Below are 53,910 nucleotides of genomic sequence, written 5' to 3'. Positions count from 1 at the left end.
TATCGAAATATGGTATAACAGAAGAAGAAAACACAGCTATTTAGGATATTTATCACCTGAACAATTTAATGAAAATAATTATTCAAAATGCGCTTAATTATTTGTCCAGTTTTTTGTTGCAAGTCCACAGCGCACGTTGCGAAGCAAAACGCGTGCAAAGTACTGAAGTTAAAAATCAAACCTCCTTCCTCAATATCTCCAAAGGTGGCTTATTCACTACCGATCTACTATTAGTTAATCCAATGAAAACGGTTAGGCCGGTTATTGCAATATAGGTAATCAATACCGCCCATAGATTAGGTACAAAAACAGTTTCAAAGCTAAAGTAAGCTAATCCCCATGCTGATAAAATGGCGATAATGATTCCTGTCAAACTGGAAATGCTTCCTAAAAAGAAATATTCCATAAAGTTGATGCGGACGATTTGTTTTCTACTTGCTCCAATGGTCCTTAATAAAACCGCTTCTTGCATCCTTTGGAATTTGCTAATGTTTACTGCGCCAATCAATACAATCACGCCTGTGATAATGCTAAAGAACGCCATAAATTGGATCACGAAAGAGATTTTACCTAATACTTCATCCACTGTTTTCAAAATCAAGTCTAAATCGATGATGGAAATATTAGGAAATTTGCTTACTACTTTTTGTTGATATTGGGCAGATTTCTCTACTTTCTCGTAGCGAGTTAACAGCACATGAAATTTAGGTGCTTCTTCTAAAACGCCTTCTGGGAAAACAACCAAGAAATTGGTTTGTACCCTTTGCCAGTCGATTTCTCTAATGCTACCAACATAGCATTGAATCAGTGCGCCTTGCACATTAAATGTCAGCGGATCTCCTAGTCCAACTTTCATGTCTTCAGCTAAACCTTGATCTAAAGAAATCAAAATCGAATCATTAGGGTTTTTAACTTTCCCACTCCACTCTCCTTCTATGATTGTTTCTGAATCAATTAAACTATCACGATAGGTTACTCTATACTCCCTTCTCAATACCCAACTTCGAACTCCGGCAGTAGTATCTTCTTTAATCTTATCAACTGATTCGCCTTTCAGACTATGGAGTTTCATGGTAACGATTGGTACTTCCTGAATCACAGGCAAGCTGTCATTATTAGTGATATTGATTACCTCATCCACTTGATCACTTTGGATGTCGAACAGGACCATATTCGGTTGATTTTCACTACTGCTCAATTTTACTTTATCTAGTAGTAAATCTTGACTGAGCATTAAAGTAGTGATCAATGCCGTGCCCAAACCGATCGTCACTACCAGAATTAAAGTCTGATTATTGGGTCTATACAAATTCGCCAAGCCTTGTCTTGTAGTAAAAGCTGCCTTTTCAGGGAAATATTTTCTTACTGCCCAAATGATTAATCTACTTACGCCCATCAAGATTAGGGCGGCCACTAACAATGAAGCAGTGAAAACCCCTGCTTCTTCAAGAGAATTTAGCTGTAAAAAAGAAAAAGCAAATACAAAGATGATAACCAATATATAAACAAAACGACTGGCTTTTGAGGTTTTGCCCCAGCCTAAACTTCTTAATACATTCAGTGGAGAAACTTTACGAATCTGCAACAGCGGTACTAGAGCAAATAAGATTGAAGCCAAAAGACCAATCACTATGCCTTGAAGGAAAGAACTAAAACTAAAAGTCAATTCAATTTCAAACGGTAAGAAATCCGCAAATAATTGTGGCAAGAAATATTGAATACTGCTTCCTATCAAAGCACCAATTACGGAACCAATTAATCCAATTACTGCAATTTGGATTAAGAAAATCCACATGCCTTGTAAAGAAGAAGCACCCAAACAGCGCAATATGGCTACTGATTTTACTTTCTCTTTTACATAAACCTGTACAGAGCTGGCTACTCCAATACAGCCCAAAAGCAAAGCAATAAAGGCTGTTAAATTGAGAAAACCTGTTAGATCAGAATAAGCATCACCCAATTCTTCTTTTCTTTCCTCCACATCATCAAATCGGATTTCCTCTTTTTCCAAGCGAGGCTTTAAGACCTCATTAAAATATTTTTGATCGTCAATGCCATCCGGAAACTTGATGTAGAGTTTGTAATTAATGCGACTTCCTTTTTGCATCAAGCCCGTTTCTTCCAGTTTAGAAAATGGAATAAAAACAGGAGGAGCCACCGTAGTGGTAATAGCAGATTGTCCAGGTGTTTTATTGATTTCACCTGCTATGGAAAACACTTTAGTTCCTATTCGAACCGAATCATTAGGGTTTACATTAAACTGCAGCATTAATGATTGATCCACCAATGCTTTCTCGCTGTTATTGTAGCTGGTAGCAGATTCAAAAGGAGTAGTTTCTATTGTGCCATAAAATGGATAATTGGCCTCTACTGCTCGAACATTGATCAATCTTGTTCCCCCATTTTTTGGAAAATACACCATACTGGCAAAGGCCCTTTCCTCGGAAAGTTCTAAGTTTTCATTTTGCAGAAATTGATAAATCGAATCTGGAAAAGGACTTCGACTTTCCAGTTCCACATCAGCACCTAAAAGCTCTTTGGCTTCTGAGTTAATCTGCTCTGTAAGATTATCTCCAAAAGAATTGATGGCTACTAGTGCTGCTATGCCCAGCACTATACTGCTCATAAACAGAAACAAACGCGAACGGTTTCTACGACTATTGCGCCAAGCCATTTTCAATAACCAGTTTAAATTTTGCATGAGAATGGTTTTAAGCTTCTTGAGATGTTAAGTTGGCAGAATCTTTTATCAGTTTTCCTCCTTTTAGTTGTAGGATTCGATCCGTTCTTTTCGCCAGATCATGATCATGAGTAACCAAAACTAATGTGGTACCCAATTCCTTATTCAAGTTAAATATGAGGGATTCAATGGTTTCTCCGGTTTCCTGGTCTAAGTTTCCGGTTGGCTCATCAGCAAATAAAATTTTGGGTTGGTTGGCAAAAGCTCTGGCAATAGAAACCCTTTGTTGCTCACCGCCCGACAGTTGCGAAGCATAATGATCCATTCTGTCACCTAATCCTACTTTTTGTAATAAATCCACTGCAATAGGCTTAACATTTTTCTTGCCCAGTAACTCCAAAGGTACCATCACATTTTCCAAGGCTGTAAGCGTGGGTAATAAATTAAAGCTTTGAAAAATAAATCCTACTGAAGCATTTCGAACGGCTGCTCTTTCATCCTCAGAAAGCTTTTCCAATTGTTTTCCATCAAGTGTAACCGAACCTGTTCCAGCTTCATCCAGGCCTGCACATAATCCCAGTAGTGTAGTTTTTCCACTACCAGATGGCCCAATAATGGCACAACTGCTTCCCGGGTTAATTTCAAAATTAATATCGGAAAGTACGGTTAATGACTTTTCTCCTGATTGATAAGTTTTACTTAAATTCTGGACTGCTAAAATCTGATTCATGCGTATTTTTTTAACGACCATCCCGATCAGTCGGGACAGGCTATGGAATTCACAATAAATATTTATCAGGCGGTCGATTTAAATTCACCTGCAAATATTTATGCTCATTTCATCAATTTATTTATCTGCTACAACTTATGGGGAAACGGTTGAAGGGAGAAACAGTTTAAAGAATATGATAAATGGAAAAGAAGCTGTTTTATTTAGTAATTATTAGGATTGTATATTATTATAAATTTAGCTTATTTCAAGTTTTCAAAATTAAAATTTTCGATAAAAAAGCTTCCGTTTTTTACGACTTTAGAATCATTTAGTGTTCCAAACCTAATTGCAGAAAAAGAAAACCTACCTTTCAAAACCCCAACTTTTTTATCAACTGTTGAAAGTTCAATTTTCCCATTATCAGATGGTCTGTTTGCAATATAGCTTACTCCAAGTTCATTTATTTGTGCGCTTGCCTCCCAACCAAAAGAAATTTTATAATCTTCTTGAAAAGCACTGTTTTTTAATATGATTATTATTTCTGATCCACTGATTGAATCACTTGCAATTAAATAAGTTCTGGCTCCACCCATTGTCTCCGTTTTAATAGTATGGGCTTTGAAATTATAATCATCAATTACTGCGGTAAAGTGTGGCTTTGAAATTGGTTCAGGATCTTCACTTTTGCAAGCGAAGCTAATCATTAAAACCAAGAAATATATTTGTCTCTTCATAGTTATATGACTTAAATTATTTAGAGCTTGTTCATTGCCATTTATAAAAAAGTAAATTGCTAATGGTCAATTCTAACACTTATTTACTAAATTATCCACCCAAATTAAACTTTATTTAAAATGAAGAAACATATACTATTTTTAATTGGCTTTTGCTTGTTTTTGAGCCCAAAGCTTTGGGCGCAGGAGGAGGAAAGTAATTATGTTAAGGAAAATTACGACAAAGAAGAAGTTTACATCCCGATGAGAGATGGCACTCGACTTTATACCGCCATCTACACTCCAAAGGAAAAAGGAAAGCATCCGATTATGATGCAAAGAACTTGTTACAGTATTGCTCCCTACGGACCAGATGAGTATAAGCGTTCTTTAGGGCCATCCAAATACTTAATGGAGGACAAATTTATTTTCGTTTATCAGGATGTAAGAGGAAGATGGATGTCGGAAGGTGAGTTCACCAATATGACTCCTAACATCCCAGGCAATAAGCATAAAAAAGAAGCCGATGAAAGCTCAGATACTTATGACACTATAGAGTGGTTGTTGAAACATTTGAAAGGAAAAACCAATGGAAAAGTAGGGCAATGGGGAATTAGCTATCCAGGATTTTATACCGCTGCAGCTTTACCTGATGCGCATCCAGCATTGAAAGCAAGTTCCCCGCAAGCACCAATTGGAGATTTTTTCTTCGATGATTTTCATCATAATGGTGCTTATTTACAATCTTATACAGCGGCATATCCTGTTTTTGGATACCAAACTGAAGAACCGACCACTGAATCTTGGTATAGAGAGGCTTTTGCCAGAATGAGGACTGCTAATGCCATTGATGGCTATGACTATCACTTAGACATGGGGCCTTTGAAAAACATTACCGAGAAAATCCATTTTGACAATGAGTTTTGGCAACAGACTGTGGAACATCCTAATTATGATGAATTCTGGCAGAAGAGAAGTATTATTCCACACTTAGATGATATTGACCATGCTGTTATGACGGTAGGGGGATGGTTTGATGCCGAAGATTTATATGGCCCGTTGAATATTTATAAAACTATTGAAAAAAATAGCCCTGATACATATAATACCATCGTTTTTGGGCCTTGGAGTCATGGTGATTGGGCTAGGGAAAAAGGCTTTCAAGCGGTAAATCATATTTATTTTGGAGATAGTATTTCCACTTTTTATCAAACAGAAATTGAACGCACTTTCTTCAATCATTTTTTGAGAGAAGGGGAAGGCAAACCGGAATTACCTGAGGCTTATATGTTTGATACTGGCTTGAAAGAGTGGCAAAAATTTGATGTTTGGCCACCACAAATCCCAAAAACTACTTTAGGCTTTGCTCAAAACGGGAAATTATTGATCAATGATGAAGGAAGCATTGAAGATGAATTCAGCTATGTTTCTGATCCGGCTAAACCTGTTCCTTATACCTCATTTACGGAAAGTGTGACTTTTACTCCTCGCCCATACATGACCGATGATCAGCGTCATGCGGCCCGCAGACCAGATGTTTTGGTTTGGGAGTCGGATCCTTTGGAAGAGAACTTAACCTTAGCTGGTGAAATTGCAGCTAAATTAAAAGTGGCCATTTCTTCTACCGATGCGGATTTTATAGTGAAAATCATTGATGTTTATCCTGGCGACCATGAAAGCTACGAGCATAATCCCGACAATATTGTGATGGGTAATTATCAGCAATTAGTGAGAGCAGAAGTTTTCAGAGGTAGGTTTAGAGATAGTTTTGCAGATCCAAAACCATTTGTTCCAAATGAAGAAGATGAGGTTGAAATTGCCTTGCAGGATATTCTACATACATTCAAAAAAGGGCATAAAGTAATGGTGCAAATCCACAGTACTTGGTTCCCTTATATTGACAGAAACCCACAGAAATATGTGGAAAATATCTACAAAGCAGAAGAAGAGGATTTCATTAAAGCCACGATTACAGTAAAAGGAGATTCTAAAATTGAAATTGGTGAGTTGGAAACCACACCGCAATCTTTGCAATTAGAGTTGGATAAGTAATTTAAAATTTTAAAGTAATTAAAAAGCCACTTAATTAAATTTTAAGTGGCTTTTTCGTTTTATGATTTTACAAATTTCTATTTAAAGTCCATTTGAGGTTAGTACTTCAAATGACGATTGTCTATTTTTGATTTCTATGAAAAAGGAAAGCAGACTTAAGTGGGTCATATTGCTCAATATGATTATTACAGTTTCTCAAATCGTTGGAGGAATTGTAGGGAATTCCATGGCCCTGATTTCCGATGCCATGCACAATTTCAGTGATGTGGCGGCTTTAATCATAAGTCTCGTAGCCATTATTTTAGCTAAAAAGGAAGCTACTTACAGCAAGTCATTTGGCTATAAAAGGGCGGAAGTCTTGGCGGCTTTTGTTAATTCTGCAGTCATTATTGCTGTTGCGGTTTACATTATAATAGAAAGTGTTCAGCGCTTGCAAATAACGCAAACGCTGGAAATTAATAACGATTTGGTGATTTGGTTAGCGGGAATTGCCATAATTGCCAATGGACTAAGTGTTTTATTTTTAGCGAAGGATGCAAAGCATAGCATGAATATGAAATCTGCCTTTTTGCATTTACTTTCTGATACATTATTCTCAGCAGCAGTTTTAGGTGGAGGCTTGGCCATGAAATATTATGGAGTAACTTGGGTAGATGGCGTTTTATCAATATTAATCGGAATATATTTAATGGCCACTTCTTGGCAACTATTGTGGGGCACAACCAAAATATTATTGCAATTTGTGCCTGAGGGAATCAATATTCCCAAATTGGTAGAGGAGGTGGAAGAGTTAACAGAAGTAAAGAACATTCACCATATTCATGTTTGGCAATTAGATGAATACACCATTCATCTGGAAGCCCATGTAGATTTAAGACAAGATTTGAATGTGAGCCAAACACATGAAATTCAGAAGAAAATTGAAGATTTATTGCACACCAATTTTTCCATTGGACATATAACCCTGCAATTTGAACATGGCTTAGAAGAAAATAAGAAGTTGATTCAGTAAAAAAGCCCTTTATAATATATGCTATCTAAAGCACAAGCGGATGCTTGCGCTATCTTAATTTAGTCTGTTCCAATTTAGCACTGGTTCAAGCATCCGCTAGTGCTAAGGAGAAACAACTGATTCAATAAAAAAACCATCCCTTGACTTATTGCCAAAGGATGGTTTTCAATATCTAATCATTATGAATTTTACTCTCCTTTTTCTTTAAACTCGTCCAATTTGGTTTTGCTTTCCGTTTTTGGGAACACATTGTTAGAATTATCTGTGTCCGCTAATTCTCCTTCAGGATCGAAAACGATTTTGGAAACTTCCTTATCCAAAATCAACATTTTACGGGTTTTGCCTTCATTTTTTCTCCATATCTCTGCCGGAATATATTTTTGCTCTGTAGAGCCATCTTTATATTCAAGATTAAATAATAATGGAGTTACCAAACCGCCTTTATTACTAAGAGTCACTTCATAAAAATGTTTATCAGCATATCTCGCTTTGATTGCCTCATCATCCACTTTATTGCGGTACTCACCATACCAAAATTCAGGTGTTTCAGAAACAGAAATGTAAGCAGGGCCATCACTGAAATCAGTTTTCATTTCTTTTTCTTCTTTTTCGCCTAAATCACCCTCAGGAGCTTTTGTGTTTTTCTCCATATCGGATTCATCCTGTGCAATACGGAAATATTTTACCTCATCAACACTTACATCTACATGATCGGTAGTATAGAACCATCCTCTCCAGAACCAATCCAAATCAACCGCTGAAGCATCTTCCATAGTTCGGAAGAAATCAGCAGGAGTTGGGTGCTTAAACATCCATCTTTGGGCATAGGCTTTAAATGATTCATCAAAAAGCTCAGGCCCCATAATGGTATTTCTCAATAAATTTAAGGCAGCGGCCGGTTTCGAATAAGCATTAGGCCCTAACCTTAGTACTTGTTCTGGGTTGGTCATAATGGGTCTTTGCTGGTCTTTGCTACTTTTCATGTAACCAGTAACTGCTTGTGGAATGTTATCTGAATATGGTAAGTCCGGATAATATTCAAACATCACATTTGATTCTAAGAATGAATTTAATCCTTCATCCATCCAAGCCCACTGACGCTCGTCAGAATTTACGATCATTGGAAAGAAGTTATGCCCAATTTCATGCACGATCACATAAGTCATACCTAATTGAGTTCTGACAGAATATTCTCCATTTTTATCGGGTCTTCCGAAGTTAAAGCAAATCATTGGGTATTCCATTCCGATAGATGCGGCATGTACTGAGGTTGCTTGTGGGTAAGGGTAATCAAATGTTCTTTCAGAATATAATACCAAAGTGTTTTTAACCGCTTTGGTTGATTCTTCCTCCCAAAGTGGGTTTCCTTCTTTCGGGTAGAATGATTGTGCAAATGGTTTTGTCGTTTCCAATTCCACCATTTGACCGTCCCAAATGAATTTTCTGGATGCGGCAAAACCGAAATCCCTCACATTTTCAGCTTTAAATTTCCAAGTCTCATACTTTGAAGACTTTTCTTTTTCGTTTTCAATAGCTTCCTCTTCTGTAACAATGAAAGTCTGTTCAGTTGATTTTAAAGCTTTTTCATATCTTTTAGCCTGGTCTTTTGTCAATACTTCTTTCGGATTTTGCACCATTCCGGTAGCTCCCACGATAAAATCATCTGGAACTGTGATTTCCACATCATAATCTCCGAAGGTAAGCGCAAACTCTCCTGATCCTAAGAATTGTTTGTTTTGCCAGCCTTCCACATCATTGTAAACCGCCATTCTTGGGAAAAACTGAGCGATGGTATATAGTGCGTTTCCATCTTCCTCGAAATATTCATATCCACTTCTTCCGCCACCTTTCATTCTGTCATTTACAAAGTAATTCCATTCAACAGAAAATGAAATGTTTTCTCCTGGCTTTAATGTTTGTGGTAAACGGATTTTCATCATGGTTTTTTGAACCAGATAATCCATTTCATCCCCATCAGCATTTTTTACTGATTCAATATTAAAACCGCCTGGGAAATCGTAGGAATTACCGCCATTGGCAACATATTGCTCTAAATATTTACCAGGAATGGTATCGTTAAAGAAAGTAGCCGTTCCTACTAATTCGCTGTCAGATCCCTCTGCTCTCATGTTTTGGTCTAACTGTAACCACAAATAATTTAAAGGATGCGGGGATTGGTTATAGTAAGTGATAGTTTCAGAACCTGTAATCTTGTTGGCAGCTTCATCCAATTTTACTTTTATAGAATAATCAGCTTTTTGTTGCCAGTAGTTTTCACCGGGTGCACCTGAGGCAGTTCTGTAGGAATTAGGAGTAGGCAACATACTGCCTAATTGTTCAAAACGCTCTTTGTATTCTTGCTCTTGTGCCACTGCAAAAAATGGAGCACAGATCAGCATCATGATTAATAGTTTCTTCATAGTCTTCATATTATTAGCTAAAAATATATCCCAATACTACTAAAAATTTATGTGGCATCCATTTTTGGCATTTCAAAATTACACCAAAGGGCAAAAGAATTTTTTAAAGGGTCTTTTTATTAACGCAACTTTTATATATTTGCAACAATGTTGCGTTTAATAAAAATACTGTTTGTCATTTATGTATTTGCAATGCCTGAGCTAAGCATCGGTCAGGAGGAGTGTCGTGTCAGTTTTTCGGGACAAGTACTTTCTGAAGGAGAACATTTGCCAGTTGCCTTTGCCACAGTATATATCCCGGAAATTGAAGATGGTGTGCAAACTAATGAAGAAGGATATTTTAGTATTAAAATTCCGTGCCATAATAAATATGAGGTTATCATTAGCCAAGTAGAATATCAAAAAACCAGTACCTACATATCAGTTGAAATAGAGGATTATAAACAAACCTTTTATTTAAAATCTAAGCAGAACGTACTTTCAGCGGTAAGTGTACACTCCCATAAAAGAGAAGAAGTGCTTTTGAGCAATGTGGAGAGTGTGCTATCTACCCGAGAATTAAGAAAATTAAAGGGAAAATCGTTATCTGAATCAGTAAGTACCTTGCCGGGCGTTTATAATATCAAAACGGGTCCAGGTATTAATAAACCGATGATACACGGATTGTATGGGAGTAGAATCCAAGTTGTTAATAATGAGGTTTCTCAAATGGGGCAACAGTGGGGGGTAGATCATGCTCCTGAAATTGATCCTTTTGTGGCTTCAAGAATAACTATTGTGAAGGGAGCCTCCTCAGTAAAATACGGGCCTAGAGCGATAGGTGGAGCATTGCTATTAGAACCAGAGCCTTTAGTTCCAGATTCTACTTTGCATGGAAGTTTGGATTTAGTGGGATTCACCAACGGACGAGGTGGTATTGGTTCTGTCATGCTTTCAGGAAGTTTTTTATTAAATGAAGAAGAATCACTTAACTGGAGATTGCAATCTTCTGCCAAAAAATCCGGTGACCAGCATGCTGCCAATTATAATTTAACGAATACCGGCAGCGAGGAATTGAACTTTTCAGCTGCCGCTAATTACATCAAAGAAGATTTACAAGCAGATATTTTCTACAGCCGTTTCTCAACTGAAATTGGAATACTAAGAGGGGCTCATATAGGAAATGTGGATAACTTCTTTGAGGCTTTAGATAAACGCCCACCATTCTTCACTGAGGATTTTTCTTATGAAATCAATAATCCGAAGCAAAATGTGGTACATCAATTATTGAAAGCCAAAGTACACCTCGATCGTTCTGATTACGGTGATTTTGATTTTATTTATGCCTATCAGCAAAATGCTAGACAAGAATTTGACATCCGAAGAGGAGGTAGGAGTGATAGACCTTCGGTTGATTTGCAATTAGATAGCCATGTGGCAAAACTTCTATTCCATCACGAACCTATTTGGACCAATTTAAGTGGAGAAATAGGATTGGATTATGAATATCAAAATAATAAGAACGTACCAGGAACGGGCACTACACCATTAATCCCCAATTATTCAAGCTTCCAAACAGGTGCTTTTTTAAACGAAGCCTGGACTACAGAAAAATGGAATTTAGAAGCAGGTTTAAGGTTTGATGCTATTGCCATAGATGTGTTAAAATTTAATGAGGAAGACCAGCTGATCAATCCAAAGCATCAGTACAATATGTTCTCAGGAATAGTAGGAGGTGGCTATGATTTCAGCAGTAATTTTAAATATAAATCAAATATCAGTTGGAGCCAACGGGCACCAAGTATCAATGAATTGTATAGCCAAGGTTTGCATCATAGTGTAGCGGCTATAGAGGAGGGCGATGATCAGCTTTCACCAGAAACCTCTATGAAATGGTTACATAGTTTACAGTTTAGCTTTAATGAAAAACTCAGGTTAAATGTGGATGCTTATGCCAGTAGAATTCAAAACTATATCTATTTACAACCCGAAGAACCAAGGTTAACGATTAGAGGCGCATTTCCAGTTTATCAATATAGACAGACACTAGCAGATATTTATGGAACGGATATAATAGGGAGCTACGAATTTTTTCATCATTTCACATTAAATACTAAGGCCTCCATCATTCGTGGTAATGATATTTCAAACGAATTACCATTGATTTTTATGCCGGCAGACAGATGGGAAAACACTTTAAACTGGCGATTAAGCAATAAGCTGGGCTTTAAAGAAATCGATTTCAATTTAAGCGGATTAAAAGTCTTCGAACAATACAGAGCACCTATTACAGAAACCGAGGCTTATGAACAAGCAACTGTTCCGGTTCCAGATGGATATTTTATCACTAATTTTTCGTTGGACACCACCAAAAAACTAGAGAATGCGCAGCTTAATTTAGGCTTGAGCATTTATAATTTAATGAATACCGATTATACCGATTACCTGAATCGCTTGCGTTTTTATGCAGCTGAAACAGGCAGAAATTTTGAATTAAGAATTAATTACATCTTTTAAATATAACTTTTACAAATCAATTATTAACCCTTTAAATAACAATCAACAATGAAAACCCAAACAATGAGTATTTTAAGAAGTATGCTACTGCTAGTGGCAGTATTGCTATTTTCACAATGTGACACAGAAGATCCTGAGCCGGAAAACGAGGAAGAACTGATTACCACCTTAGAAATGACTTTTAGCCCAATAGGCGGAGGAGCTGATGTTGTTTTTTCTCTGGTAGATATGGATGGCCCTGGCGAAGATGAGCCAGTTTATACCAATGGAACCTTAGCTGCCAATACTCGATATAATGTGTCCATTGAGGTTAGAAATGACGAAGAAGGAGAAGATATCACGGAAGAAATTGAAGAAGAAGATGAGGAGCACCAGTTTTTCTTCCAGAAAACTAGTGGTTTGAATATTGAATTCAATTACGATGACGAAGATGGAAACGGAAATCCAATTGGATTATCTACTGTTTTTTCAACAGGAGATGCAAGTACTGGATCATTGGTAGTAATCTTAAGACACGAGCCAGATAAATCAGCTGATGGTGCAGTAAATGGCGATCCAAGCAATGCCGGTGGCGAAACCGATATTGAGGCTACCTTTGATGTAACAATAGAGTAAAAGAAAAATAGATTTAGGTTGTAAAAGCAGTGATTCGAGAGGGTTGCTGCTTTTTTTATTTTTGTACAACAATCATCCGATAATTGGTTTCAGATTTGTGACCGCTTTCTTGATCTTGATAAGTATAAATCAACTTTTGATCTTCTAATCGCGCCAAATCTCCCTTAAAGTCAAGTGTTTCATTAAATGTGGCTACCTTTTCCCCAGTATCTTGAATGCAAATGATGAGAATAGCCCCTTTTCTAAGCTCATTTAATATTTTCCTAATGAGATCCTGCTCCTTTTCTTTATCCTTTTTAGCAAAATGGAAGATGCTATCAAGCAAAATGAAATCAAATTCATGAAACTGATCGAAGCCATAGATATCACCTATTTTTCCGCTTAAATCAAGATTTTTATTCTTAGCAATCTGATTCATTTGGTCAATGCCCACTTTTGAATTATCAATTCCGACCACTGAGTATCCCATTCCAGCAATCGGAACTGCATCTCTACCCTGACCGCAACCCACATCCAGCACTTTTCCTTTTTTAGGAAACTGATCGAAAAACTCCATCAATTCGGGATAGGGTTTCCCGAAAAGATTTTCAGTTTGATAATATTGATCGTAAGCTACCATTACAAAATTTCATTTGTGCAGAAGTTTTTAATAAAAGCACTCTATTTAGAGTAATTTTAATGAAAGTATTACAATTTACTAAAAGTTCCTATTTGGTACTATTCAATTCACTCTGGTTTTGTCAATTAACAAAGAAGAGTGTTTACGTTGTAGCTGAAAGTGTGCAGACCACCATGTAAAATATGGCGGGAACGGGGTAAAATACAACCCAACTAAAACCAACAAAATGCCAATTGGGAGGTTTTCTGAATCTTGATTAATGTGCAACAAAGTAGAAACCCCAAAAATCAAAAATACCTCTCCAAAAATAAAGGGAGCAGTACCAAAATAAATGTACAAACAATTTAGAAATGAAAGTTTTTGTGGCATTATGGATTATTACTTTGAATAGTAATTGTAAAATATGACCCCAACATGCACAGCATGGAGGGAACGGGGTAAAGAGTAACTATTTGCTATTTGAATCCTCTGTAAAATCAAAAATTAAATGTTTCAATATTCCTATGTCAGAATGATTAGATTCGTAATAGGTATTTAATAGTTTTCCCTGTTTAGGTTTCAATTTTTCTGTTTCTCTTTTGTCTTTTCCAATAAAGTGTTAATTCCTTTTACAGTTGCGTCTATTTTACCCTCAAGTAAATAACCAATTAAACTGCCATTTTCGTATTTTTTAGAAATGAAGTTGTTAATACCTGTATTAATGTATCTTCGTTTTAATGCGTAATCGTTTTGCTTTATATTCTTTGCTTCAAAAAAGTAATCATATTCGTTTCTTTGAGAAAACGTAGTTAACCTAAAGTCTATTCTAGGAAATTTATCTGCAAAGCCTTTAACTTTAGGAATATTTTTGGGAATATGAGATTCAACATTACTAGAAACTTTCCATGTTATTCTTAATGGATTTTCTTTTATATGCCTGTGTATTTCAGAGGAAATATCGTTTTCATTCCAATCTAATTGTATTACTCTTTCACTTAAAGTTGTTTTATATGCTTCTATGATTAACTGAAAACATCGTTGCTCAAAAGCTCTTTTATAATTAAATTTATACGACATTCTGTTAATCCTCATTTAAAATTTCAAGAATCAACTCCGAAGCATCTTCTATTGCCATTGTTTTTGACCAAAACCTTCGCTGATTGGGGCGAATTATATAAATATCGTCTCCTGTTTTATAGTTCAGTTTTTTTCTGAAATAAATACTGTTTGATTTTTCGTCCCATAAATATTGGTCAAGTTTCTTTAATTCTATATCAATACTTTCTTTGGAAATAGAAATATATTTCTTTACTTTTTCGTGAGAAATTTTTATCATCATCAAAGGTGTAAACTTATTGATATTAAAAACTGTCGCATTTACAAACAAGTCTTGACCTTCGAGAAACTCATTTAACTCTTCCGTGATTGATGAAGCATATTTATTAATATCTGTAATTCTGGTAGACATATGGATTTCATTTACATCTTTTTTCAATAAAGGAAGTGTAAATGAAATAAAATCATCAATAATAAAACGATTTATATTTTTGTAAATAGCTAATTTTTCAAAAACAAACTCATCAATTTTTCGCTCTAATTCTTGAATATTTTGAAAGCTTTCAAATATATCCCTTGTTATGTATTTATCATATAAATTAGACAAATAATCAAAATCTTCCAGTGTGAGAAATAATGGTAGGTTATCAATTTCATTTGGTTTTATTTCCTCTCTTTCTATTCCGACAGATGCGGATGTCAAAAATATATAGTATAAGACAAATTTTGAATTAATAAAACAAGCTATTCCTTTTAACAAATTAGGGTTAGAATGATGTATTCCTATCACTTTGCTATTAAAAGAACAATCTTCGCCAAGATAGGAAGCACAAATTCTCCAATTAGACAAACCTTCCTTTATCAGGATATGTGGAGATTTATATGCTTTTATAGCACCAACTCTTCTAAAAACATTAATCTCTGGTATTGTTGATGTTTTTGTTTTGTAATATTCAGCATAAATTTTTCTTGATGCTCCTGTTAATCCATCATTTAAATTTGAAAAAGAATATGAGGCAAACCTTTCAATAGATTGAGGTTTTATATATTGTTGTGGAATACCCTCTTTAACGATGGGGGTAGTAGTTGATTTATCAAGAAATTGAAGACCAAGACCTTTCGAGAATCCTTTTTCAGAAAGGAAACTATAAAATTTGTTACCAGAAAGAGATTTTATTAAATCCCAGTCGCTCATTCCTCCCCACATTGCAACTTTCCAAATTTTTGTGTCGGGTTTTTGACACTCTTCCCTAGGAAGGTATTTTAAATCTGTAAAATCAATGCTTAAACCATCTATTACGTTTGACTTTATGAATGTTTTTGGAGCAAAATAAGCAATTTTATCACTTGGTTTTTCAGGTAATTCTTTCTGATAATATACAATACTTATTGGTCCCGTAGCATCACTAAATAATTGTCCGCCAAAGTTTTTATGAGCATTCCTGAGAATAGAAAAATTAAAAACCTTTTCCACATAACATTCATTGAACAACCATTCTCTGAACTTTTGATAAGTTGTGCCTGTATTGGTTAAAACTTTTGTATTGAAAATCAAGGCGATTTCACCATGGGGAGCAAGTTTGACAGCTTTATGTAAAAACGGCAAAACCATTTCCTGTGCAAATCCTTCTTTATTACAATAGTTTTTGATGGATGGTAATAAATTTTTTGTTCCAAATGGGGGGTTTCCAATAATCAAATCAAATTCATCAGAATCTATTTCTTTATTCTCAGCAATTGTATCTCTGCGAAACAAGTTTGTTCCCTGTTCATTTAGTGATTTGTCATCAGGATCATTGATAAGATTAGGTAAACGATGCTTTTTCTTTTGCCATAAATCTTTTGGGTCTAAACTATCAACTAAAGCTAAGTACAAACTAAAAGCCGCAACTTTTATTGCTTGTGGATGCAGTTCTACGCCAAAGATATTATCAGTTAACAGTTTTTTTAATTTATCAAAGTTGGTAAGTCTTTCGTTATGATGATTTTCATAACGCTTAACCAAACGCTTGAAACTTTCCACAAGAAAAATGCCCGAACCACAACTTGGGTCTAAAATTTTGACATTGTAGTTTTTTTCAGTTTTGTTAGTGGGTAACTTTTCATTCAGTATAAATTCAACTAATGCAGGAGGCGTGTAGTATGTCCCTGTTTTTTTCTTTAATTCCGGGTCGGTTTTGAATAAAAAATTCTCATAAATTTCACTCAACAATTCAATTTGAATAATGCTAAAATCAAACAACCGCCAATTGAAGTTTATTTCAATCTGTGTGGAATTTTCATTGCCACTAATGAAACATTTTTTTACCAGCTGGAGCTGTTCGGCAGATATTTGTTCGTCTTTTTCAATTGTAAAAACATTCCCATTAAAATCTTCTTCTAATCGTTTGAACAATTTATAAGTAGCTTCAACATCATCTAAAATATCGAAATATGAAGAAGCCTCTTTTTTATAAATGGAATATAGTTTCTTATCTGTAGCCCCTCTGTCCTCAAGATATAATAGAAATAAAGAACGAAGTATAATTTTATGGATAAAATCAATTTTTAAGCCTTGGGCTTTGAGTTGATTAGCGGTATTAACCAAGCTTGAAACAAGATATTTGTCAACCCTGCGTTGAAGCTTAATTTTATCTCTAATAAACTGTGCTTCTTCCAATGTCCAAATGATACCCGTATCAATTGCAACTCTTGAAAATAATTTATTTAGTTCTTCAAACTGTTCTTTATCTGAAAACTGATATGATTTTATTTCAACGTTTTGAAGTTCTTTCTCTAAATTAAAATTTTCTTTATTTTTAATAAGTGGTTTTTCTGAACAACTATAGATTCGAATCTCGGTATCGGAATAAACGTAAAGAAAGAGTACTTTTTTATAGTTCCATACTTTTTTGTGAATATCAGCTATTTTACCTAAAGTACTTTGATCAAATGATTTTACCTTTTTCAGGAATACAGCAGGGAAACTGTTACCATTATCATCTGTATTAAAGTAAATAGAGTCAATGTCAAAATCTCTCGTTAGTTCAAAAACAACAGATTCACTATCCAAAATTTTTTTGTTTTTGGATTTAACAGATTTTGCTCTTCCTAAACCGATTAATTCTATTGCTTCCTGCCCTGTCATTACATTTGTCTGATAAACAAATTTTTTTCTAAAATACAAATTTCAACTGGCAAAGGTAGCTGTTTTCTATAGTTTTTTAAGTTCATTATGTTTAAAACTCAAATCTGTAATTCTGGTTTTTTGACCTTTTAATTTTTAAAAAAGCAATAATGTAAACACTATATAATTTTCAGCGACAGACGGTGGGTTTCAAATACTCAAATAAGTTAGGTATGTTTTTGTATTAAAGATTTGATGGAAATTACTATAATTCTTATACAAATAACACAAAAAAAGCCTGCAGCGTCTCCACCACAGGCTTTCCAATCATCATCAAAATTTACTTATTCTTTTACTTCTATAGCCTCATATTCTTCAAAAAGAGAAAGATCCAATTCGCTAATGCTTTCTTGATAGGCTTTCCAATCCTCTGCAAAGAATTTGTTAAGCGCATCTATAGCGGGTTTTAGTGCCTCTTCTGCCTGTTTCTTTAATCTTTTTTGAGTATCACCTGGTTTGTCAAAACTAGCGGCCGTATAGTAATAAGCATTCCCGATTCTATCGCCTATGTCTGGTATAGGTGTTCTGATAATCCCTTGCTTTTCACTAAAGTCTTCTCCAACAAATGGCTCAAATAATACTTCCAAGGTATCTTTTATGGCTTTGCTCGCTTTAATCTGATCTTTGAAGGCTTCTTTATCTTTTTCTTTCATCCATTTGATGTAATGATCAGCTGTTTCCTTTGCTTCCAAAATTCTTTGGCTGGCTTCATAAGCAGTCTCTTGCATTTTTTCCATGGATTTTAAGAAATCATAGCGTGCTTTTAAGTCTGCTTCATCTACATCCAAACGAGGATCGAACTTCACTTCAATGTCTGTTGAATCTTTATGCTTACCAAAGTGCATCACCAGCTTATATTTTCCTGGGATTACATCCACTCCGCCTGACTCTTCAGCATCCTCTTTGGTCAACCTTCTGCTCGGGCCTCGTTGTCCTGCCTCATCCATTCTCCAATACATGCGGTGTAAGCCATTTTCCTTAGGAGCCTTCTCTCTTAAGGTACGGATCAATTCACCATCCATCGTATAAATTTTAAGCTTAAGAGAATCATAAGTGATTTTTTTCTCATTACTTTCCTCCTCTTTTTTCTCCTCTTTATCTTCTTCCTTTTGTTCTGGCTTATTAATCAAATAAGAAATCATCACATTAGAATTTCTATTTTCCCCATTGAAAAGGGCATTGGCTCCAAAGCGAGAACCACTTGGCTGCTGATTTACCGCCTGATAAGCCGTTGGTGGTGTGAACAATTTTAAGGGTTGATCAAGAACAGTTTTCCCTTGAGTAGCCAGTTCCCTCAATGGACGGATATCATCCATTACATAAATGGCTCGACCGAAAGTACCAATTACTAAATCATGCTCACGTGGATGAATAACCATATCACGAGTTGGCACATTCGGATAATCATTCGTCCATTTTTGCCAATTCTGGCCTTTATTAATGCTAAAATATAAACCGCCATCTGTTCCTAAGAACATTAGGTTCGGTTCTTCAGGATCTTGGACTACACTTAAGGTAAATGTCCAAACATCATCACCTGAGGTTAAATTAGTCCAGCTTTTACCATAATTGGTGGTATGAAATAAATAGGGTTTAAAATCAAAATTTCTATAATTATTCACCACAACAAATGCTTCACCTTCATTGTAAGTAGAAGCTTGAATTTGTGCCACCCAAGATTCCGCCGGGAAGCCTTTAATGTTGGTGCTTACTTTGTTCCACGTTTGACCACCATCTTGCGTCAGTTGAATATTTCCATCATCCGTACCTACCCAAATTACTTCTTCTTTTAGTGAAGATGGAGCAATTGCCGTAATGGTCGTATTATTTTCTGCCCCTGTAGCGTCATAAGTTAAGCCACCACTTTCAAACTGCTTTTGTTTTTCGGAATCATTGGTGGTCAAATCGGGTGAAATAATTTCCCATGTTTGTCCTTTATCGGTGGTTTTATGTAAAAACTGACTACCAAAATAAACAGAGCTATTATCAAATGGATTTTGTGCTATGGCCGCATTCCAGTTAAATCTTAAAAGCACATCTTTATCAGGATGAGTTGGTCTTACAATTTGATTGTTACCTGTTTCTCTATCATAGCGAACCACAAAACCTTGTTGCGATTGCGCAAATCCATAACGTGAATTATCCGGATCTGGCACTACATCAAAACCATCTCCAAATGCTAATTCTTGGAAATAAGAATTTCGGATTCCTTGTGACTTCCAAGCATAAGCTGGGCCTATCCAACTTCCGTTATCTTGCATTCCGCCATACACATTATAAGGATAATCATTATCTACATTGATATGGTAAAACTGCCCAACTGGAAGGTTTTGTACAAATCTCCAGGTTTCTCCGCCATCATAAGTAATGTTTAATCCACCGTCATTTCCATCTAACATCATATCTGGATTTTCTGGATGGATATACCAAGCATGGTGATCGGGGTGAACCCCAACTTCAGTACCGTAAGCAGGCATTAACTCTTTGAAAGACTTTCCGCCATCTTCGCTTACATTTACATAGGTGAAAATGGTGTAAACTCTATTTTCATTGGATGGGTCAGCATACAATTCTGCATAGTAAAAAGGACGATTCCCGATTTCTCCCATGTCTGAATTGATCATTTCCCATTTATAGCCGCCATCAGTTGATTTATATAAAGCATTCTTTTTAGATTCTATTAAAGCATAAACCGTTTTAGAATCTGCAGCTGAAATGGCTAGGCCAATTCGACCTAAATCACCTTTAGGCAAACCGTCTTCATCGCTTAACTTTTTCCAGTTTTCACCACCATCCACGGTCATGTATAAACCAGAACCCGGTCCACCCGATGTGAAAGTCCATGGTTTTCTTCTGTGCTCCCACATGGCGGCAAATAATTTATTCGGATTATTAGGGTCCATGATCAATTCGGCAACCCCCGTTTTGTTATCTACAAATAAGCTTTTGGCCCAGGTTTTTCCACCATCAGTGGTTTTGTAAACACCTCTTTCAGGATGCTCTCCCCAAGGAGAACCAATTGCCCCTACAAAAACTGTATTCGGGTTTTTGGGATCAATTCTAACACGATGGATATTGCGAGTTTTCTCTAGGCCCATCAGTTTCCAGCTTTTGCCGCCATCCATTGATTTGTAGAGTCCATAGCCACCATTAGAGCTATTTCGAGGATTTCCTTCTCCTGTTCCTACCCAAATTACATCTGGGTTGTCTTGCTGAATGGCGACTGCTCCTATAGACAGGATTTGCTCTTCATCGAAGACCGGTTTCCAATCAACACCGCCACTTTCAGATTTCCATAGACCACCAGAAGCGGAACCGACATACATCACTTGCGGATTGTCATGCACCACATCGATGGCGGTAATTCTACCACTCATACCAGCAGGACCTATGCTGCGGACATCAATGCCTTTTAATTTTTCTAAATCTACTTGCTGAGCGGATGCTGTAATATAGCAACTCATGATCAGTAATGTTAGAACCCATAGTTTTATAGTTGATTTTCTCATATTGCAAATTTTAAATTTCCATTAATCTCGCAATAGGAAGCTTTAGATGCAAGCAGCTTTTACTTTAAGGGTTGATTTGTGATTTGAATTACCGCTACTATTAACTTAAGGGTTTGAGAATGGTTTGAATATATTTATTGGTTCAAGTTGACGCTTCAATTAGAAATTAAAAGCTTGGGCCAGAAATAGTAGCGTTATAATTTTAAGATTAATATTGATCGATTTACAATTTATGTATCAGGAAACAGTTAATTTTTAAAGTAAACAAGATTAAAACATCAACCTATGAAAACCATCTTAGCATTTATTTTTTTCTTGTGCTTCCCGATAATCATTAATGCACAAGCGGAAGCAGAGACAAAAAAGCCTTATCAAATCGAAGGTAAAATTGGGATAGGACTTACTGCATTTCATGTGACGGGTTATCACACGGAGAATTACCCCGCTACTGCCATTCGTTTAGGTGGTATGCTCACCAGGCCCATCATCAATGATAGATTTAGGATAGGATTAGGGCTTAATCTCTTTTATCGTGATAAAAGCGAGCCACCGCTTGATGGAATTTATTATTATGGACGAGGTTATCCTTTACACAGATTAGATGAAACAGCTATTCAAAGACATCTCGCATTTGAATTTCCTATTAATTTTCAATATTCATTAAGTTCCAGTAACTCCATTGCGGCTGGCTTTATGGTAAGACAGTGGGCACCGAATAAAAACGTAGATTTATTATCCTCACAAACGGAATATGGTATTATAGCAGGATTTAAGCAAAATCTTGTCATGGGAATGAGTATAGGCCTTGACGTATTTACGGGTTTTGATTTTTACAACGCTTTACTTGTAACGCCTAGCAGAGATGGTAGAATAAGCATTAACAACCATTCAATATTATTAATCGCTGGCTATGATTTTTAAGTCTGAATATTTATATCAAGTAGATTCACGATAATCCACCGCTTCTATATTTCCCTCTTTATCAATTATATGAGTTTCTTTGCCGGGAACAATATCCGTATTTTGCGCTGATGCGCAGCTCCAATTACCATCATCACTTTGATGTACCACAAAAGTAAAAATAGTATTTCTTGCTTGAGCCTTTTTACCTTTTACGGAAGTTTGACCTTCCAAATGAATACGAGCATTTACAACTGCAATTGTATCTGATAAATATTTGACTTTCATTTTTCTTAAAGACAATTCTGAATCTTTAAAAATGACTTTTAGCCCATACTTATGGGCTTCAAATATAGATTCTCTATCGTGCCACCAAAGGCCAGTAACATTTATAAACTCTGCATCTTCATCAAAAATGGAAGCCAGCATTTTAGCATCTTTAAGGTTCCAGGCTTCTATAAATGTGTTTGGAATATCTGAAGGCTCGTTAAGATTTAAATCATTGATATTAGCCATGGCCGGTCAAATTATATTATTTAATGATCAAATCAACGTATATAAAACAAAAATAGCCACTAATTCAGTGGCTATTTATAAGATTTTAGATCTAATATTATTATTTACTAATAGCTTCTTTTGTTTCCTCCTCTTCTGAATCCGTTTCCACACTGTCCATTTCTTCTGTTGATTCATCTATCAATTCTTCCTCATCATTGTTTAAATCATTCAATTCATTTTTTAAATCCATCATAAATTGAGAAGAAATAAATGATTCATTTTCTATGATTTCTTGAATTGCGTCTGCCCTTTTTTCTTCATCTTCAATTTCTAATGCTTTTTGGGCATAAACTGCAACTGCTATGTCCACTTCATTATCGGATAAGTCAGTCCGTTTAACCCAACCAGTCCAAAACCAGGTTTCACCTTGGCTTTTACCTTTTACCTCTACCCATTCATCACGAGTATCAATGAGTGCCATTACATCCATTGGTTTAAAGCTGTTGTCAGTTTTGGTCAATAAATCCGGACGTTTATAAATTTGGACATCTTTGATGGCAGTAACCGCTGATCCCTCTTCAACAAAATCACTCACAACCCATCCTTGCTTATCATCACCTAATTTAATTTCTACATATTCCCGATTTTTTTCAGATGAATCTACTGCGGAATTTCCAGTAAGCTGGATTTTTTCTCCTAGACTGATGGAAGACACCCACTTACCATCAGACGATGGTTCCTTCCGGACAGAAATTCCATCCCATATTGAAACGGCATCTACCATTTCCATAGGTTTTTCCTCTTGAACAGCTTTTTCTTCTTTGTCTTTTGATTCATTTCCTGAGCACGATAATAATCCGATTACTAATAATGCACAAGCAAAAACATAGTAGTGTTTTTTCATTATTGTTATATTTTGGGTTTTAAAATTCCAACTAATGTAATTGATTTTTATAGGCTATGAAATAAAAGGGGGTGAATATTTGAATTTTTATAAAGCTAATCTCATTTGAGGAACCGTCACCCCATTAATTAAATATTCGCTTTTAAGAAAACGTGATTTGTCTGAGATGGAAGGTTTTAAGCTGTTTTGCAAGGATTTAAAACTCAGCTTACAGGATAAGACACGGCAGTTGGGATTGTTTTTTAGTCTCGCATTTGAGCAATAAAAAAAGCCGATTAAATTTTCATCTAATCGGCTCTGAAATTTATGATTTAACCTTGAGTTTATTTCAAAGTCCTTTTTACTTCTCTTTCTTCAAATCCTTCAATAATATCACCTTCTTTGATGTCATTATATCCTTTGATACTGATACCACATTCATATCCTTTCTTCACTTCCTGAACATCATCTTTGAAACGTTTCAATTGGTCAATCTCTCCTTCATACTTCACAATGCCTTCACGTATCAACCTGATTTTGTTATTACGTTTTAAGTAGCCATCCGTTACCATACAACCTGCTACGGTACCAATCTTGGATATTTTGAAAATTTCTCTAACCTCAATATTACCAGTGATAATTTCTTCAGTAGTTGGGGCCAACATACCTTCCATAGCGTCTTTCAGCTCATTGATGGCATCATAGATAATAGAATATAATCTAATTTCTATTTCTTCATTATCGGCTAATCTTCTGGCATTTACTGAAGGCCTTACTTGGAAACCTAAAATAATGGCATCAGATGCAGAAGCTAATAGCACATCAGATTCGGAAATCGGGCCAACTGCTTTGTGGATAATATTAACTTGAATTTCTTCCGTTGATAATTTCAATAAGGAATCCGACAAGGCTTCGATAGAACCATCCACATCCCCTTTAATGATCACATTCAATTCTTTAAAAGAACCGATTGCCAATCTACGGCCAATCTCATCTAGGGTGATATGCTTCTTAGTTCGCATGCTTTGCTCTCGCTGGATTTGCTCTCTTTTGTTGGCAATATCTCTTGCTTCACGATCGGTTTCCATCACATTAAAGCGGTCACCAGCTTGTGGGGCTCCATCCAACCCAAGCATTAATACAGGAGTAGAGGGTCCAGCTTCGCTAACTTTTTGTCCTTTATGGTCAAACATAGCTTTTACTTTACCATAATGGGCTCCGGCTAAAACTACATCTCCTACTTTAAGGGTTCCTGCCTGCACCATAATTGTGGTTACATAACCTCTACCTTTATCCAATTCAGCTTCCACTACAGTACCTACTGCAGATTTATTAGCATTGGCTTTAAGCTCTAATACTTCTGCTTCAAGCAACACTTTTTCTAACAAGTCTTCGATACCCGCCCCAGTTTTGGCAGATACTTCTTGACACTGATATTTACCACCCCAGTCCTCAACTAGTATGTTGATAGCTGATAATTGTTCTTTAATTTTATCTGGATTCGCATTTGGCTTATCCACTTTATTAATAGCAATGACCATTGGTACACCTGCCACCTGAGCATGATTAATAGCCTCTTTAGTTTGAGGCATCACAGCATCATCAGCCGCTACTACAATAATGGCAACATCGGTGATTTTAGCACCCCTTGCACGCATGGCTGTAAAAGCTTCGTGACCCGGAGTATCCAAAAAGGCTACCTTTTTACCGGATTCAGTCATTACATCATAAGCACCAATGTGCTGCGTAATTCCTCCGGCCTCTCCAGCGGTTACTTTTGATTCACGAATAAAATCCAGTAAGGAAGTTTTACCGTGGTCAACGTGACCCATGATGGTAACGATAGGAGCTCTGTCCTTTAAATCTTCCGGGGCATCTTGCTCTTCAATTACTTCAGTTTCATCATCCGCCTCAGTGAATTTTACATCAAAGCCGAATTCATCAGCAATGATGGTAATGGTTTCTGCATCTAATCTTTGGTTAATGGATGCAAAAATTCCCAAATTCATACACTTAGCAATGACATCATTTACGCTAACATCCATTAAGGACGCTAAGTCATTAGCCGAAATAAATTCCGTTGTTTTTAACAATTTAGATTCTGACTCTTGTTGTTGCAAGTCATCCTCTCTTTTGTCTGCCTGGGTTTGACGTTTTTCTTTTCTATATTTTGATCTATTACCACTAGCTCCGGGTGATTTACCACTCAAACGAGCCATGGTTTGCTTGATTTGCTCTTGGATTTCCTTTTCAGTCGGCTCAGCTTTTTCTACTCTACCTCTTCTGCCTCTGTTTTTATCGCTTCCGCCTCCTCTGTTTTGTCCTTGCTGACCCGGCCCTCTATTTTGACCTTGTCCACCGCCACCTGCTCCAGGTTTAGCATCTTGTGGTTTATTGCCGGCAATTCTTTTTCTTGGTCGCTTTCCTCTTCTTGCCTCCTTCTTATCATCTGATGAAGCAACAGGTTTAACTCCTTTCTTACCTTTTCTTTCCTTTTCTTTAGGTAAATCAATCTTACCTAAAACGGTCAGTCCTTTTAAAGAATCTGCTCTTGCAGCAATAGTGGAATCCTTAGGTTTTTCTTCCGTTAGCGGAAGTTTTTCCTCTTTCTTATCTTCCTCAGATTTATCAACTTCAGGTGCTTCTTCTTTTTTAGATTCAGCTTTCTTTGCCGTTTCTTCTTCTTCCTTAGCTTTTTCTGCTTTTGGAGCCTGCTCCTTTTTAGCCTCAGTCTTTTCTTCTTCTTTAGCTTCTACCTTTTCTTCTTTTTTAGGCTCGTCTTTTTTCTCCTCTTTTTCTTCAACTTTTCCTTTAGGAGCTTCTTCAGGTTTTTTCTTTTCGGCTACTGGCTCCTCTTCTTTTTTGGGTTGATCAGCTGGTTTTGGAGATTCCTGCTTCTTGCCTTTTTTGTGTTCGTCTAAATCAATTTTGCCCAAAACTTTAGGGCCAGATAATTTAGCACTTTCAGACTTATAGACATCATCCTTAGATTCTTCTTTCTTACTAGAAGTATCCTCAGCTGGTTTTTTGTCTTCTACTGGTGCTTTTTCTTTAGATTCACCTGCATTTTTGATCAGGACTTTATCTTCATCATCATTTCTATCATCAGCGCTATCAGCATCTGAATCGATGACTACATTGCTATTATGCTTTTTACCAATGGACAGACTGGATGCTTCCTCCTTCTCTTGAGCAGAGGAGGCAAACTCTTTAGCGAGCATTCCAAATTGCTCTTCGGTGATTTTTGAGTTTGGTTTACTATCAACCTCATAACCTTTTTTACCCAGAAAGTCCGTGATTGTAGATAATCCTACATTCAATTTTCTGGCCGCAAGGCTGAGTCGCATCATTTTTTCTTCTGACATAAATGCTTTGTATTCTCCTAAAAAATTATTGAACCTGGGTAATAAAAATGATTACTCAAATTCCTGACTGAATATTTTAAATATCTCGTCAATTGTTTCTTCTTCCAAGTCAGTCATTCTAACCAACTCTTCTCTACCTAATTCTAACACTCTTTTGGCGGTGTCAAGACCTACTTTTTTCAATTCTTCAATAACCCAATCTTCCAGTACGTCATTGAATTCATCAATCAAAACATCTTCCTCTTCAGCATCAGTCAATTCACGGAATACATCTATTTCCATTCCGACTAGTTTACTAGCCAATTTGATGTTCTGACCCCCTTTACCAATTGCTAAAGAGACTTGATCAGGTTTCAAATATACAGAAACTCGTTTATTCTCTTCATCAATTTTCATAGAACTTATTTTTGCAGGGCTTAATGCACGCTGAATATAAAGCTCCATGTTTTCTGTAAAGTTAATTACATCAATATTTTCATTTTGCAATTCGCGAACTATACTGTGAATTCTAGAGCCTTTCATCCCTACACAGGCACCTACCGGATCAATTCTATCATCATAAGATTCAACCGATACTTTGGCTCTTTCACCCGGTTCTCTTACAATTTTCCTAATATTGATAATTTCATCATAAATCTCAGGCACTTCCTGTTCAAACAAACGCTCTAAGAATACAGGCGATGTTCTTGAAAGCACAATTTTAGGATTACCATTTTGCATTTCCACTCTGTGAACCACTGCGCGAACGGAATCTCCTTTTCTAAATCTATCTTTCGGTATTTGCTCAGATTTTAATAATACCAACTCATTCCCTTCTGCATCGGTCAATAAAATTTCCCGACTTAGGATTTGATAAACCTCACCTGTTATGATTTCTCCAACAAGCTCGCTGTATTTATTAAACAAAATATCCTTCTCAAGGTCTTTTACCTTTTGAATTAAGGTTTGACGGGCAGTCGTTACAGCTCTTCTGCCGAAATGCTCTAATTCTACTTCCTCAGCCACTTCTTCACCGATTTCGAAATCTGGCTCAATTTTTCTAGCCTCAGTTAAACTGATTTTGTCGTGATCCCAGATATCCTCAGAGTTATCGTCAACGATTTCTCTAAAACGCCAGATTTCAAGGTCACCCTTGTCAGCGTTTATAATAATATCAAAGTTATCGTCCGTTTCGTATTTTTTACGAATCATGGTTTTAAACACATCCTCCAGGATGCGAATCATGGTGGGACGGTCGATATTTTTCTGCCTTGCAAAATCGGCAAACGATTCTATTAGATTTAATGTGTCCATGTTACTTAAATGAAACCAAGACTTTTGTTTTGTCTATATTTTCGAATGAAACTTTCGTTTCTTCCAACTTTATTTTCTTTTTACCTTTCTCCTTTATCTCTTGATTCACAAGAATAAAGTCATCTTTTGCTTCCAAAAGTTCTCCTCGAATGGATTTTCCGTCTGTAGTATCCACCTTAACTTTCCTTCCAATATTCTTTAAATATTGTCTTAGGTTAGCTAATGGATGATCTAAACCAGGTGAAGAAACTTCTAATACATAAGCTTTCTCCAATACTTCGTCTTCCTCCATTCTATGTGCTAATTGACGGCTTACGCTGGCACAATAATCAATAGAAATACCATTGTCTCCGTCAAGTAGTACAACAATTTTTAATTTATCGTTTCCACTAATCACAATATCCACAATAAAATATTCCGGCTCTGTGATTATTTCCTCTAAATAAGCCTTTATTTTTTCCTCTAAACCTATCATGCTACGATAAAAAAGAGGGGACTTGAAAGCCCCCTCGTCACCTTGTTTTACTAACTTTGTTGCAAATTTAGAGTAAATAATTGAGCAAAACAAATACTCTGGCTGAACAGATTTACATATTATTAGTATGTAAGATAAAATTCAATCATGTTTTTGTGCCTAAAAAGAGAATCTTATTTATAATTTTGCCTTATGGACAAAGAATTAAAGATACAAAACTCGCTGACAAGACAGAAGGAAATCTTCAAACCCATTAATCCTCCCTTTGTGGGGATGTATGTTTGTGGGCCTACTGTTTATAGTGATGCCCACATGGGAAATGTCAGGACATTTATGAGTTTTGATGTCATGAATCGTTATTTGCGCCATTTGGGATATAAAGTCCGATATGTTAGGAATATAACGGATGTGGGTCATTTGGTGGATGATGCGGATGATGGGGAAGATAAAATCGGGAAGAAGGCCAAGCTCGAAAATGTGGAGCCTATGGAAATTGTCCAAAGATATGCCAATGGATTCCACAGAGTGATGGATTTATTTAATATTCTCCCTCCCGATATTGAACCCACAGCTACTGGTCATATAGTAGAACAAATTGAGATTAATAAAAAATTATTGGAAAATGGATGGGCCTATGAAAAAAATGGCTCTATCTATTTTGACGTTAATAAATATAATGAGGCGCACGAATACGGAATATTGAGTGGAAGAAAGATTGAAGACCTGCAGAGCAATACCCGAACATTGGACGGGCAAGACGATAAAAAGAACCCATTGGATTTTGCCTTATGGAAAAAAGCTTCCGATGACCACATCATGCGTTGGCCTTCTCCTTGGAGTGATGGCTTTCCAGGCTGGCATTTAGAATGTACCGTAATGAGTACAAAATATTTAGGGGAGACTTTTGATATTCATGGCGGTGGAATGGATTTGAAATTTCCTCATCATGAATGTGAAATTGCTCAGGCTGTAGGGACCAATGGAAAATCCCCAGTAAACTACTGGATACACACCAATATGTTGACAGTAAATGGTCAAAAGATGAGTAAATCTTTAGGGAACTCATTTTTGCCGACCCAACTGGTAACAGGTGACCATAAAATGTTGGAACAAGGCTATTCACCTATGACCGTCCGCTTTTTCATGATGCAAACGCATTATTCCAGCACCTTGGATTTTAGTAATGAGGCGCTGAAAGCAGCACAAAAAGGCTACAGAAGATTGGCTAATGGTTTAAAAATCATAAAAAGTCTAAGTTTTAAAAATGATGAGGGCAAGAAAAATGAAAAGGCTATCAGCCAGATAGAGCAAGCCTGTGAGAATTGCAATAAATCCATGAATGATGATTTTAATACTGCAAAAACCATTGCGCAGTTATTTGAATTATTGAAGAAAATCAATTCCTTGCATACTGGTCAGCTGAAATATGGTGAAATAGGACAAGAGGTATTTGAAAAACTATCTCAGAATTATCAAACTTTTATGGTAGAGATTTTGGGCTTAAAAGAAGAAACCCCAACTGCGGTTGATCCAATTATAGATGCCTTACTGGAATTTTATAAAAAAGCTAAAGCCGAAAAGAATTACGATCAGGTGGATGAAATCAGAGCAATCCTTAAGTCTAATAAATTGATTATAAAAGACTTGAAGACTGGCGTTGATTGGGGATATGAGGAGTAATTATTCTGTTTGGGGTGTTTTCGCCCAAACTAAATTATTGAAGCGCTTTGGAATCTTATTGAAAATGTTAGATGATCGCAACCTTTGAAATAGCATGGGATAAAAGGTGTTAAAAAATTCAATTTTTTAACAAACAAAGTAGTCAGGCTAACTTTGATAAATGCAACTAAACTTCAAAATTAAGCGACCATTGTTCCGTGCTAGCGGGCAGGAGGAAAGTTTAGCGGGCCAGCGTTGAAATTGTGGGTTGAAGCTTTAAACTTTCTTGATTTTTTGGGTGTTTTCACCCAAACTTTTGTAGTGATAGCTTGCTTTAATCTCACAGAAACTTGAAGGTGAAAACACCTTCAAGGCGGAGTACTGATTCAAATGTATAATCTCAATAAGATTTATCAAAAAGAAAGGCAAACCAGTTGGGCTGCCTTTCTTTAATAATTGGAGTTTATAAAACCTATTCTGGCTGAGGTGTAGTTCTCAAATAAGGCTTGATTATTTTATGTCCTTTCGGAAATTTAGCCTCTATTTCTTCATCTTTGACACCTAAACCAATGATAACATCATTACCAGGTACCCAGTCTGCTGGTGTTGCCACTGGATGTTTTGCTGAAAGCTGTAAAGAATCAATTACCCTTAAAATCTCTGCAAAATTTCTACCTGTGCTTGCCGGATAAACAATCGTTGCTTTGATTTTTTTATCAGGTCCAATAAAAAATACGGATCTAACTGTTGCTGTTTCTGATGCATTTTCATGAATCATATCATATAAATTTGCAACCTTTTTGTCCTCATCACCAATAATTGGAAATTCTACTGATGTATTTTGCGTTTCGTTTACATCTTTTTTCCATTCGTTGTGTGATTTCACATCATCCACACTTACAACTGCTACTTTAGTATTACGCTTGGCAAATTCATCTTTCAATTGAGCAGTTCTGCCTATCTCGGTTGTACATACCGGTGTGAAATCAGCAGGGTGAGAATATAAAATTCCCCAGCTGTCGCCTAACCATTCGTGAAAATCTATTTTTCCTTCTGTTGTATCCGCCTGAAAATTGGGTGCGGTATCTCCTATTCTAAGTCCCATAATTTTATAGTTTTATTAATTTATTTTAGAGTTATAACGCTTTGTTTAAGAATGTGTTTGCACAAAAAAGTAGATAAGTGATAATTGTTACTTACAGGATTTTTGCCTCATTATAGAAGCGGTTTGTAAAAGTTTTTCTGTTTACTTTTAGGATAAATTTAAATTAACTAATTTCAACTTTGAACCTAGATAAAAATGCAAGTCAAACTATTAACCCTGATTATTACCTTCCTTAGTTTTTTGTTTTTCTTAAACCCCATCAAAGCACAGAAAGAATGGAACTTTGGCCCTAAAATAGGGATGTATAATTATCAGATGGCAAATAATATATCGGGGAGATATAATGACATTGATGTTAAAGTTCACACGCCAATTTGGAATATTTATGAGCCTCGCTTTCCTTATTTAGGAATTTTTATTGAGCAACCCTTAAAGATGCTTCCCTATTTCAGTATTACCTATGATCTTTCTACTTTCAGACGGTATTTGTTCATATCTCCTTATGATTATAATCCCCCTCAAGGATTTATCATTCCACAAGCTGGTGCTTTCACAACTGAATATCAAAATTATACGCTGGGAATTTTGCCCTCAGTTCATTTCAAGAGAGGTTTAGATATGCGTTTGTTTGCAGGCTATGAAGTTCATTATATGCATCATAAGGATGAGACATTATATGCGTCTGATTTTACACCCAGATGGTTGAATAATAACATCAGGCGTTTTGAAGTAGCCAAGAAGTTTGTGGAGGAGAACCCTATGGTGCCATTTATCCATCATCTGGCAATAGGTGGAGAAGTTAAGTATTGGAGGCTAGGCTTAGAGGTAAAGTTCTTGCGAGGTTTAAACTCTCCGCTTAGAAGTGTAAAATTCAATGATGAGTTTACATATCCTCTTAACACCTATGTAAATAGCTTGTACTACTCACTTAAATTCTATATTAGGAAGGATAATAACTGAAAATTAAAGCTGGTTTAGGTGTTTATTTTACTATAAACCCCGTTTTTTTGGCATGATTTTCAGCCTCTTTTGTATTTTCCAACATCAGTAGAGGAACACCTTTATCTTGAAATTCTTGAGTGGTTTCTTGGTCAAAATTATCTTTCTTGCCGATTTTACGTATATAAACAGCCAAAATTCTTTCAGGGAATTCATGTAATGCTTGTCTATATATTTCCGTATCCCTTTGACCACTATCGCCTATCAAAATAAATTTGAGATTGGGGAAAAGCGTCATTAATCTTTTAATTTTATCTTGTTTGTGTTGGTGACTTCCCCCTCCTGTAAAAAGTAAATCCCTTAAGCCCGACTTATATTCTTGCAAAAGAAATGGGCCTTTGGGAATATTTCTGACTTTGAAAAAATCCTGAAGGAAATCATATAAATTCCATTCGCTACTGCTGACATAAAAAAAAGGATTGGCTTCGGCTCTTAATTTTTCATAAAATTCAGTCACCCCTTCAAAAGGCAATCTTGTCTTGGCATTTTTGGTCATGATGAGACGAAATTTCTTAAATAGCTGAGTGGCATGAGAAACTAAAATGGTATCATCTATGTCTGAAATAGTACCGAATTTTGCTTCATCTCCCACTACCAGAAATTCTCCTGTCGCCCGGTAAATTTCATTCCCTTCATCTATTATACTATAATTCACATCATGCCAACCAGGGTTATAATTTTGCTTTGGCTCTACCCAGGCACTAAAATATCCATACTCATCGGTTTTGGTGAAAAAGGTTTCATCGCCTAGAATAATTTTAACCTCCATTTCCGGAATAGGGGAGCTTAAATAACGGGAAAGCATCACTCGAAAATTCTTTCTTCTTTTATCCGTTTCTTTAACCTCAAACTCAGGCCGATTTTCCAAAACACCTCCTTTCAAATAAATAAGATTATTTCTACCATAGCCCATAAAAGGAACAATTTTAGGTGGAGAAATAATGCCTAATAATCGTTTTAAATAAAGGGCAAATCGTATATTGAGCGAGCGTAGAATAATTTATAATTTTTAGTTAAATGATCCCGTTTAAATTACTTTTTATCATTAATCCTAAATCAGGTAATTCGGATAAATCCCGATTGGAGAATCAAATCAAAAGTGTATGTGCTAAAAATAATAAGGAATATGCGGTTTTCTATACAACAGGTGAAAATGATTCCGAAAAAATGAGGAAAAAAATTTCTGAATATCAGCCTGACACCTTAGTAGCTTGTGGAGGTGACGGAACCGTAAATTTAGTCGCCCAACTTTTATTAAATTCTGAAATACAATTAGGGATAATCCCTCTTGGTTCTGCCAATGGATTGGCTTATGAATTAGAAATTGAAGAAGACATTGCGGAAAGTTTGGATATTATCCTAAGAGGAAAAACCATTTCAATGGATGTAATCTGGATTAATGAAGAGTTCATTTGTCTTCATTTGAGTGATTTAGGCTTCAACGCCAAAATGATAAGAGAATTTGAAGAAAGTGGGGATAGAGGCATGTTGGCTTATGCAAAAGCATTTTTCAGTTCGTTGATGGATAAAAAAACCACTGAATTCAGCCTTGAATTTAACGGTACTCAAAAAGATATTAAGGCAGAAATGATAGTAATGGCCAATGCTTCAAGCTATGGTTCAGGTGCGGTCATCAACCCTGGAAGTAAACTAGATGACGGCTCTTTTGAGTTGGTTATTTTTAAACCGATTCCATTGAGGGATTTACTATCTTTAACTTTAGAGTCTTTTTTGGGTGACATTAAAAATTCCCCTTATGTAGAAATTTATAAGGTAGAAGAAGCCAAAATTTTCTGTAAAGAAGCCGAGCTCTTGCAAGTGGACGGTGAACTAAAAGGAGAAAATAGGGAAGTAAAAGCCGAGGTAATGAAAGGCGCTATTAAAGTTATTTCATCATGATGGAAAATGGAAACCCCTTTCAGAAAGGGGTTTAAGGCAGTTATTTTATTTGCTATTTTCAGGATCTATAAATTTGATATTAGATTTTATGAAATATTTAGGCCTGATTCAATAATCTGTTACCATTTCTTCCACTTCGTTTAGTTTTTTAATGGAAGATCTGCCAGCCGTTGCATAAATTATCTCTCCTGCTTTATTAACTACAAAGAAATAAGGCTGGTCTTTTTCAGTCATATTCAATTGGTCTTCATAATCACCCATTTTTCCACTATACACAATTACATGAGGGTGCAATTTTTTATCAACATCTTTTTGCATTTTTTTAATGGCGGAACCAGAAGCACCCCTTTTTAATCCAGTAAACATTGGAATGAAAACCACATTTACATCAGGCTTCATTTCTGGAATTAAAGCATTTGGGTCTGCCTCCCTAATAAATCTTTCCCAAATAGGTTGAAACCATGTTTTCAAATCATCCTCAGCTTTCTTGCTAAAAGCAATCCCTATCAAGGTCATTTTATCTTGGGTAGCTGAGGGAACGGTGATTTCCTCATCAGTTAAACTTGTCCCTGTCATCTCAGGGAAACTATCTCCTACCTGAGCGTTAACAAATTGTACCAGTAAAAATATAGTTGCGATTGTTAAGCTTAATTTTTTCATATAATTCGAAACGTTGATAATTGAATTCTGTTATAATCAAAACTACAAAATATGTTAGAACATTTCTTTCAATGCCCCCATTGTTTCCAAGAAATCAGTATGCTGATTGATATCAGCGTATCTAAACAATCCTATGTGGAAGATTGTGAGGTTTGTTGTAATCCATTGCAGATCAATTTGGAAATAGAAGATGGGGAAATTATTTATTTTGAGGCCAATCCTGCCCAATGATTTTAGTTTTATCACTTCGATAGATTAGAATTTTTACTAAATTGACTTTGGATAACCCAATCAACTTACTTAACATGAAAATTGACTGTTCAAATCAACATATATTGGTCACAGGCGGAACCAGAGGAATTGGTGCCGCCATTACCAGAACCTTAGTTGAATGCGGGGCGTATGTAGTCGCTCATTATAATCGAAATGAAGAATCCGCCCAGAAACTGAAGGCCGAATTGGGTTCAAGCATTCATTTAATAAAAGCTGATTTATCTGGCGCTATGGAAGTAGCACGACTATTTAGTGAGACTTTAGAATATTTTGATGGTAGATTAGATGGCATTGTCAATAATGCAGGAATTGCTTTATCGTCCGATATCCATAAAAATGCAGTAGAATGGACAGATGATTGGCTCAAAACCATGGATGTGAATGTAAATGCAGTAGGCTTATTATGCAAAAGAAGCGTAGTGCAATTCCAAAAACAGGAAACAGGGGGCAGAATAGTCAATATCTCTTCTCGTGCTGCCTTTAGAGGCGATACTGCGGATTATTTGGCTTATGCCACTTCAAAGGGAGCCGTGGTTTCTTTAACTAAATCTATTGCCAGAGCTTTTGGAAAACAAAATATCAAAGCCTTTACGGTTGCTCCGGGTTTTGTAAGAACGGATATGGCGCAACAATTTATTAACCAATACGGTGAAGATTATGCCTTAAACGATATTGCGCTTACAAAATTAACGGAACCAAAAGATGTTGCCCCTACCATTGCCATGTTGATGAGCGGTTTAATGGATCATGCCACGGGAACGACTATTGATATAAATGCAGGAAGCTATGTCCATTAAGAAAGAGAGATGTCCTTGGTGCTTGGGTTTTGATCAATATATTCAATATCATGATGAAGAATGGGGAGTTCCAGTTCATGATGATCGAAAGCATTTTGAATTTTTAATTTTGGAGGGTGCTCAAGCTGGATTAAGTTGGGCTACGGTTTTAAAAAAAAGAGAGAATTACAGAAAGCTTTTTGCTGACTTTGATCCCAAAAAAGTAGCAGAGTTTGATCAAACTAAAATTGAAGAGTTATTGCAGGATGCTGGAATCATCCGCAATAAATTGAAAGTTAATGGAGCGGTCATTAATGCCCAAAAATTTATAGAAGTACAGCAAGAGTTTGGAAGCTTCGATCAATACATTTGGTCGTTTGTCAATCACAAACCTATCATCAATGAGTTACAAACCATGAATGATGTCCCAGCTACATCTCCTGAATCAGATGCTTTAAGCAAAGATTTAAAAAAGCGTGGGTTCAAGTTTGTGGGTAGCACCATAATGTATGCACACATGCAAGCCTGTGGTTTGGTGAATGACCATTTGCAAAGTTGTTTTCGGTATAAGGAAGTGATGGAGTCCTATTGAAAAGAATCAAGTTATTAGGAAAAACCATAAGACATAGATAGTGTTTCAATTACCATGAATAAATTCATTATACTATTCTTAATAAGCAGTGTTGCTTGCTCAGTAAATACCTCAGAAAAAGTAGAATTGGAAAAACTAAGATTCAATTATACTGATGATGCTTATATATTTTTCAGAAATATGAGGCAAACCAATTATGATTTGGAAGTCATGGAAGAAGGTGGTTGGCGAATTTACCGCCATGAAGATCGGCAAACCGATACTACAGATTTTTATTTCAATATATCAATGGTGGTCAATTGGCGGGTTAATAGAGTTTATCCTATCATAGAAATGACCAAAAGCATTGATAAAGAAAGTTTTCAAGTGTATTGGGAAGCAATAGAGTCAACTGAAAAAGGAAATATTTCAATGGAAGGAGAAAAGAGAAGAGATGAAATGCTATTTGCTAGCAAACTTTACAATAAAATGACCGATGAGGTGGAAATGTATGTCCACTATAAAAACAAAAAGCGCCCGTTATTTCTAGATTCAGATAAAAAAGAGGCTTTTCGGGTCAGTATGTATGATTTTTATAGAATGACAGGAGTGCTTTAAACCAGTTTAAACTTTCGCATAATTAGAAATTATCAAGGCATTAGGTTTTCCAAAAACATTCTTCTACCTTTGCAGTCCTCAAAACAAAGGGCTAATTGATTAATAAACAACAGCTTAAAAATTTTGGGAGAATATTCACGAGAGGAGGTGTAAAAAATGATCGTAATAAACGTAAAAGAAAACGAATCAATTGATAAAGCTTTAAAACGCTTTAAGAAGAAGTTTGAGAAGACCGGAGCTTTGAAAGAAGTACGTGCTCGTCAACACTTTGTAAAGCCTTCTGTTGCCAGAAGAAAAGAAGTTATCCGTGCCGCCTATAGGCAAAAAATGAGGGATTTAGACAGCTAATTTTTATTTAGCTTTTCTCAAATAAATTTATTAAGTTAGTATCCACTTGCAATAATTGCATAGAAAGGATACTAACTTTTTTTTGCTTAAAACTTTAGTATTCCTTTCCGTAAATTTATTGATAGCTCAACTAATCTATGCTCAATACTTTTTGGAAATATTTGGAATTTGAAAAGCGCTACAGCCACCATACTTTAGTTTCCTACCAAAATGATTTAAATCAGTTCTCTAAATTTCTGGAAAGTCAATATCAAACACATGATTTACTGAAGGCAGAGCATCGCCATATCCGAGCTTGGATTGTGAGCTTGATGCAAGAAAAAATCAATCCGAAAAGTATCAATAGGAAAATTATTTCCTTACGGGCATTTTATAAATTCGCAATTTCTAGGGAAGCCATCAATCAAAACCCAACTCAAAAAATTAAGGCTTTAAAAACCAGCAAGGAACTTCCTCAATTCGTGCAGGAAAAAGAGATGGATAATCTTTTAAACCTGATTGATTTTACCGATGATTTTGAAGGTTGTAGAGATGCCTTAATCATGGAGCTTTTATACGGTACAGGCATAAGGTTGTCAGAATTGATCGGGTTAAAATATTCAGATTTCAATATCCAATCCAAAACCATAAGAGTTTTAGGAAAGGGAAATAAAGAGCGAGTGATTCCGTTTCATAATAAAATCTTGACCCGATTGAATATTTATATTTCCCATAAAAATAAAATGTTTTCCGGCAACGGCAACACAGCTTTAATCGTTTCTAATAATGGAAACGAAGCTTATCCAATGATGATAAATCGCATAACGAAAAAATATCTCAACCAAGTTACGACTATCAGTAAAACAAGTCCTCATGTTCTGAGGCATACATTTGCAACACATTTATTAAATAAAGGGGCAGACCTCAATGCAGTAAAAGATTTGCTGGGACACAGCAGTTTGGCCGCTACTCAGGTCTATACCCATAATTCGCTTGACAAACTCAAAAAAGTGTTTGATCAGGCACATCCTAAAGCGTAAGTTTAACCATAAAACACAAAAATCATGAAGCTACAAATGCATTCGATCCACTTTGACGCAGACGTAAAGTTGTTAGACTTTATTCAGAAGAGAATTGACAAATTGGAAACCTTTTATGATCGATTTATCGATGGAGAGGTATTTTTAAGATTGGACAAAGACTCGAATAATGCTAATAAAATCGTAGAGGTGAAATTAAATATTCCGGGAAACCAGCTATTTGCAAAAGAGAAAAGTGATTCTTTTGAAGCTGGAGTTGATAGCGCTTCTGAAGCTTTAAGGAGACAAATTAAAAAATTCAAAGAAAAACAAATGGCACATTAAACATTTGAAATCAATATAAATTTTTAAAAAGCTCGATTTAAGTCGAGCTTTTTTAATTTTGCATTTGTTAGAGATAAATAAATGATTAGAAAATTAATTTTTATTACGTTTTTACTGGGATTAGCCTGGCCCCTAAAGGCCCAATATGTTATGGAACAGGATAGCAGTATCCTGTTGAACAATATGTATATCCAAATGGAAGTAAATGCTTCCGTTAATGCCATTTATAATGCAGAGCACGACAAAGTGGAAAAAGATTTCAGGTGGTTGCGTTACCGTTTTCCCAATCATCCACTTCCCTACTTCTTATATGGCTTAAATGAATGGTGGAAAATATTGCCCGAACCTTCACATTATCCTAATAATGAAAAGATGATCGCTTATTTGGATACCGCTCAATATTATGCGGAGTTCATGAAAGAAAAGGATGATGAAAACATGGAAGCCACTTTTTTTCTGGCGGCCATTCATGGCTTCAAAGGAAGGTTTTATGCGGAAAATCAAAGCTGGACAAAAGCGGCCTTCGAAGCACGCAATGCTTTAAACTATATGGAGGAAAGCAAGGGCAATAAAAATTTAAGTCCTGAATTTCTTTTCGGGGATGCTCTGTACAATTATTATGTAGAATGGGTACCTGAGCACTATCCAATCCTAAAACCAGTTTTAAGTTTTTTTGATGATGGAGATAAAAAATTGGGCATGGAGCAATTGACCAAAGTAGCCCAAAATGCTTTTTATACCAGAACGGAAGCTCAATATTTCCTAATGCGAATATGGGCTTTAGATGAAGGAGAGTTAAGGAAAGGGCTACAGCTCTCAGAATATCTACATGAAACATATCCACAAAATGCCTATTTCCACCGGTTTTATGCCCGTTTGCTTTATACAGCTGGAAGAATTCAAGACTCTGAAAGAGAATGTTTAGAGATTTTCCAAAATATAGACAGTGCAAAGGCAGGTTATGGGGGTACTTCCGGAAGATACGCAGGATTTTTCTTGGGACAAATTTATGAACGACAGGCAAAGTTAGATGAAGCCAAAAAATATTACGAAAGAGCGATGATTGCCTCCGAAAGTGTAGGGGAAGAAGAAGCAGGCTATTATCTTTTCAGTATTTATCATCTGGGACTGATTGCTGAAAAGCAGGATCAACCTGAACTGGCCATAATATATTATAAAAAAGCTAAGAAAAAGGCAGGACGGAAGCAAGCGGTTTTCAAAAGTGCCAAAGATAAGTTGAAAGATTTGTAGATTTAGGCAGTGAAACCCATTGATTTCCTCATAGCGCCAGTCACATTCTTTGTTCTAATGTTTATTGCATATGGAATTAGAGAGATTTCAGCTGATCAGGAAACTAAAAAATATTTTTTTCCGGCACTGATTTTAAAGATGTTGGGTGCCATTGGAGTAGGCTTAATTTATCAATTTTATTATGGTGGAGGGGATACTTTTTCATACTACACGCATGGGGCATCCCATATTGTAGAGGCTTTTTACGATAATTTCTCCGCTGGTTTTAAATTATTGACGGCCGATGGTGAATTTGATCCTGAGACCTATAAGTATTCCTCTAAAATATGGATGTATCGAGATACTACCTCTTATTTTGTGGTTAGAATTGCGGCTGTTTTTGGAGTGCTAACCTACAATTCTTACGCGGGAGTGGCTTTATTTTTTGCGTTTTTCTCTTTTTGGGGTTTATGGTTGATGTATCAATCATTTTGTAATATTTACCCCGAACTCAAGCTTCAATTTGCCATAGCCATATTTTTTGTGCCGACCGTTTTTTTCTGGGGCTCAGGTATTTTAAAAGATACGGTTACATTAGGCGCATCGGGTTTTCTGGTATATGCCTTCATTCAGATCTTTTTTGAAAGGAAGAAGTTGGTTTTGAATATTATTTTATTGTTGTTGTCTATCTATATCATCACTTCCATTAAGCTTTACATATTTTTATGTTTAATGCCAGCCTTAATCCTGTGGTATTTCTTTTACAGAATTGGAAGAATCCCTTCATTGGTAGCAAGGGTAATGGTGGCTCCTTTTTTACTCACAATTGGAGTCGCATTAGCTTATTTTGTAGCACTAAAAGCCGGAGAGGATAACAGTAGATATGCATTGGACCAAATAGCTGAAACAGCACAAGTAACGGCTTATGACATTCGCTACTGGACAGGTAAGGATGCAGGTTCAGGTTATTCACTGGGAGAGTTGGACGGAACCTTTGGCAGTATGATTAGATTAGCACCACAAGCTATTAATGTTTCTTTATTTCGACCCTATCTGTGGGAAGTTAACAATCCTTTAATGCTACTTTCAGCATTAGAAGCGCTATTTTTATTGGGTTTGACTATCAGGCTCTTTTATAGAAATAGATTTATCCATATCACTCAAAGTATTCGATCGCCAATTATATTATTTTGCTTGATTTTCGCCATTATTTTTGCCTTTGGAGTGGGAATTTCCACTTATAATTTCGGTACGCTTTCCCGTTACAGAATTGTGATGGTCCCTTTTTATCTTATGGCAGTTTTTATGTTGGATTTTCATGCTCAATCAAAGATTAAGGAAAATAATACTTAAATAGCATTATTTATATTACAAATAAAAAAAACAATAACTCATCTATATTTTATTACAAATCAACTAGGATTTTATTATATTGCTGTATATAAAATGTTCAATTTTGATATAAAATTGACAATTAGCTATTAGCATCTATGGATCCTGTTGAATTTGAAAAACTGAAACTTCTTTATAATCAAGTTGAATCCTTGACTAATACAGGAACCTGGGAGTTGGACTTAAAGAATAACCAACTCAAATGGTCGGATGGTGTATTTCAAATGCTAGGCTACCAACCACAAGAATTTGAGGTTACATTTGAAAAAGGCATAGAAGTTATCCACCCTACAGACAGGGAAAGAGCCACAAAATTAATGGAGGATGTACTGCAAAATGATGCTGAGTACTTTATTAAGAAAAAATTGCTCTCAAAATCCGGTAATATCATCCATATTCGATCAAAAGCTAATATTTTTAAAGATGAAAAAGGAAATCCGATTAAACTCATAGGGGTTTTTCAAGACATAACTGAATTTGAAAAATCAGAGGAAGAAATTAAACAGCAAAACACACTTACGCTGAATATTATCAAAAATCTGCCTTCTGCCTTTTTCCTTTTTAATCAAAAAGGGCAACACCTATTGTGGAACAAGCAACTTGAGGAAATCACAGGTTATGATCATGATGAAATTGCTTCCATGTCTCCTGAGGAAATGTATGAAGGGGAGGAAAAAGAGAAGGTGAAAAATCATGTAAAAGAAGTTTTAAAAAAGGGATATACTGAAATTGAAGCTTGGCTTTCTACAAAAAGCAATGGTAAGGTCCCGATTTACTTCACAGCATCCACTATTCAATACAAAGGGGAAAAGTGCATATTCGGTACAGGTACGGATATCAGCCAAAGGCTTTCCTTATTACATGAGCTACAGTTGCTCATCAATAATACAGAGGAAGCCTTTATGTATTTAGATCATGAGTTAAATGTAATTACCTACAACAAACAAATGGAAACGCATTATGAAATGCTTTTTCAGAAAGAACTTAAAAAAGGCCTTAAACTTTCCAATTTGGCAAGAGAAGACCAAGAGGAAGAATTAACAAAAATTTTAAAGGAAGTTTGGTCAGGCAACAAGGCAAAAGCAATCTTAAAAATTACGGCTGATAAGGAACTTAAGCACTACCAAATAAAATTTCGCCCCATCCAATCGGAAAGTAAAAAAATTGAAGGGGTGTTTTTAACATCTTCTGATGTAACGGAACGCTATCAATATGAATCTGCACTGAAAAAAACCAATGAAAGGCTCGAGTTAGTCATGAAAGCTGGTTACGAAAGCATTTGGGATTATGATGTAATAAAAGATGAGCTTTTTTTAGGTGAGGGATACCTCAAAAAATTTGGTTTTGATCAAGTTAAAGCAAATAATAACATAGAATGGCAGGATGCCCTTGTTCATCCTGAAGATTTTCAAGAATTTAAATCAAGCATACTCTCTGCTCTTGAAAATAAGGATGATACTGAGTGGGAAGCCTTTTATCGCTTTAGAAAGAAAGACGGGAATTATGCACATGTTAAAGACAAGGCGGTAATCTTAAGGGATGAAAATGGTAAAGCCATCCGAATGGTGGGGGCTATCAGTGATGTAAGCAAGGACTTTATCAAAGATAAGCTAGATGAACTGGAAAAAACCTTAATGGAGCGGAGCATTACATCAAAAAAACCGATTGAGAATATATTTAAGGATTATTTGATAGGGATCGATAGGCTTTTTGATGGTATCAATACCTCAATTATATCAATTATAAACAATAAACTTAAAAATCTATGTAGCCCCAATTTAAACGAGGAATACCTCTTATTAATTGAAGACTTACCTATTGGTTTAAATCAAGGGTCATGTGGAACTGCCGCTTATTTAAAGGAAAGGGTTATTGCTGCTGATGTGTTGACAGATGAAAGATGGGCTGGATATAGGGATTTGGCCAAAAAATTTGGAATAGGAGCATGTTGGTCTCAACCTATTTTCGGTTCTAATGGTGAGGTGATGGCAACTTTTGCCATCTATAATAAAGAAGCAAAGAATCCTCAAGAATTGGAAATCAGTGTCTTCAACAGAGCCGCCAACATAGTTTCCATTATACTTCAAAATCATGCTCATATAAAAAGTATTGAGCAAAGCCATGACCGCTTTACTTTTATTAATAAAGCCACCAATAATGCTATTTATGATTGGGATATTGAAAAGGATCATATTTATTGGGGCGATAGCCTTACAAGGGTATTTGGTCATAAATTCAATTCTAATGGATTCACTTTAAATGATTGGGCTAAAATGATTCATCCTGATGATTTGGATGAGGTACTACAAAGCCTCGATATTTTTTTAGCAAACCATAAAGAAGTGAAGTGGTCTTATGAGTACCGTTTTCAAGATGTAAATAAAGATTACGCCTATGTAGAGGAAGTTGGATATTTGATAAGAGATAAAAATGGAAAACCCCTCAGGATGATTGGGGCATTGCGTGACCACACCCATTTAAAGCAAGAACAAATAAAGAAAGACATCCAACAAAACATTAGTCTTATTTTTAAAAAGGAAAAAAGCTTGGAACTGTCTTTAAAAAAGGGGCTCAAATACTTAACTGAATTTCCCAATTTTAGTCTAGGGGAAATATGGTCGGTTAGTCAAGATCGGGATTGTTTAAGGTTAAGTGCAAAATATGATCGTACTCAATCTGCCACTGAATTTTACAGCTATAATTCCCCTTCAAAATTTTATAAAGATGAAGGCTTGCCAGGGAAGGTTTGGAAGCAGAAGAATTTTTTGAAGTGGGATGATATATCCTCAAATCCTGAATTTTTGCGAAAAGAAGGGGCAAAAGCTACAGGGCTTGTATCAGCCATTGCCTATCCGATTTACTTTGGCAATTCCATTACCGGGGTCATCCTTTTTGCAAAAGATTCGGAAATTGAAAATCATGCGCACGAAGTCCATAATTTTAAGGTATTGGAGAAAGTATTGGGGGAGGAAATTAAAAGAAAAGAACAAGAGGAGGAATTAAAATTATTTTTTGATTATGCCCCTGAAATTTTGGCAGTGGCAAACACTGATGGATACTTTGTGAAAGTAAATCCAGCTTTTTGTGATTTATTGGGATACAGTAAAATAGAACTCACCTCTCAACCTTTTATCAACCTTATTCACCCTGATGATCTAAATCAAACTCAAGAGGTATATGATGAAACAAAAACAGGGGAAAAGCAATCGAAAAACTTTATTAACCGATATAGAACTAAGTCAGGAGATTATAGATGGATTTCTTGGAGTTCATCAGAAAGTTTTGGGCCTGATGATTTGGTCTTTGCTTACGGAAGAGATGTTACTGAAAATATAGAATTGCAACAAACTGTTGAAAATGCTACTAAATTAGCTAGAGTCGGGGGTTGGGAGATCAATATGTTGACTAATGCTCATTATTGGTCACCTATGACAAAAGAAATCCATGAAGTACCTGAAGATTTCACTCCTGATATGAATCAAGCCGTGAATTTTTATCATCCTGATTTTCATGAGCAAGTAAACCATGCGGTCGAAAAAGCGGTGCAAGATGGAATCTCATTTGATTTTGAGGCTATTATCATTACTTACAAAGGGAATGAAAAATGGGTAAGGGCAAAGGGAAATGCTGAAATTATAGATGGGCAATGTGTTCGCTTGTATGGAAGTTTTCAAGATATCCATGATCGAAAAATTACTGAAATAAGATTAGAAAATATTTCCAATAATATCCCCGGGGTTTTGTTTCAGTTTCACCTAAGACCGGATGGAAGTGATTCAGTAGATTTAGTAAGTAAGGGAGCAAAGGAGATTTTTGGAGTTTCGGCTGAAAAATGGATGGAAGACCCAGGTATTATATGGGAAAATATAGAAAAAGGTGGAGATTTAGATAAGGTTAAAGACTCCATAATGGAGTCTGCGGAAAATTTAACCAAATGGCAGTCCAGATGGCGCTATGTCATGCCTGATGGTTCCATAAGGTTTCATGAAGGCTTTGGCAATCCTCAAAAAATTATTGATGGTACTATTATCTGGGATTCTATTATTACGGATATCACAGAACTGAGAGAATTAGAAATTTTGGCGGATAGAACAGCGGAGTTAGCCAAAATAGGAAGTTGGGAGTTGAATTTAGCGGATGGAAAGGAAAAAGTCTATTGGTCTCCTATGACCAAAAAAATTCTTGAGGTAGAAGCTGATTATCAACCTTCAATATCCGAAGGATTGGCATTTTATACAGCTCAAAGTAAGATTAAAATTGAAAAGGCCATCAAAAATTTAATTGATACTGGTCAGGAATTTGATTTAGAACTTTTAGTCAATACTAAAAAAGGATCCGAAAAATGGATCCGCTGCATCGGGCAGGCCGATAGAATAAAAAATAAGACCAGCCGTATTTTTGGTAGCTATCAAGATATAGATGGACAAAAGCGTGCTGAGTTAAAAGCTCAAGAGACCTTAAAAGAAAAGGAAGATATACTTGAGAGTATTGGGGATGCATTTTTCGCAGTAGATCATAACTGGACCGTTACTTATTGGAACAAAGAAGCGGAAAAGCTTTTAGGAAAAAAACGAAAGGATATCCTCAATAAGAATTTATGGGAAGAATATGCAGAGGCCATAAACCTTAAATTTTACACAGAATATCATAAAGCAGTTGACAATCAAGAGACTGTTCATTTTGAAGAATATTTTCCTCCCCTTGAAAAATGGTTTGAAGTAAGTGCCTACCCCTCAGAAAAAGGATTAGCAGTATATTTCAAGGATGTGACCCTAAGAAAAACAGCTGAGGAAAAAATCAGGGCCTCCAATGAACGTTTTGAAAAAGTAGCCTTGGCCACTAGCGATGCCATTTGGGATTGGGATTTAAGTACAGGGCAATCAATCCGTTTTGGAACCGGTTTTGAAAGGCAGTTCGGTTATTCTAATGAGGAAGCCAACATTAAAAAGCCTTTTTGGAAAAGCCATGTACATCCCGATGACCTTGCGCATATATTAAAATCCCAAAATGAAGCTTTAGCCGATAAAAAGGTGAATTTTTGGAAAGAAGAATACCGCTTTCAAAAAAAATCGGGGGCTTATGCCTATGTTATTGATAAAGGTTATATAGTGCGAGATAAAAAAGGAAATGCCATTAGAATGATTGGTGCCACCACCGATATTTCCGACAGAAAAAATTACGAAAAATCGCTTTTAGATATAAACGAAAAACTTGAAAAACAAGCCCATGAGCTTTCCATTTCTAATGCCGAATTAGAGCAGTTTGCATATGTTGCCTCTCATGATTTACAGGAACCGCTTAGAATGGTATCCGGTTTTCTTACTCAACTTGAAAAGAAATATGGTGAACAGCTTGACGACAGAGCACATCAATATATTGACTTTGCGGTAGATGGTGCCAAAAGAATGCGCCAAATTATATTGGATTTATTAGATTTTTCAAGAATAGGTAAGGAAGAAGAGGATTTTGTTGATGTTGATTTAAACGAAGTAGTAAATGAAGTTTGTTTATTGCACAGAAAGCAGATTGAAGAATTAAATGCGGAAGTACTCTTTGATAATTTGCCAATCATTAAGGGACATCCATCTCCCATGATACAGCTATTTCAAAATTTAATTTCCAATGGCTTGAAATACAGGCATGCAGAATCAAGGCCTAAGATATTAATAAGAGCTCAAGAGCTTAAAAATGAATGGAAGTTTACGGTAAAGGATAATGGAATTGGCATAGAAGAAAAATATTTTGAAAGAATATTTAATATTTTCCAAAGACTTCATAATAAAACAGCCTATTCAGGCACCGGAATGGGGCTTGCTATAGTAAAGAAAATAGTAGAAAACCAAAAGGGAAGGATTTGGCTTGAATCGGAAGTGGGAAAAGGAACAACTTTTTACTTTACTATTCCTAAATAAAATTATCTCCTTAAAAAACTATTGATGTAATATTTCTTGGTCATTAGATAAACTAGTAGCTAATATAAAATTACTATTTATATATACTATTTCTCGATTAATTTATGTAATTTTCTTATAAATATTTTAATTTAACCCACACCCTTTTTAAAAAGTATGACAAAAGTCATTGATTTAGAGAGGTGTTGGAATTTGATTTATATTTTGTTGAATTAAATTTCATACCATTTAAAGGTTTGACTTAGTTAAAATGGAATTAAAATATTTAAAAAATTTTTGTGTAATGATTTAGGATAGAGTGCGAAATGAGCTTCTAAAAACTTTATTAGCTTTAAATAATGAAAAAAGGAATAATGAAACCAAAACCCATCCGTATCCTTTTAGTTGAGGATAACGAAGGCGATATTGTATTAACGCAAGAGGCCTTGGAAGATAGTAAATTTATTAATACCGTTGATGTCGCTAGAAATGGTAGAGAAGCATTAGATCATCTGATGAAGAATGAGGGATACGAAGATGCAATTCTGCCAGACTTAATTTTATTGGATATTAACCTTCCTATTATGAGTGGCCATGAAGTTTTATCTGAAATCAAAAACAATGAAGAATTAAAGCAAATACCTGTTATTATGCTCACTACTTCCTCAGCTGACAGTGATATCAACAAAGCTTATCATAATCATGCGAATTGTTTCATTAGTAAACCTGTAGAAATTAATGAGTTTATGGAAGCTATTTCAGGGATTGAACAATTTTGGTTTAGCATTGTAAGTTTACCTAGAGGTAAAAAATGATATGTCAAAAAATTTAAGCCGATATGATATTTTAGTAGTGGAAGATAATCCTGGTGACTATCTTTTGGTAGAGGATTTTCTTGATGAAACCAATGTGACTAAAAGCATCAAATGGGCAAAAGATTTTAAGTCAGCTACAGAAATACTTAAAGATACAGAGACTCACACTGATTTAATATTTCTTGATCTTAGTCTTCCCGATAAACAAGGAGAAGAATTAATCAATGAAATTAAAAATGTTTCTAAAAATATACCCATTATCATTTTAACAGGATATCCTGATGCAGATTTTGCTATCAAAACCTTGTCTTTGGGCGCATCAGACTATTTATTAAAAGATGTTTTAAATGCTACGGTACTTCATAAAAGCATTTTATATAATATAGAGCGAAATAAAATAATGGTGAATTTGAAGGAATCGGAGCAAAGGTACTCTGATCTATTTCATTTTAGCCCATTACCCATGTGGGTGTTTGATAAGGAGACACTCAAATTTTTAGACGTAAACGATGCGGCCATAGAACATTATGGTTATTCTTATGAGGAATTTCTTAAGATGGATATTACTAAAATTCGGCCCAAAGAGGAACTGCCAGCATTGAAAAATTCAATAAAAAATGTAAGGAAACCACATAAAAACATATTTCATGGCGAATTCACCCATTTAAAGAAGAATGGTGAAAAAATTAAAGTGGAAATACGCTCTAATAGTTTTGAATATAAAGGACGCCAAGCTCAAATTATATTAGTGAATGACGTAACAGAAAGGAATCTTCATATAGAGGCAGTTGAAAAACAAAACGAAATATTAAAGGATATTGCATGGACGCAATCACATGTGGTAAGGGCACCTTTAGCACGTTTAATGGGCTTAGTGCAAGCCATGAAGGATGAAAAGATTAGCGAAAGTGATAAAACGATTTTCTATAATCACATATTGAAATCTGCTGATGAACTAGATGAAATAGTGAAATCTGTGGTTAATAAATCACAAGCAGTAAACATTAACGACCAAAGTAAATGAATAATTTGAAAAACCTTATAGTAGATGATGATGAAATTTCCTTAAAGCTATCAGAAATGATATTCGAAGGAGATACATTTTTTCAAGAACCCAAAAAATTTTTGGACGGTACTTATGCGCTAGAGTATTTAAAAGAGGATTACTCGCCTGATAAAACCTATGCTATTATTTTAGACATCAACATGCCGCTCATGAATGGATGGGAGTTTTTGGAGAATATTGAATCCTTTGTTTCTTCTAATAACACCTATGTTTTTATGCTAAGTTCATCATCAGATAAGGCGGATATTGCAAAATCTGATCAATTCAATTTAGTCAAAGGTTATTTTACAAAGCCTTTGCAGAAGGAGCATTTAGAGCAGATTCATAAGCTTGTATCAAAATGAAAAACAGCCCTAACCAAACGGCTAGGGCCTAACGGGAGTTTACTGAATTACTTCAATTACGCTCCCCCCGCTCTTTGCAATTCTTCCAAATTAATCTTTTTCTGTTTGGATTTGAATTGATCACCTAAACTAAACTTGTAGCGTAAATTTAATCGGATACCTTGTTGATATTGATATTGTGTAACTTTAGTTAAATTGTTATTCACAACAGATGAACCAGTAAACTTAAAGCTTCTGAAGATGTCATTAAAGGCTATTGAAACATCCAGTTTTTCATTGATAAAAGATTTTTTGAAACTTACATCAGTGAACCAATAACCCTCCATTTGATATACACCATAAATTTCCGGACTTTGATATGCACTTAAAACATCCATTTTTATTTCACCTGGCAACTGAATGCTCTGAGTTGCTCTGATATTAAAAGTTGTTCCTTTGTTAAGGATTTTTTGTCCTTCATGCACTGTTGAAAATTTCTGATAAGTAGCTATTCCCTGAAAATTAAGGCTCCAAAAATCGGCTATTTGAACAGGAGCCAAAATACTTAAATTTACTGCTTGCATTTCATCAATATTACCCATTCGAAAGACTGTATTGTTGTTAGAAGGATCTACAGTAGGAATTTCGCTTATGAAATCTTTTGCTTCATCATACCCAATGCTTAAGTTAAATTGCTGAGTAAAAACTTGTGTGAAAGTAATACCATCGGTAAATCTTGGCTTCATTTCTGGATTACCAATAATGTAGGAATATGGATCCGTGTACATAATGCTTGGATTTAAAAATATATAAGGAGGTCTTGAAATTCTTCTGGAATAATTCAAATTAGTACTGTAGTTGTCTGTCCATTTGTGTTGAAGGAAAACACTTGGAAAAAAACTTAAAAAGTCTCTTTTAATTTTACCATCATCCAAAGATGATTGTGTGGCAGTACCGTCCATTAAAGTATGTTCAGTTCGAAGCCCAGCCTTAAGATTTGTATTCTCTCCAATTTTTTTGCTGAAATTAATATAGCCTGCTTTTATGGTTTCTTTATATAAAAATTCATTAGAACGATTTACATCAAAAACCTTTTCGTCCTCTTCATTTAAGTAGAAATCTAAACTGTTGTCAGAGGTCACTTGGCTATATTTTAAACCCGTTTCAAATTTTGTGTCAATCCCATTCAAATGCGTTTCATAATCTGTTTGAATACTGTTAATGTTAAAGAAGGATTCGTTTTCATTGCTTAATTCCTCATAATTTCTGGCTTCATTTTTATAATAGTTTTGGAATAGTGATTGCTGAAAAGTATTTAAATCTGCATATGTAGCATCAAAGCTAATTTTAGAAACATCCGAGAAATCATATTTAAAAAATCCATTTATTGTGTGATTATGTGTTTGTACGTCATTGTCATTATAGGCATCCACATCAAATTGATTTTCGCCTTCCACTATCTTGCTTTCTGTATCCCAGTGGTTATCTCTTAATTTACCTGTGCCCCTGTAACTCAATCCAAAAGAAAGCTTATCATTTAATTGGTAATCAAATCCACTAATGACATTTGTTTTGTATAGATCTCTTCTATCTTTCACATCTTGCGTAAGAACAAAATCATTTTGTGCTACCGTTCTTTTAGCTTGCATGTCTCTCCAAAAAGGAGTAGAACCCGCATCTGCGTTAAAATAATAGCCCAAACCATTTTTCTTACCACTTAAATTTAGTCCGCTAAAGGTAGAATGAGCACCATTAAATCTATAATTTGAGAATACGCTACCACTGAGCCCGCGAGTAGAGTTTTTCTTAAAGTTGATGTTAATCACACCGCCAGCTCCTTCTGCATCGTATTTTGCTGATGGGTTTGAGACCACTTCTATGTTTTTAATAGACTCAGCGGACATGCCTTCCAACATCGATTTCAAATCGCTTCCGCTTACATAAGTTGGTCTGCCATCAAGCAAAATTCGAACACCTTTTTTGCCATTAATGGAAAGCTCTCCATCTTTATTTACCCAAACTCCAGGAGATTTACTCAAGGCTTCCAAAGCCGTGGTTCCATCATGTAAGCTGGTGTTTTCCACATCCATCACCACCTTATCAGCATAGGTAATAAATTGAGGACGCTGTGCTTTTACTTCTACTGCCTCCAGTATTTCTGTGCTGGTTTTCATCGAAATCACACCTAAATTGAGATCTTTAGTGCTTTCCGATTTATTGATTGTCCTGAAATAGTCTGTAAGTCCCATCACAGATATCTTTAATAAGTAATCATTTGGCTCAGGACTTTGCAAGCTGAATTTTCCTTGCATGCCAGAAGTGGTTCCACTGATTAAACTGCTGTCAGTTTTGTTAAGTAAGACTACATTCGCAAAAGGAACGGCCTCTTGATTTTCATCTTCAATTTGTCCAATAATGGATTGCGATTTTCCTTGAAGAGAAGCCATACATAATATGGCTAAAATTCCGAGTGTTAATTTTAAATTTTTCATGTTTTCGGGGGTTTAGTTTGTAATTGATTTGATACAAACTTGCCCTGATGTGAGTGCTTTTTTACTATTGGGTTTGATGAAGCCGGATATTTTTGACTTGAAATGGAATAAAAGCAGGATGAAGTTATCAAGAAAACTTGCTATTTTAGCAATTGAAGATGTTTCAGCGAATGAAAAAGGTTTTTAATAAGTGGAATGGTAAAATATTCCTACAGGCACTTCTCAGTTCATACTTTATCTATTATCTGTTAAGTTTTATTGTGAATGGCGTTTTTCGAAACCCCATCACTATGATAAATTTTAATTTCTTTTTAGTCGTCATTTACTTGTGCATAATATTTTTTGGCTCAAAGTATGTTTCTGGTTTCTTCAATAAGCTGAGCCAAAATGGGCAAAATTTACTCACTGTAAGAATATTAGAACTTATAACCGTGCTTTTGGTAAGTCTCTTTTTAAATTATGTGATCATTATAATACCAGTAGATATCTACTATGCAGACTGGATCAAAGAAAATGACTTTCCTGTTGAACGGAAACGGCTTGTTATTTCAGTTCAAATGATTGTAGCCGTTGGATACTACTATTTTGTGGAGCAGATAAAATCAAAGAAGGCGCTTGCGGAAGCAGAACTAAACGCTCAAAAACTACAAAAGGAAAATACCAAGGCCCAGTTACAGACCCTAAAAAATCAAATCAATCCTCATTTTCTTTTCAATAGCTTTAATATCCTCAATTCCTTAATTGAATTAGAACCTAAACGAGCGCAATTATTTTTAGAGCAATTGTCCAATATTTACAGAGTGTTTTTAGAGAATATCAATGAGAGTTTAATTCCATTACAAAAAGAAATAGAAGTGATGGAGAGCTATAGAGATTTATTACAAACTCGATTTCATAATCATTTAAAAATAGAAATTAAGATAAAGGAAAATAATACGAATTGGCTAATTCCTCCAGGGGTAAGCCAGATGTTAATGGAAAATGCTATAAAACATAATGGTTTTAATAAGAGCAACCCTCTGTCTATTGAAATTTACCAAGAGGGAGATTATATCGTAGTTAAAAATAATAAACAAGAAAGAACTGAACCCTCCACCTCCACAGGAATCGGATTGAGAAATATAAAAGCAAGATATGAATTACAAGGCAATGAGAAATTGTTGATTGAAAATACAGATCAATATTTTATTGTTAAAGCGCCTTTACTTAAATCGCAAGCTTCATGAACTACATCATCATAGAAGACGAGTTTTTAGCGGCTCAATTACTAGAGAAAAAGATTAAAGAAATCAGACCGAAATGGCATTGTGTAGCCAAATTGGAGTCAGTGTTAGAAGCAAGCGAATACTTAAGTCAAGAAGCTAGTTTTGATTTAATATTTTGTGACATTCACCTTTCGGATGGCTTAAGCTTTGAAATATTTGAGAAAATAACGGTTAGCCAACCGCTAATTTTCACCACGGCCTTCGATAAATATGCCATAGAAGCCTTTAAGGTGCATAGTATTCACTATTTACTAAAACCCATAAAGGATGAACAGCTTAAAGAAGCCATAGAAAAATTTGAAAACCAGAAAGAAGCTATTCCTCAGAAAGTGAATATGGAAGCTTTATTGAAAGCTAGCGAAGCGGATAGCAAGACTAGATTTTTGGTTAAAAAAGGACAAAATATGAAGGTTATACCAGTGGAGGAAGTAGCCTATTTTTATTCCAAAAGTGGTTTAACTCATCTGGTTTGCACCAATGCAGATAGCTTTTTAATCAATGATACCTTGGATTATTTGGAAGCTAAACTGAATCCTAAAGAATTTTACAGAGCAAATCGGCAATATATTATTCACATCCAGTCCATTAAAATAATAGAGCCATACTTTAAAGGTAAGTTATTTGTACAACTTCAGCCAGAGCAAACAGATGATTGCGTGATAAGTCAAGCTAAGGCAAGTAGTTTTAAAGAATGGTTAAATGAAAAGTGAAAAGCTTAATTGCTTTTCACTTTTTGATGTAC

General features: G+C 35.5%; 43 protein-coding genes (1 of these 43 cut by a window edge). 25 read left to right on the top strand and 18 right to left on the bottom strand.

Annotation, left to right across the window (positions count from 1 at the left end; translation table 11 throughout):
* The first annotated feature begins 1 nt into the window (after window position 1).
* Window positions 2-97 (top strand): hypothetical protein, encoded by a 96-nt coding sequence (locus ACFE0M_RS05730; protein WP_434544372.1) that lies wholly within the window; start codon window positions 2-4, stop codon window positions 95-97.
* Between the two features lie 78 nt (window positions 98-175).
* Here ACFE0M_RS05730 and ACFE0M_RS05725 read toward each other — a convergent pair whose 3' ends face one another.
* From ACFE0M_RS05725 to ACFE0M_RS05715, 3 genes are all read right to left on the bottom strand, one after another.
* Window positions 176-2,701, bottom strand: a complete 2,526-nt coding sequence (locus ACFE0M_RS05725) for an ABC transporter permease (RefSeq protein WP_434544787.1) — start codon at window positions 2,699-2,701, stop codon at window positions 176-178.
* 10 nt (window positions 2,702-2,711) lie between these two features.
* A complete protein-coding gene (locus ACFE0M_RS05720; protein WP_434544786.1) occupies window positions 2,712-3,410 on the bottom strand; it encodes an ABC transporter ATP-binding protein in 699 nt (232 codons plus the stop codon).
* 242 nt (window positions 3,411-3,652) lie between these two features.
* Entirely contained in the window at window positions 3,653-4,126 is a 474-nt protein-coding gene (locus ACFE0M_RS05715; RefSeq protein ID WP_434544785.1) for a hypothetical protein, read from the bottom strand.
* Between the two features lie 120 nt (window positions 4,127-4,246).
* Between ACFE0M_RS05715 and ACFE0M_RS05710 the strand changes: the two genes are divergently transcribed.
* Window positions 4,247-6,157 (top strand): CocE/NonD family hydrolase, encoded by a 1,911-nt coding sequence (locus ACFE0M_RS05710; RefSeq protein ID WP_434544784.1) that lies wholly within the window; start codon window positions 4,247-4,249, stop codon window positions 6,155-6,157.
* A 136-nt stretch (window positions 6,158-6,293) separates the two neighbouring features.
* Window positions 6,294-7,169 (top strand): cation diffusion facilitator family transporter, encoded by an 876-nt coding sequence (locus ACFE0M_RS05705; protein WP_434544783.1) that lies wholly within the window; start codon window positions 6,294-6,296, stop codon window positions 7,167-7,169.
* 188 nt (window positions 7,170-7,357) lie between these two features.
* Here the strand turns inward: ACFE0M_RS05705 and ACFE0M_RS05700 are convergent, their stop codons facing one another.
* Window positions 7,358-9,589: a M1 family metallopeptidase gene (locus ACFE0M_RS05700; protein ID WP_434544782.1), complete on the bottom strand. Its 2,232-nt coding sequence runs from the start codon at window positions 9,587-9,589 to the stop codon at window positions 7,358-7,360.
* A 147-nt stretch (window positions 9,590-9,736) separates the two neighbouring features.
* On the opposite strand from ACFE0M_RS05700, the gene ACFE0M_RS05695 reads away from it, so the two are divergent.
* Both ACFE0M_RS05695 and ACFE0M_RS05690 read left to right on the top strand, forming a co-directional pair.
* Entirely contained in the window at window positions 9,737-12,085 is a 2,349-nt protein-coding gene (locus tag ACFE0M_RS05695) for a TonB-dependent receptor (RefSeq protein ID WP_434544781.1), read from the top strand.
* 48 nt (window positions 12,086-12,133) lie between these two features.
* Complete coding sequence (locus ACFE0M_RS05690) at window positions 12,134-12,700, top strand: hypothetical protein (protein WP_434544780.1); 567 nt, start codon at window positions 12,134-12,136, stop codon at window positions 12,698-12,700.
* A 55-nt stretch (window positions 12,701-12,755) separates the two neighbouring features.
* On the opposite strand, the gene ACFE0M_RS05685 is transcribed toward ACFE0M_RS05690, so the two are convergent.
* The 4 genes from ACFE0M_RS05685 to ACFE0M_RS05670 all read right to left on the bottom strand — a co-directional run bounded on the left by ACFE0M_RS05685 (window position 12,756) and on the right by ACFE0M_RS05670 (window position 21,029).
* Window positions 12,756-13,319, bottom strand: coding sequence for a class I SAM-dependent methyltransferase (locus ACFE0M_RS05685; RefSeq protein ID WP_434544779.1), 564 nt, complete (start codon window positions 13,317-13,319; stop codon window positions 12,756-12,758).
* 558 nt (window positions 13,320-13,877) lie between these two features.
* Entirely contained in the window at window positions 13,878-14,375 is a 498-nt protein-coding gene (locus ACFE0M_RS05680; RefSeq protein WP_434544778.1) for a hypothetical protein, read from the bottom strand.
* 4 nt (window positions 14,376-14,379) lie between these two features.
* Window positions 14,380-17,481, bottom strand: coding sequence for an HsdM family class I SAM-dependent methyltransferase (locus ACFE0M_RS05675; RefSeq protein ID WP_434544777.1), 3,102 nt, complete (start codon window positions 17,479-17,481; stop codon window positions 14,380-14,382).
* Between the two features lie 323 nt (window positions 17,482-17,804).
* Complete coding sequence (locus ACFE0M_RS05670; protein WP_434544776.1) at window positions 17,805-21,029, bottom strand: VPS10 domain-containing protein; 3,225 nt, start codon at window positions 21,027-21,029, stop codon at window positions 17,805-17,807.
* Between the two features lie 285 nt (window positions 21,030-21,314).
* Here ACFE0M_RS05670 and ACFE0M_RS05665 point away from each other — a divergent pair, with 285 nt between their 5' ends.
* Window positions 21,315-21,950, top strand: coding sequence for a hypothetical protein (locus tag ACFE0M_RS05665; protein ID WP_434544775.1), 636 nt, complete (start codon window positions 21,315-21,317; stop codon window positions 21,948-21,950).
* A 15-nt stretch (window positions 21,951-21,965) separates the two neighbouring features.
* On the opposite strand, the gene ACFE0M_RS05660 is transcribed toward ACFE0M_RS05665, so the two are convergent.
* From ACFE0M_RS05660 to rimP, 5 genes are all read right to left on the bottom strand, one after another.
* Window positions 21,966-22,445, bottom strand: a complete 480-nt coding sequence (locus ACFE0M_RS05660; RefSeq protein ID WP_434544774.1) for an SgcJ/EcaC family oxidoreductase — start codon at window positions 22,443-22,445, stop codon at window positions 21,966-21,968.
* A 100-nt stretch (window positions 22,446-22,545) separates the two neighbouring features.
* On the bottom strand, window positions 22,546-23,331 hold the full coding sequence (locus ACFE0M_RS05655; protein ID WP_434544773.1) for an SH3 domain-containing protein: 786 nt from the start codon (window positions 23,329-23,331) through the stop codon (window positions 22,546-22,548).
* 323 nt (window positions 23,332-23,654) lie between these two features.
* Window positions 23,655-26,675, bottom strand: a complete 3,021-nt coding sequence (gene infB / locus ACFE0M_RS05650) for a translation initiation factor IF-2 (protein ID WP_434544772.1) — start codon at window positions 26,673-26,675, stop codon at window positions 23,655-23,657.
* Window positions 26,676-26,726: 51 nt separating this feature from the next.
* A complete protein-coding gene (gene nusA / locus ACFE0M_RS05645) occupies window positions 26,727-27,968 on the bottom strand; it encodes a transcription termination factor NusA (RefSeq protein WP_434544771.1) in 1,242 nt (413 codons plus the stop codon).
* Between the two features lies 1 nt (window position 27,969).
* Window positions 27,970-28,443, bottom strand: coding sequence for a ribosome maturation factor RimP (gene rimP / locus ACFE0M_RS05640; RefSeq protein ID WP_434544770.1), 474 nt, complete (start codon window positions 28,441-28,443; stop codon window positions 27,970-27,972).
* A gap of 192 nt (window positions 28,444-28,635) precedes the next feature.
* Here rimP and cysS point away from each other — a divergent pair, with 192 nt between their 5' ends.
* Window positions 28,636-30,123 (top strand): cysteine--tRNA ligase, encoded by a 1,488-nt coding sequence (cysS, locus tag ACFE0M_RS05635; protein ID WP_434544769.1) that lies wholly within the window; start codon window positions 28,636-28,638, stop codon window positions 30,121-30,123.
* A 451-nt stretch (window positions 30,124-30,574) separates the two neighbouring features.
* Here the strand turns inward: cysS and ACFE0M_RS05630 are convergent, their stop codons facing one another.
* Window positions 30,575-31,207, bottom strand: coding sequence for a peroxiredoxin (locus ACFE0M_RS05630; protein WP_434544768.1), 633 nt, complete (start codon window positions 31,205-31,207; stop codon window positions 30,575-30,577).
* A gap of 195 nt (window positions 31,208-31,402) precedes the next feature.
* Here ACFE0M_RS05630 and ACFE0M_RS05625 point away from each other — a divergent pair, with 195 nt between their 5' ends.
* Window positions 31,403-32,167: a hypothetical protein gene (locus ACFE0M_RS05625; RefSeq protein ID WP_434544767.1), complete on the top strand. Its 765-nt coding sequence runs from the start codon at window positions 31,403-31,405 to the stop codon at window positions 32,165-32,167.
* 22 nt (window positions 32,168-32,189) lie between these two features.
* Here the strand turns inward: ACFE0M_RS05625 and ACFE0M_RS05620 are convergent, their stop codons facing one another.
* Window positions 32,190-33,119 carry an App1 family protein gene (locus ACFE0M_RS05620; RefSeq protein WP_434544766.1) on the bottom strand — a complete coding sequence of 310 codons (930 nt, stop codon included), beginning with the start codon at window positions 33,117-33,119 and terminating at the stop codon, window positions 32,190-32,192.
* Between the two features lie 104 nt (window positions 33,120-33,223).
* Between ACFE0M_RS05620 and ACFE0M_RS05615 the strand changes: the two genes are divergently transcribed.
* Window positions 33,224-34,105, top strand: a complete 882-nt coding sequence (locus ACFE0M_RS05615) for a diacylglycerol/lipid kinase family protein (RefSeq protein WP_434544765.1) — start codon at window positions 33,224-33,226, stop codon at window positions 34,103-34,105.
* Window positions 34,106-34,213: 108 nt separating this feature from the next.
* On the opposite strand, the gene ACFE0M_RS05610 is transcribed toward ACFE0M_RS05615, so the two are convergent.
* Entirely contained in the window at window positions 34,214-34,765 is a 552-nt protein-coding gene (locus tag ACFE0M_RS05610; protein WP_434544764.1) for a hypothetical protein, read from the bottom strand.
* A 51-nt stretch (window positions 34,766-34,816) separates the two neighbouring features.
* Here ACFE0M_RS05610 and ACFE0M_RS05605 point away from each other — a divergent pair, with 51 nt between their 5' ends.
* From ACFE0M_RS05605 to ACFE0M_RS05545, 13 genes are all read left to right on the top strand, one after another.
* Window positions 34,817-34,996 carry a CPXCG motif-containing cysteine-rich protein gene (locus tag ACFE0M_RS05605; RefSeq protein ID WP_434544763.1) on the top strand — a complete coding sequence of 60 codons (180 nt, stop codon included), beginning with the start codon at window positions 34,817-34,819 and terminating at the stop codon, window positions 34,994-34,996.
* Window positions 34,997-35,070: 74 nt separating this feature from the next.
* Window positions 35,071-35,835 (top strand): SDR family NAD(P)-dependent oxidoreductase, encoded by a 765-nt coding sequence (locus tag ACFE0M_RS05600; RefSeq protein ID WP_434544762.1) that lies wholly within the window; start codon window positions 35,071-35,073, stop codon window positions 35,833-35,835.
* Entirely contained in the window at window positions 35,825-36,406 is a 582-nt protein-coding gene (locus ACFE0M_RS05595) for a DNA-3-methyladenine glycosylase I (RefSeq protein WP_434544761.1), read from the top strand. Before ACFE0M_RS05600 ends, ACFE0M_RS05595 begins: the two co-directional genes overlap by 11 nt.
* 54 nt (window positions 36,407-36,460) lie before the next feature.
* On the top strand, window positions 36,461-37,003 hold the full coding sequence (locus ACFE0M_RS05590; RefSeq protein ID WP_434544760.1) for a hypothetical protein: 543 nt from the start codon (window positions 36,461-36,463) through the stop codon (window positions 37,001-37,003).
* A 156-nt stretch (window positions 37,004-37,159) separates the two neighbouring features.
* On the top strand, window positions 37,160-37,351 hold the full coding sequence (gene rpsU / locus ACFE0M_RS05585; protein ID WP_303271383.1) for a 30S ribosomal protein S21: 192 nt from the start codon (window positions 37,160-37,162) through the stop codon (window positions 37,349-37,351).
* Between the two features lie 137 nt (window positions 37,352-37,488).
* On the top strand, window positions 37,489-38,370 hold the full coding sequence (locus ACFE0M_RS05580; RefSeq protein ID WP_434544759.1) for a tyrosine-type recombinase/integrase: 882 nt from the start codon (window positions 37,489-37,491) through the stop codon (window positions 38,368-38,370).
* A gap of 24 nt (window positions 38,371-38,394) precedes the next feature.
* Complete coding sequence (gene hpf, locus ACFE0M_RS05575; protein ID WP_434544758.1) at window positions 38,395-38,694, top strand: ribosome hibernation-promoting factor, HPF/YfiA family; 300 nt, start codon at window positions 38,395-38,397, stop codon at window positions 38,692-38,694.
* Window positions 38,695-38,775: 81 nt separating this feature from the next.
* Window positions 38,776-39,945, top strand: coding sequence for a tetratricopeptide repeat protein (locus tag ACFE0M_RS05570; protein ID WP_434544757.1), 1,170 nt, complete (start codon window positions 38,776-38,778; stop codon window positions 39,943-39,945).
* Window positions 39,946-40,002: 57 nt separating this feature from the next.
* Window positions 40,003-41,277, top strand: coding sequence for a hypothetical protein (locus ACFE0M_RS05565; RefSeq protein WP_434544756.1), 1,275 nt, complete (start codon window positions 40,003-40,005; stop codon window positions 41,275-41,277).
* 137 nt (window positions 41,278-41,414) lie between these two features.
* Window positions 41,415-47,228 carry a PAS domain-containing protein gene (locus ACFE0M_RS05560; protein ID WP_434544755.1) on the top strand — a complete coding sequence of 1,938 codons (5,814 nt, stop codon included), beginning with the start codon at window positions 41,415-41,417 and terminating at the stop codon, window positions 47,226-47,228.
* Window positions 47,229-47,566: 338 nt separating this feature from the next.
* On the top strand, window positions 47,567-48,022 hold the full coding sequence (locus tag ACFE0M_RS05555; RefSeq protein WP_434544754.1) for a response regulator: 456 nt from the start codon (window positions 47,567-47,569) through the stop codon (window positions 48,020-48,022).
* A 1-nt stretch (window position 48,023) separates the two neighbouring features.
* Window positions 48,024-49,046, top strand: a complete 1,023-nt coding sequence (locus tag ACFE0M_RS05550) for a response regulator (RefSeq protein WP_434544753.1) — start codon at window positions 48,024-48,026, stop codon at window positions 49,044-49,046.
* Entirely contained in the window at window positions 49,043-49,432 is a 390-nt protein-coding gene (locus ACFE0M_RS05545) for a response regulator (protein WP_434544752.1), read from the top strand. The genes ACFE0M_RS05550 and ACFE0M_RS05545 overlap by 4 nt, the downstream gene beginning before the upstream one ends.
* A 56-nt stretch (window positions 49,433-49,488) precedes the next feature.
* Here the strand turns inward: ACFE0M_RS05545 and ACFE0M_RS05540 are convergent, their stop codons facing one another.
* Entirely contained in the window at window positions 49,489-51,903 is a 2,415-nt protein-coding gene (locus ACFE0M_RS05540; protein ID WP_434544751.1) for an outer membrane beta-barrel protein, read from the bottom strand.
* A gap of 49 nt (window positions 51,904-51,952) precedes the next feature.
* Here ACFE0M_RS05540 and ACFE0M_RS05535 point away from each other — a divergent pair, with 49 nt between their 5' ends.
* From ACFE0M_RS05535 to ACFE0M_RS05525, 3 genes are all read left to right on the top strand, one after another.
* Complete coding sequence (locus ACFE0M_RS05535; protein ID WP_434544750.1) at window positions 51,953-52,090, top strand: hypothetical protein; 138 nt, start codon at window positions 51,953-51,955, stop codon at window positions 52,088-52,090.
* A 274-nt stretch (window positions 52,091-52,364) separates the two neighbouring features.
* Window positions 52,365-53,129, top strand: coding sequence for a sensor histidine kinase (locus ACFE0M_RS05530; protein WP_434544749.1), 765 nt, complete (start codon window positions 52,365-52,367; stop codon window positions 53,127-53,129).
* Complete coding sequence (locus ACFE0M_RS05525) at window positions 53,126-53,878, top strand: LytR/AlgR family response regulator transcription factor (RefSeq protein WP_434544748.1); 753 nt, start codon at window positions 53,126-53,128, stop codon at window positions 53,876-53,878. The genes ACFE0M_RS05530 and ACFE0M_RS05525 overlap by 4 nt, the downstream gene beginning before the upstream one ends.
* Before the next feature lie 5 nt (window positions 53,879-53,883).
* Here ACFE0M_RS05525 and ACFE0M_RS05520 read toward each other — a convergent pair whose 3' ends face one another.
* On the bottom strand, window positions 53,884-53,910 hold the 3' portion of the coding sequence (locus ACFE0M_RS05520; RefSeq protein WP_434544747.1) for a hypothetical protein. 102 nt of this gene lie beyond the right edge of the window; 27 of the gene's 129 nt are visible here — the last part of the coding sequence; its start codon lies beyond the right edge, outside the window — the gene reads right to left on this strand; its stop codon occupies window positions 53,884-53,886.

It is taken from the genome of Marivirga sp. (genome assembly GCF_051117495.1).
Classification (GTDB): Bacteria; Bacteroidota; Bacteroidia; order Cytophagales; family Cyclobacteriaceae; genus Marivirga.
The sequence above is the reverse complement of the archived record's forward strand: the minus strand, read 5'-3'. Positions and strand labels throughout refer to the sequence as shown.

Excerpts from the sequence above, each read along its gene's own strand:
- ACFE0M_RS05725 (WP_434544787.1), bottom strand. The coding sequence starts at position 2,701 with ATGCAAAATTTAAACTGGTTATTGAAAATGGCTTGGCGCAATAGTCGT.
- ACFE0M_RS05720 (WP_434544786.1), bottom strand. The coding sequence starts at position 3,410 with ATGAATCAGATTTTAGCAGTCCAGAATTTAAGTAAAACTTATCAATCA.
- ACFE0M_RS05715 (WP_434544785.1), bottom strand. The coding sequence starts at position 4,126 with ATGAAGAGACAAATATATTTCTTGGTTTTAATGATTAGCTTCGCTTGC.
- ACFE0M_RS05710 (WP_434544784.1), top strand. The coding sequence starts at position 4,247 with ATGAAGAAACATATACTATTTTTAATTGGCTTTTGCTTGTTTTTGAGC.
- ACFE0M_RS05705 (WP_434544783.1), top strand. The coding sequence starts at position 6,294 with ATGAAAAAGGAAAGCAGACTTAAGTGGGTCATATTGCTCAATATGATT.
- ACFE0M_RS05700 (WP_434544782.1), bottom strand. The coding sequence starts at position 9,589 with ATGAAGAAACTATTAATCATGATGCTGATCTGTGCTCCATTTTTTGCA.
- ACFE0M_RS05695 (WP_434544781.1), top strand. The coding sequence starts at position 9,737 with ATGTTGCGTTTAATAAAAATACTGTTTGTCATTTATGTATTTGCAATG.
- ACFE0M_RS05690 (WP_434544780.1), top strand. The coding sequence starts at position 12,134 with ATGAAAACCCAAACAATGAGTATTTTAAGAAGTATGCTACTGCTAGTG.
- ACFE0M_RS05685 (WP_434544779.1), bottom strand. The coding sequence starts at position 13,319 with ATGGTAGCTTACGATCAATATTATCAAACTGAAAATCTTTTCGGGAAA.
- ACFE0M_RS05680 (WP_434544778.1), bottom strand. The coding sequence starts at position 14,375 with ATGTCGTATAAATTTAATTATAAAAGAGCTTTTGAGCAACGATGTTTT.
- ACFE0M_RS05675 (WP_434544777.1), bottom strand. The coding sequence starts at position 17,481 with ATGACAGGGCAGGAAGCAATAGAATTAATCGGTTTAGGAAGAGCAAAA.
- ACFE0M_RS05670 (WP_434544776.1), bottom strand. The coding sequence starts at position 21,029 with ATGAGAAAATCAACTATAAAACTATGGGTTCTAACATTACTGATCATG.
- ACFE0M_RS05665 (WP_434544775.1), top strand. The coding sequence starts at position 21,315 with ATGAAAACCATCTTAGCATTTATTTTTTTCTTGTGCTTCCCGATAATC.
- ACFE0M_RS05660 (WP_434544774.1), bottom strand. The coding sequence starts at position 22,445 with ATGGCTAATATCAATGATTTAAATCTTAACGAGCCTTCAGATATTCCA.
- ACFE0M_RS05655 (WP_434544773.1), bottom strand. The coding sequence starts at position 23,331 with ATGAAAAAACACTACTATGTTTTTGCTTGTGCATTATTAGTAATCGGA.
- infB (WP_434544772.1), bottom strand. The coding sequence starts at position 26,675 with ATGTCAGAAGAAAAAATGATGCGACTCAGCCTTGCGGCCAGAAAATTG.
- nusA (WP_434544771.1), bottom strand. The coding sequence starts at position 27,968 with ATGGACACATTAAATCTAATAGAATCGTTTGCCGATTTTGCAAGGCAG.
- rimP (WP_434544770.1), bottom strand. The coding sequence starts at position 28,443 with ATGATAGGTTTAGAGGAAAAAATAAAGGCTTATTTAGAGGAAATAATC.
- cysS (WP_434544769.1), top strand. The coding sequence starts at position 28,636 with ATGGACAAAGAATTAAAGATACAAAACTCGCTGACAAGACAGAAGGAA.
- ACFE0M_RS05630 (WP_434544768.1), bottom strand. The coding sequence starts at position 31,207 with ATGGGACTTAGAATAGGAGATACCGCACCCAATTTTCAGGCGGATACA.
- ACFE0M_RS05625 (WP_434544767.1), top strand. The coding sequence starts at position 31,403 with ATGCAAGTCAAACTATTAACCCTGATTATTACCTTCCTTAGTTTTTTG.
- ACFE0M_RS05620 (WP_434544766.1), bottom strand. The coding sequence starts at position 33,119 with ATGGGCTATGGTAGAAATAATCTTATTTATTTGAAAGGAGGTGTTTTG.
- ACFE0M_RS05615 (WP_434544765.1), top strand. The coding sequence starts at position 33,224 with ATGATCCCGTTTAAATTACTTTTTATCATTAATCCTAAATCAGGTAAT.
- ACFE0M_RS05610 (WP_434544764.1), bottom strand. The coding sequence starts at position 34,765 with ATGAAAAAATTAAGCTTAACAATCGCAACTATATTTTTACTGGTACAA.
- ACFE0M_RS05605 (WP_434544763.1), top strand. The coding sequence starts at position 34,817 with ATGTTAGAACATTTCTTTCAATGCCCCCATTGTTTCCAAGAAATCAGT.
- ACFE0M_RS05600 (WP_434544762.1), top strand. The coding sequence starts at position 35,071 with ATGAAAATTGACTGTTCAAATCAACATATATTGGTCACAGGCGGAACC.
- ACFE0M_RS05595 (WP_434544761.1), top strand. The coding sequence starts at position 35,825 with ATGTCCATTAAGAAAGAGAGATGTCCTTGGTGCTTGGGTTTTGATCAA.
- ACFE0M_RS05590 (WP_434544760.1), top strand. The coding sequence starts at position 36,461 with ATGAATAAATTCATTATACTATTCTTAATAAGCAGTGTTGCTTGCTCA.
- rpsU (WP_303271383.1), top strand. The coding sequence starts at position 37,160 with ATGATCGTAATAAACGTAAAAGAAAACGAATCAATTGATAAAGCTTTA.
- ACFE0M_RS05580 (WP_434544759.1), top strand. The coding sequence starts at position 37,489 with ATGCTCAATACTTTTTGGAAATATTTGGAATTTGAAAAGCGCTACAGC.
- hpf (WP_434544758.1), top strand. The coding sequence starts at position 38,395 with ATGAAGCTACAAATGCATTCGATCCACTTTGACGCAGACGTAAAGTTG.
- ACFE0M_RS05570 (WP_434544757.1), top strand. The coding sequence starts at position 38,776 with ATGATTAGAAAATTAATTTTTATTACGTTTTTACTGGGATTAGCCTGG.
- ACFE0M_RS05565 (WP_434544756.1), top strand. The coding sequence starts at position 40,003 with ATGTTTATTGCATATGGAATTAGAGAGATTTCAGCTGATCAGGAAACT.
- ACFE0M_RS05560 (WP_434544755.1), top strand. The coding sequence starts at position 41,415 with ATGGATCCTGTTGAATTTGAAAAACTGAAACTTCTTTATAATCAAGTT.
- ACFE0M_RS05555 (WP_434544754.1), top strand. The coding sequence starts at position 47,567 with ATGAAAAAAGGAATAATGAAACCAAAACCCATCCGTATCCTTTTAGTT.
- ACFE0M_RS05550 (WP_434544753.1), top strand. The coding sequence starts at position 48,024 with ATGTCAAAAAATTTAAGCCGATATGATATTTTAGTAGTGGAAGATAAT.
- ACFE0M_RS05545 (WP_434544752.1), top strand. The coding sequence starts at position 49,043 with ATGAATAATTTGAAAAACCTTATAGTAGATGATGATGAAATTTCCTTA.
- ACFE0M_RS05540 (WP_434544751.1), bottom strand. The coding sequence starts at position 51,903 with ATGAAAAATTTAAAATTAACACTCGGAATTTTAGCCATATTATGTATG.
- ACFE0M_RS05525 (WP_434544748.1), top strand. The coding sequence starts at position 53,126 with ATGAACTACATCATCATAGAAGACGAGTTTTTAGCGGCTCAATTACTA.